This window comes from Hymenobacter sp. 15J16-1T3B (genome assembly GCF_020711235.1).
In the GTDB taxonomy this organism is placed as follows: Bacteria; Bacteroidota; Bacteroidia; order Cytophagales; family Hymenobacteraceae; genus Solirubrum.
This window is the reverse complement of the sequence record NZ_JAJFAV010000024.1, coordinates 1-56612: the sequence shown is the minus strand read 5'-3', so window position 1 is coordinate 56612 and position 56612 is coordinate 1. Positions and strand designations below refer to the sequence as shown.

Below are 56612 nucleotides of genomic sequence, written 5' to 3'. Positions count from 1 at the left end.
GGGGCGCCGCGCGAAGAAGCTGGCGCGGCGCCGTAGGAGGTTAGAGACTTAGCTTATTCGACCACCAAGCGCTTGGTGACGGTGCCCTCGGGCAGCGCCACGCGCACCGAGTATACGCCCTTGGCGAGGTTGGTCAGCGGCAGCGCCACGGCCGTGCCGCGGCCGGTAGCCGGCACGCGCTGCGTAAGCACCTGCTGGCCCAGCGCGTTCAGCACACTCACCGTCACCGGCTGCTGGGTGGCGGGCAGGCCCAAAGACACCAGGCCGCGGGCCGGGTTGGGGTACACCGATACCGTGGCGGCCAGCTGGGCTTGGCTTGCCGAGGTCACGCGGGGTGCCACGTCAACCGAGAAGCGGCCCGGGGCCTCGTTGGCGGCAATGGCGCAGCTGTACGTGGGCTGCTGCTGCAGGTCGATGGCGGCGCCGGTCAGCGCGTCGCGCAGGGTGGCCGTCCAGCCGGCGGGCAGGTTCAGGAGCTGCTCAGCGCGCAGGGTGTAGGTGCCGCTTTGGGCTACGCGCACCAGCAGGGGCACCGTCACGGGGGCCGTGCTCAGGGCCGGCAGGCCGCTGATGGACAGCTCCGCCGCGCCGGCCACGGCGCCGAGTTGCACCGCGTTGCCGTTGCCGAGGCGGTAGGCGTCGTAGCCGCTGTCGAAGCCGGCGGTAGCGCCCTGCTCGAAGTACACGGCCATTTCATCGGCGGCCGAGCCGGCGGCGTTGGCCAGCGTGAGGCGCAGCAGCGGGCGCGTTTCGGCGGTGGTGCGCTGCAGGCCGGGGTTTTGGTACGTGGTCAGGCGAGCGGCGTTGGTGAAGGCCATGGAGCCCGCGACGCCCGGCACCGAGGTGCGCACGAAGAAGGCCTGGCCCATGGGCAGAATGTTGGAGCCGCCGTTGGCCGGCACGCCGTTGACGTAGCTGGCGTAGGAGCCCGCGTACTGCCCGCTCGAACGGAACACGTACACCGCGTTATCGAGGCCCGTGCGGGTGAGCTGGGTGAAGTCGATGGGGGCGGGGTAGGGGTTGCCGAGCAGGTGCCAGCCGGCCTGGGAGCCGGTGCCGCGGGTCAGGTTGGTGCGGTTGAACGTGCCGTTGCCCAGCGTGCCCACGAAGTCCATGATCTGCCGACCCATCATGTTGACGGTCAGGCCAAAGGTCGGCAGCAGGCTGGTAGTCACCGGCGACACCCAGCCCTTGTCGAAATCCGCCACGGCCGCGCCGCTGGTTACGCGCGTTTCGTCGTAGCTGAATACGTTCGGGAAAGGCGTCACCGAACCGGGGTTGGGGGAGGTATTGTAGGCCGCGTTGGTAACCGGGCTGAAGCCGCCCCCGCCGATGGTCATGTCGGCGAGCGTGGTGTTGGTTACGGGAGGCGCCAAGTGGCGGTAGCCCATTTGCGGGCTGGTCGTCGGGCCGATGAAGCGCTCCACCGTCACGTTGCCCGTCACCGCGGCCGAGCCGTTGTTCACCACCATGGCCGTTTCCGAGCCGTCGATGCGCGAGTGCAGCGTCAGGTTGCCGTTCGACTGCAGGTTGCCGTTGAGCGTGAGCAGTTGGTCGAGGGCCAGCGGCTGGTTGAGCACCGCGCCCGCCGCGCCGATGGTGGCCCGGTAGAGGCTGGCGTTGCCCGTACCGCTGAAGGTTTGGGTTGCCGCGCCGTTGGTTTGCAGGGTACCCGCGCCCAGCAGCAGCCCGTTGTTGGTCAGGTTGCCGCCCAGCGTAAACACGCCGCCCGAAGCCACCGTCAGGTTGGCGCCGCTGGCAATGGTGAGGTTGTTGACCGCTGCCGTCGTGCTGAGCACCGGCATGTTGGGTACGCCGGCCGGAATGGTCACGTCGTCGGTGGCGGTGGGCACGGTGCCGGCGCTCCAGTTGGCCGGGTTGGTGTACACGCTGCTCACCGCGCCGGTCCACTGGTTGCTGGCCAGCACCACCACCGTCAGGTCAAACTGCTGCGAGGCCACGGGCGTGCCGTTGTCGGTGGCCAGCAGGCTGATGGTGTGCGTGCCCACGTTGCAGGCCGCGCCGGTGATGCTCAGGTTGACCGTGGGGTTGGCCGTGCCGTCGTTGGCCACCGTGGTGTTGCAGAGGCCGTTGGTGTTGGTCGCCACCGACACCGTCTGCCCGGTTTCGGGGCCGAGAAACTGCAGCGTCAGGTTGCGCGTCTGGCCCACGCTCAGGGTAATGGTGTTGCCGGCGGGCAGGCCCGCCGCCGTCGGTTGGGCGTTGGTCGACACCGAGCCCACGCGGAACGAGAAGCACTGGTTGTCGAGCCAATTCACGCCGCTTTCGTCCTGGTTGTTGGGGTGCGAGCTGTCGTTTTTGCTGAAGCGGCCCACTTGGATGAAGCTCGTGCCGTCGCCCTTGTTGACGCCTACCGTGGCGGGCGTACCCCCCACGCCGAAGCCAAAACCGCCCTGCCCGCTGTCGGCGTCGCCGGTGGTCCACTGCATGTCGCCGTAGGAGAAGAACACGTCGTCGCCGGTGAAGCCGGGGGCCGTGTTGGCCTTGATGACGAGCTGGAAGGTGTTTTTCTTGTCGGCGTGGCGGGCGAAGTAGGCCACCCGGTTCCAGGTCACCACGAACTTGTCCGGAAACTTCTTGAAGAAGATGTTGCCGCTGTTGTGGATGGCCGTGGTGTCATCCATTTCCACGTCCACGTCGGCCCAAAACGGGGCAATCATGGGCACGGCCGTCGGGAAGCCCGTGGCCGTGAAGGTGGTAAAGCCCTGCCCAAACGAAATGTTGCCGTTCGAGTTGACGTACACCTGGTTGTAGACGTTGCCGTAGAGCGAGAAGTTGAACCCCAGCGCAATTGGCCCGATGTAGGCATCGTCGTACCCGTCGAGGCGGGGGAAGTGCTGCCAGCCGCCGGTGGCGGTGGTGTCCAGCGGCTCGAAGCAGGCCGGCAGCGTAATGGCCGCCGGGCCGCCGCTCGGGCTGGCGGCCTGCCGGGCGGGTTGCGGCGCCGCTACCGGGCGGGCAGCCGCCCGTTGGCGCTTGCGGGCCGCGTACGTGGGGTCGTCGAAGCTCGGCGACCAGGCATTGGCGGGACGCCCCGGAGGCAGAGTGGTTTGAGCGTGGGCCTGCTGGGTTGCCCACGCCAGCAGCACCGCCGGCACCAGGGTAATGGATAAGCGCGGAAGGGGTGTCGTCATAGTTTGGAAGTAGGTTGGGAGGTGGATGTCGGCACGAAAATATTGGCCTTTTTCCAACTACCACCCATCCTCACATTATCATGTGAGGCACCCTATCTCCCAACGTACCAACCCGAAGTCGGCCGGCCGGCGCTGGTGTTATTGCAGCAGCGGCACCACGGCGGCGGCGCTGCTCAGGGCCGCTTCCACGGTGCCCCCGGCCTCGCCGGTGTACAGCGCCTCGCCGGCGAAAAACAGCGTGTCGGCTACCGGCGTGCTGAGCACCTGCCGCGCCGCCGCCGCGCCCACCGTGGTGTAGGTGTAAGCGCCCCGCGCCCACGGGTCGGCGCCCCAGTTGACGACGCGGTGGGCGCGCAAGTGCCCGCGCAGCTGCGCCTCGCTCAGGCCGAAGATGCCGGCCAGCGACGTCAGCGCCTGCTCCAGCAGCTGTTCGGCAGACGCCGCCGGGTCGGCGCCGGGGCCACCCAGCCAGCCCGTAAGCACAGGACGCGGGTCGGGCAGCTGGCTCCACCAGGTGGGCATGGCCACGTCGGCAAATACAAAGCCCAGCTCCGGCGCCGGCCGGGGCGCTTCCGCCGATGCCCAGAAGGCCTCATCGAACTCCAGCAGCACCTTCACCACCGTGCCCATGCCCAGGGCCGCGGCGGCGGCCCGCAGCCCCGGCAGCTTGGGCTTGAAGCGTAGCGCGCCCGGGGCCTCGGGCGGGGCCTGCAGCACGCCCAGCGGCACGGTGAGCAGCGCTTGCCGGGCTTCGAATGCGCCCGCCGGCCCTTCGCAGCGCACGTGGCCGGCTTGCCAGCGCACCGTGTGCACGGGCGCGTTGAGGTGCACCGTCACGCCCGCCGCGCGGCAGTGGCGCAGCAGCAGCTCGACCAGCTGGGCGTAGCCGCCCACGGGCCGCGGCGAGTCTTCGGCGCCCCCGGCGGCCCACTCGGCGCGCAGGGCAAGCGTGCTGGCCCGGCGCGGGTCGGCCAGGTCGTAGCCCTCGGCAAATTGCCGGACCTGCCGGCGCAGCTCCGCGTTGTTGGCCCCGCCGAAGTAGCGGTCCAGGAAGTCGGCCAGCGGCAAATCGTGCTCCAGCCCCTGCAGGGCCTGTTGCAGGCGGGGCATGTCGCTGATAAAGTCTTCGGCCTCGCGCAGCTGTCCGTCGCGCAACTGGTAATTGCGGCCGGCGGTATCGTGCCAGGGCACGCCGGCCTCGCGCAGCAGGGCCTTGGTCAGCGGCGCCGCGCCGTGAATAAATTCGGCGCCGCCCTCCACCGCCGCCGTAAACCCGTCGCCGGTGATGGTGTGAATGCGGCCGCCGACCCGGTCGCGGGCTTCGAGCACGGTGACGCGCCGGCCGGCGCGGGCCAGGTCGCGGGCGGCGAGCAGGCCGGCCACGCCCGCGCCGATGACAAGGAGGGAGGAGTCAGACATAAAGCAAGGCGGCCCGTGACACGAAAAGCCACGGGCCGCCTTCAGGTACGTAAGTCCGCCCGCGGTGAGTTGCCGCTTCTGCGCGGCTGGCTCTTGGGTGCCCGGCAAATGCCCGCCGCCGCACTGGTAATTACGAGGGCTAGGGCGGCCCTTTGCGGCATTGAATCAGGTAAAACGGCTGGTTTTCCTCGATTTCCCGGATGGCCACCAAGCCCACGTCGCCAAACTCGGCGCGGATGGATTCCCGGTCGTAGAAAAAAATGGGCGCACCCGCGAACCGCTCGTAGCGGTCCGGGCTGATCAAGCGGCCTTGGCCGTAGGCAGGAGCCTGTTTGGAAATGGTCGAAAAGACCATGCAGCCGTCGGGGCTAAGCTGCCGGTAACAGTCGTGGAGGAATTTTTTTCGCTCGTTGCCGTCCAACAAATGAATCAGGGCGTGGCAAAAAATGCCCTGGTACTGGCAGTTGTCAAACGGCATAGCCGTCACGGAGCCGTGGTAAATAGTCAGGGCCCCGCCGTAGTGCTGGCGGGCCAGGTCGATGGCGGTTTGGGACAGTTCAATGCCCGTCACAGTCATGCCGGCCTCCGTGAATACCTGCGCGTTGCGGCCGTAGCCCATACCGGGAACGAGGACCTGGCGGACGGCGTGCTCAACAAACCAGTCCCGCGCCACAAGAGCGGAATTAGCCGGCGCAAAGCCCCACATTGCTTGCTTCTCGGCGAAGCTGGCTTCCCAGAATTCGGGCTGGTCACTGTCGGAGCTCATGGCGGCTATCTATCGAGGAAATGGAGCCCGCGGCTCTGGGAAGTGGTAAGCAGCGCGGCTTCTCGCGCCGAGCGTCCGGCCCTCGTCGGGGCAAGACGGCTCTCTTGGTCCGAGCAGCCGACTCCCGACCCTGCATACGCCGGTCGGGATGCCGCCGTTGAAACCACGGAACCGTCGACTGCCGAGCGAGTTGGCGGGTGCCGGCCTTATCGGCGCCGCCGGGGGCCGCGTTGCTCGCCGGTCACTACCGAGTACGCGGGAGGAGGGGCGGCCTAAAAGTCTTCCGCAATCAGCTCGTGGTTGATGAACGCGGCGGCCTTGCTGCCGTTGGCCACGGCCGCGGCCACTTGGCGCATGAGGGTGCTGTTGTCGCCGGCCACGTACAGGCCGGGCACCGCGGTGCGGCCGAATTCGTCGGCGGCAACCAGCCCCGCGTCGGTCAGGGACAAGCCCAGCTGGGTGCCCAGGTCAGAAGCCTGCCGGAACGGCACGCGCGCAAACAGCGCGGTGAGCGGCAGCCGGGTGCCGTCGGCCAGGCGCAGGGCCCGGAGGCGGCCGGCTTCGTGCTCCACGGCCTGCAGCGGGGTTTCGATGACGGTTACGCCGCGGGCGGCGAGGTGGGCGGCTTCGTCGCCGCTGAGCTGGCTGGGGCCGTTGGTGAGCAGGCGCAGGTCGGGGCTCCAGTGGTGGATAAGGCGAGCAAACTCGAAGCCCGAGTCGCGGCCGCTGAGCACGGCCAGCGGCTGGTGGTGCACCTCGTAGCCGTGGCAGTAAGGGCAGTGCAGCACCGAAATGCCCCAGCACGCGGCCAAGCCCGGAATCGGCGGCAGCTCGTCGTGCAGGCCGGTGGCCAGCAGCAGCTTGCGCCCCGCGTGGGTGGCGCCGTCGGCCGTCTCGACGCGAAACCCCGCGGCGTCCGCCGCGGCGCCGACCACGGTGGCGGCCCGCAGCTCCACGGTGGGGTAGTGGGCCAGCTGCGCGCGGGCAATGGCAGCCAGCTCGGCGGGCGGCACCCCGTCGCGGGTGAGGAAGCCGTGGGAGTGGGGCGTCTGGCGGTTGCAGGGCTGCCCGGCGTCGAGCACGAGCACGCGGCGCAGGGAGCGGCCGAGCACCAGCGCGGCGCTCAGGCCGGCGTGGCTGCCGCCGACGATAAGCACGTCGTAGGAGGGATTAGCAAACATGAAATGCGGAAATTGGGCGGGAAAACCGGCCGCGGGAAACCTTTGCGCCGCGGCCGACTTTACAAACCTAGCGCCCTCGGCTGCGCCGTCCGCTGGCGTTTTGGAGAGCTACTTTCCCTTTGTATAGCCCGATGTCGACCCTGAACCCCCAGGAACTCCGCCCGATCTGGGACGCGCTGGCCGTTGTGTGCGGCCGCTGGCGCATGCCCATCATTCATTGCCTGTGCGGGCAACCGCTGCGCTTTTCCGAGCTGGAAGCCCACCTCGACTGCATCACGCCCAAGGCGCTGGCCGAGCACCTGCACGCGCTGGAGCTCAACGGCCTGGTGCACCGCGAAGTCGTGCCCTCGCGCCCCATTGTGACGCGCTACGGCCTCACCGAGCACGGCCGCACGGTGCTGCCGCTGCTGCAGGAAATGCGCCGTTTCGGCGAGCAGCACCGCCAGCATTTGACGACGGAAGTGTAAGAGTCAGTGAGGATGGAAGTTCACGGTTAATTAGCAGGCGGCTTCGAGCTGTGGGCCGTCGAACGGCGCTGTTAAGTCAGGGCCATCCTCGTCTGGCGCCTGCGCAGGGAAGGACCTTGCCACGGCAGTCAGCAACTACCTGACGCCAGCCGCGCCGGCGTGCTAAGGCCCTTCGCTACACTCAGGATGACAGCTCCTGAGCCCCTCACAAGCGCGTAAACTCTTACCCTCTAGTTAGTACTTCGTCGATGAGGCCGTAGGCTTTGGCTTCGTCGGCGCGCAGCCAATAGTCCCGGTCGGAGTCGTCGTGGATTTGCTGGACGGTTTTGCCGGTGCGCTCGGCGTAGATGCTGTAGAGCTCCTGGCGCAGCTTCACCACCTCGCGGGCCGTTATTTCGATGTCGGCCGAGGGGCCCTGCACGCCGCCGGAGGGCTGGTGAATCATCACGCGGGCGTGGGGCAGCGCCGAGCGTTTGCCGATGGCCCCGCCGCAGAGCAGAAAGGCTCCCATGCTGGCCGCCAGCCCGGTGCAGATGGTGGCCACGTCGGGGCGGATGTACTGCATGGTGTCGAACATGCCCAGCCCGGCGTACACCGAGCCGCCGGGCGAGTTGATGTAGAGCAGAATGTCCTTTTGCGCGTCGACCGACTCCAGGAACAGAAACTGCGCGATGATGATGTTGGCAATGTTGTCGTCGACGGCCTGGCCCAGGAACACGATGCGGTCCATAATCAGGCGCGAAAACACGTCGATTTCGGCGAAGCGGGTGGGGCGCTCCTCGATAACCGAGCGCGTCATGTTCTCCAGGTAGGGCCGGGCCAGGCCGGCGGCGTGGTGCAGGTACTGGTCGACGCGCAGGCCGCTCAGGCCCTGGTGGCCGACGGCAAAGCGGCGGAATTCAGTGGATGCGTGCATGGCAGAGAGTATGGTTCGTTTCTCGTGGTTGGGGGTGGGGCGTACGCGCGTCGGCCGCCGCTGGCAGGCGGCTGCGGCGAAAGAAAAAACGGGCAAGGCGTGGCCTGGCAGCGGCCAGCGGGGCCGCCGCTACGGGCGAAACAGCACGGAAAATGAACCGCTAAACCAGCCGGGCCTCAGCGGCGCAGGCCCCGCCGCAGCAGGGCGCGCAGGCCGCCCACGGCCCCACGCAGCCAGCCCGCCGAGGCCGGGCCGTAGAGCTGGTGGTGAATGGCTTGCAGCTCCCGGCGCAGCTGCTGCCGGCCGGCCAGCTGCAGGCCCCGGTACAGCTGCTGCTGGGCCTGCGCGTCGGCGGCCAGCTCGGGGTCGAGCAGCTGCGCCAGCTGCCAGGCGGGCGCCTCGGCGGCGGGGACGGGGCCGAGCAGGTGCTGCTCGATGCGCTGCAGGCGGGCGAGTTCGGGGCGCATGGCGTTAGCGGGTAAGCAAGTCAGCGGTGTCGGCCCAGGCGGTGCGCACGGCCGCGCGCAGCCGCTCCAGGCACTTGAATTTCTGCACCGTGGCCGAGCGCACGCTGCCGTAGCGGTGGGCGGCGGCAATCTGCTCCAACGGTTGGCGGTGGTAGTAGAAGGAGAGCAGAATGTTCTGGCACCGCTCGCCGAGCCGGGCCAGCTGCTCCAGCACCGAGGCGGCCTCCGGTTCGGGCGCGTCGGGGTCGGGCAGCGCGTCGGCCTGCGCGGGGCTCAGTTCCGCGTGGGGGTGCTGCTGCCGGCGCTGCCATTCGCGCCGCCACAGGTTGCGGCTGATGGCCACCAGCAAGGTGCTCGGCGCGGCCGTGAGGGTGAGCGTGCCGGCCACGGCCTTTTCGTAGAGCACCAGGAGCGCGTCCTGAAATACGTCCTGCGCATCCTGGGCCGAGCCGCCCTGCCGCCGCACGTGGCGCTCAACCATCGGGAAAGTACGCCGGTACAGGCGGGTGAGCGTGCCGGGGCGGTCGGCCAGCAGCTCGGCGCGCAGCTGAGCGGCGCGGTCGGTGGGCAGGGGCAGGTCGGTAGTCATAGCAGCGGGTGATGTACTGATTAATCGGCAGAACGCCGAAGTATCACCGCCGCGGGCGCAAAAAAGTTTGGGCCGGGCTGGTTGGCCGCCGGCTCGCAGCGGCCCCAGCCGGCTGCGGCCTGGTATTTTTTCGAGCCCGGGTGCGGCCGCCGTCCGCTATTTTGCGCCCCCAACCGCTCCCGCCCATGCGCTACGCCGACCACGCCCTGGCCCAACTTCTCGAACGCACCGAAGCCCAAACCAACGCCGCCATCGTGACGGCGCGGGCGCAGCGGCAGCCCGGCAGCGGGGCCGCCTGGCGCACCGTGGCCGGCGCCTACGTGCTGTTCGACGGTCTGGAGTCCCCGCTCACGCAGACCTTCGGGCTGGGCTTGTTCGGGCCCGTCGGCGCGGCCGAGCTCACCGAAATCGAACAGTTTTTTCTGGAGCGCGGCGCCCCGGTCATGCACGAAATCAGCCCGCTGGCCGATGCCGCCCTGCTGCCCCTGCTGGCTGAGCGCGGGTATCACCCGCTCGAATACACCAACGTGCTGTACCGGGAGCTAACGGCCGACTACCGCCCGGCGGCCCAGGTCCGGCCGGAGCTGCGTACGCGCCGCATCCAGCCGGGCGAGGAGCTGCTCTGGGCCCAGACGGCCGCGGCGGGCTGGAGCACCGAAATGCCCGGCCTGGACGACTTTATGCTCGATTTTGGGCAGCTGAGCGCGTTAAGCGCGGGCTCCGAGCCGTTTGTGGCCGAGCTGCACGGGCAAGTCATTGCCACCGGCGGCCTGTTCGTGTACGACGACGCGGCCCTGCTCGCCGGGGCCAGCACCGTGCCCGCGGGCCGGCGCCAGGGCGCGCAGCTGGCTTTGCTGGAGGCGCGCCTGCGCTACGCCGCCGCGCAGGGCTGCACCGTGGCACTGATGGGCGCTTTGCCCGGCAGCCAGTCGCAGCGCAACGCCGAAACGCAGGGCTTCCGCGTGGCCTACACCCGCACGAAGTGGGCCCTCGGCCGGTAAGCCGCCTCTACGGCCTGCCCCCAGACGCGGCGGGAACCTGCGGCGGCGGGTTGCCGTTTGCCAACGTATTTTTGGGGCTGCGCCCGGGCTGAGTGGCCCGCCGGGCCGCGGCCTTACCTGCTTCGCTTATGCAACAATCAACTCCTTCCGTGCGGCCCACCGCCGAGCGCGTGCAGCGCGGGCAGCGCAGCGCCCTGGTGGGCGTGGGAGCCAACTTGCTGCTGGCCATGGTGAAGGGCGCGGCCGGGGTGCTGGGCCACAGCTACGCCCTCATTGCCGACGCCATTGAGTCGGCCTCCGACATATTCACTTCCCTGTTCGTGTGGCTGGGCCTGCGCGCCGCCGCCCGGGAGCCCGACGAAAATCACCCGTACGGCCACGGCAAGGCCGAGCCGCTGGCGTCCATGCTGGTGGCCGGGGCGCTGGTGCTGGCCGCGGGCATCATCGTGTGGCAGAGCATCGGCCACATTCTCACCCCGCACAAAATTCCCTCGCCCTTCACCTTGCTGGTGCTCGGCGGCGTGGTCATCGTGAAGGAGTGGCTGTTTCGGCACATCGACCAGGTGGGCGACGAAGTGGGCAGCGGGGCCGTGAAAGCCGACGCCTGGCACCACCGCAGCGACGCCATTACCTCGCTCACGGCCTTTGTGGGCATCAGCATTGCCATCATCGGCGGCCCCGGCTTCGAAAGCGCCGACGACTGGGCGGCCATCGGGGCCTCGCTCATCATCGTCTACAACGCCTACCACATCTTCCGCCCGGCCCTGGGCGAAATCATGGACGAAGCCCCCGCCGGCACCTGGCCCGAAGACGTGGCCCGGGTGGCGCGCACCGTGCCCGGCGTGCTCGGCACCGAAAAGTGCATCGTGCGCAAGATGGGCTTCGAGTACTTCGTCGACCTGCACGTGCTCGTCGACGGCGACATCAGCGTGCGCGAAGGCCACGCCGTGGCCCACGCCGTGAAGGACACAGTCATTGCCCAGCTACCCGCCGTCTACGACGTGCTGGTGCACATCGAGCCGGAGGACTGGCACCAGTAACGGCGCGTAGCTTGCCAAGCGCAATTAGGGCGGCTGGCCTGGTCAAAGTCGAACGAAAAAAGAAGGACGTCATGTCGAGCTTGTCGAGACATGACGTCCTTAATGCTTCGTTATGACGTTCTGGTCGGTGTCGTCTTGCTGCGGTTACTCCCCCGGCTCTAGCCCTGCCAGCTTGGCTCATCGGCCGTGGGGCCGTAGGTGCCGGGCACGGGCACGTCGAGCAGGCGCAGGTACACGGTGAGCTGGCCGCGGTGGTGAATCATGTGGCTGATGAGGTGGCGTACTACTTCGCCGCGGAGCTGCGTGAAAATGACTTGCGCGCCGTTGCGCATGGTCCAGGGCTGCTCCAGGTCTTCGGCCGTGGCTTGTTGCAGGCCGGTGCGGGCGCCCGCGGTGCGCTCGTCGAAGTAGGCCAGCAGCTCCTCGGAACTGGTGAGCGGCGCGGGCACCATGCCGGCAAAGGCCGTCAGATCAATTTCCGTCGTGTCGAGCGTGTCTTTGATCCAGCCGATCAGGTCGGCGGTGTGGCAGGCGAGCTGGCCCAGGGTCATCGACTTGGGGTGGGGCTGCCAGCCGAACTGCGCAGCGGGCACGCGCTCGAGCACGCGGCGGGTGAGCTGGGCTTCGGCCGTCAGTTCCTTGGCGAAGGTTTGGGTGGGGGTGGCTACCAGGGTGGCTTCCATGGGCTTACTGGGGTTTGGGTTGATTGATAGCCCAAACTTCGGCGCCCCCAGTGACAGCCCTATGTCAGCAGACTTCGGCCGGCACGCAAAAAAACGCGTGGGCGGCGCGGGCCAGCTCCTGCACTTGCGCCTGCAGCTCGGCCGGGGCCAGCACCTGCACCTGCCCGGCAAAGAGCAGCAGCCAGCGGCCGAAGTGCTCCAGGCAGCCGGGCACCAGGGTCATTTCCACCCAGCCGGCCGCGTCGGGCGCCTGCTCTTGCTTCCAGCCGAAGTAATGCCGGTTTTCGTGCACCTGCCCGAGCACCTGCGGCCCGAAGCGCACCCGCACCACCTGCGTCTGGCGCCGTCGGGCCTGTTCCGCCCAGTAGGTCTGCAGGGTGTCGGGCCGCGGCTCGAAGGCTTCGTCGAGTACCTGCAGGCCGACCATGCGGTCGAGGCGGAAGTCGCGAAACTCCTGGCGCAGCCGGCAGAAGGCCACCACGTGCCAGTGCTGGCCGAAGTACACCCCGATAGGCTCCACGTCGCGGCGGGAGGGCGTGCCCTGGTGGCCGGCGCGGTAGTCGAGGCGCACCACGCGCTGGCGGGCAATGGCGTCGAGCAGGGGCTGCTGGGTGCCGGCCGCGGGCGCGGGTTCGGCCGGGCGGCGCGCCCCGCCCAACACGCGGATGCGCGCGCTGAGCGCCTCCACGTAGTCGCGGTCGGGGCGGCGGAGCACGGCGCGCAGCTTGTCCATGGCCGCCTGGCTGAGCTGGGCCGTGTGCGCGTCGGTGAGCTGGGCGGCCAGCTTTTCGGCGGTGAGCAGGGCCGTGGCTTCCTCGCGGGTAAACATCACCGGCGGCAGGCGGTAGCCCTCGGCCAGTGAATAGCCCACGCCGGCCTCCCCGCAGACGGGCACGCCGGCTTCCTCCAGGGTGCGCAGGTCGCGGTAGATGGTGCGCAAGCTCACGCCGTAGCGGGCGGCCAGCTCGGGGCCCTTCACCACGCGCTTGGCCTGCAATTGCACGAGCAGGGCGGTAATGCGGTCGAAGCGGTTCATGGCCGAAAAATAAGGGAAGTACGGGGCTGACGGGGCGCCGTCAGGTGCGGGCGGCAACCCGGGCTACCGCCCGATGGCGTACTGGATGCCGCCCCACAGGTGCTGCCGGAACGTGGGCTCGGCGTAGCTCTCGGGCGTGTGGCCCAGGCCCGTGTAAAAGGCCCGGCCGCCGTCGTAGGCGTGGTACCAGGCAATGGGGTGCTCGGCGCCGTGGGTCCCGCCGCTGTAGCTGGTTTCGTCCACGGTGGCCAGCACGTGCAGGTCCGGGGCGAGGTTGCGGAAGTTGTACCACTCGTCGGTGCGCGGCCACGCGGCGGGCAGGCCGGCGGTGGCCGGGTGGCGGGCGTCGGTGATGCGGACGGTGGCCGGCTGCACCTTGGGGTGGTTGGCGAAGTAGGCGCCGACCAGCCCGTTGTACCAGGGCCAGTCGAACTCGGTGTCGGTGGCGGCGTGCACGCCCACGAAGCCGTGCCCGGCGCGGATGTACTGCTCGAAAGCCGCTTGCTGGACGTCGTCGAGCACGTCGTGGGTGGTGTTGAGGAAGACGATGGCCCGGTAGCGCTTCAGCTGGCCGGGCGTGAAAAAGCCCGCGTCGGCGGTGGCTTCCACGGTGAACCGGTGCTCCTGCCCCAGGTCCTGAATGGCCTGAATGCCCGCCGGGATGGAAGCGTGCTGGTAGCCGGCGGTTTTGTGAAACACGAGCACGGCCGGCTTGGCCGCCGGGGCGGCGGGCGGCGCGGTGGGGCCGGCGGTAAAGGCCACACCGGCGGCCGTCAGTAAGGATATTGTTTTCATGGACCGCAGCGAAATAGAAAGGCAAGATACGCGGGGCCGGGCCGGCCGGGCAACGCCCGCAGGCAACGTTCCCGACAACGTTTGCATAAATAAACCCGGCCGTGGGGTGGCTCTTTTTGCCGCGGCCGGTGAAACTTCCGGCTGCCGCCGGGCCGTTGGGCCTGGGGCGGGGCCCGCCGCCACGCCTTTTTTTCGGTCTGATTTCACGTTTCCGCGCATGCATCATTGCTCTTCCCGTCCGGCCGCTGGCCTGGTTATTCTTCGCACCGCCCGCACCCTGTTCATCGGCGGGGCTTTGCTGGGCAGCCTCGCGGCCTGCGGCAGCAAAACCAAAACCACCGACCCGGACCCGGTCACGCCCGATGCCGGCACCAACGAGCCCGCCATGTTTGCGCAGACGGGCTTCTCGACGCAAAACGGGGGTACCAGCGGCGGGGCGGGCGGCAGTACCGTCACCGCGCGCACCCTGGCCGAGCTGCAGCAATACGCCAGCAGCACCTCGCCCTACATCATTAAGATTGAGGGCACCATCTCGGGTGGCACGCAGGGCGCGTCGGTTCTGGTCAATTCCAACAAAACCCTGCTGGGCGTGGGCTCGGCGGCCTTTCTGGAGGGCGTGGGCCTGACCATCAGCGGTAAGCGCAACGTCATCGTGCGCAACCTGAAGTTCACCATGTCGACGGTTACCAATACCTACATCAACGACGAGAACCGCCCGCAGGTGGCCGTCAACGACGGGGACTGCGTGACCATCGAGGCCAGCCAGAACCTGTGGATCGACCACTGCGAGTTTTACAACCTCGACCCGGCCACGCAAACCAACCAGGACCTCTACGACGGGCTGGTGGATGCCAAGGGCAACAGCCAGTACATCACCGTGTCGTGGAGCTACTTCCACGACCACCACAAGTGCCACCTGATCGGCTCGTCGGACTCGGACAACCTCGACCGGAAGATGACCTTTCACCACAACTACTACTCCAACATCAAGGAGCGCCTGCCCAGCTACCGCGGCGGCACCGGGCACGTGTTCAACAACTACTTCAAGCACGTGACCGGCTCGGGCGTCAACTCGCGCGTGGCGGCCTGCCTGCTGGTCGAAAACAACGTGTTTGAGGACGTGCGCGACCCGGTGACGAGCAAAAACAGCGCCCTGGGCTACTGGTCGGCCAGCGGCAACCAGTACCTGAACTGCACCGGCTCGCAGCCCACCAATGCGGGCTGCACGCTCACGGTGCCTTATGCTACCACCGGCGTGCTCACGCCGGCCGCCGAAGTCAAAGACGCCGTTACGACCAAAGCCGGCGTCGGCAAGCTGTAACTACCGCCTCACATAAACTGCCCCGTAAGCCCCGGCCCTGGCCGGGGCTTTTTTTGGTGGCTGGCCCAGCGACGCCACTGCCGGCGCGCCCCGCGCCGGCCGACCACTGGCCGAAAAAGCAGCTGGCTCAGGCGTAAAACAAAACCGGGCCGACCCCCAGCGGAGTCGGCCCGGTTGAGCAAGGCGTACGCGGCTAGTTACTGCACTACCACGCGGCTGGTGTAGCTGCCGGTGGCCGTGGTCAGGCGCACCAGGTAGGTGCCGGCCTGCAAGCCGCGCAGGGGCAGCTGCCCGGCTTCGGTGGCCGTCACCGGCTGGCTGACCACGCGCTTGCCGGTCAGCGTGAGCAGCTCCAGCTGGCCGGCTTGCTCGGGGGCGCCGGCAAAAGCGTAGCGCAGTTGCCCGTCGCTGACCACGGTCGGGTAGACGCTGAATACCGGCTGGCTGGGCGCCGCGGTGCGGGCTGCCGGCGCGGGCGCTGCGGCCGTGCCGCGGCTGGCCGTGGCGCAGCTGCCGAGCGCGCAGCCGTGCTGCAGGTGAGCCGGCACGGCGCTATGGGCCACGCTGAGGGCGCCGCCGTTGTGGCACAGGGTTACCTTGTCGCCGTGGGGGCCGCTGCGCACGTCGAGCACGGTGAGGGTGACCGAAGCCGTGGCCGCGCAGCCGAACTCGTTGGTGGCCGTGACGACGAAGGTGTAGGTGCCCGCCGCGGTGGGCGCAAACGTGGGGTTGGCGGCGGTGGCGCTGCTCAGGTCCGTGGCCGGGCTCCACTGGTAGCTGGCGGCCCCCGTGGCATTGCTGGCCGTCAGCGTGAGTTGCTGGGCGCCGTAGCCGAGGAAGAGGGTGGCCGCGTCGCCGCCGGTGAAGGTGTTGTCGCTGCGGCTCAGGGCAATGGCCGGGGCCGGCACGGCGCCGATAACCGTCACGGTCGCCGGGGCCGAGGCCGTGTTGCCGCTGGGGTCGGTGGCCGTCAGGATGACCTGCTGGGCGCCGAGGGTGCTGCAGTCAAAGCTGCTGCGGCTCAGGGTCAGCGAGGCCAGGCCGAAGTCGTCGAAGCTGTGGTTGTCCACGTCGGCCGCCGTAATCGTAGCCGCGCCGTTCACCAGCGTCACGGTCAGGTTCTTGGTCACCACGGTCGGGCGCACGGTGTCCACCACCGTGAAGCGCCACACGTCGCCCGTGGCCGTTTCGCCGTCGCGCACGGCATCCACGCGCCAGTAGCGGGCCCCGAGCTGGGCTGCGGTGGCGGTAAAGGCGGGCGAGGTCAGGCCGGTGGCGGCGGGCGCGAGGCTAGCGGGGGAGGCGCCGGCAAAGACGTTGTAGGTCTGGGCCGCGCCGGTCCAGGTCAGCGGAATGGCGCCGTAGGGCACGGCGGCCGCGCCGTCGGCGGGGCTGGGGTTGCTGGCTTTGGCTACCAGCGGCGCGCCGGCCACGAGCTGCCCGATTTCCGCTTCCGACAGGGCGTAGTTGTAGAGGCGCACGTCGTCGAGCTGGTCGCGGAAGGGCTTGTTCTCGGCCGAGTTGCCGAGCAGCAGCGCGTCGCCTTTGCCGATGCCCAGGGTGGTGTAGGTCTTGCTGGCGACGAGCGTGCCGTTGAGATACAGCTTCAGCGTCTTCGAGTCCACGTCGCGAATGGCCACGATGTGCTGCCACTGGTCGTTGAAGAGGTTGGTGGGCGCGGCCGACACGCGGAAGGCCACGTCGGTTTTGGTCACGCCGTCGTCGATGCCGAAGGTCAGCACCCCGTCGCGCAGCTGCAGGCCGTACCACTTGCCGGTCGTGGCTTCAAAAGTGCCTTTCTGCAGCAGGTAGCAGTCCTTGGCGTTCGAGGAGGTGTAGGTGTTGGCCGGAATCCGGGCCCAGAGCGCCACCGTAAAGGCGTTCTGGTCGAAGAGCAGCTGCGGGGCGCTGGGCACCACCACGGCGCCCGTGCTGGCGCTGCTCGGGCCGAAGAGCAGGCTGCCGGCCAACTTACCGGCCGGGTTCCAGCTGCTGGTCGGCAGGCCCGTCAGCGTGCCGTCCTGGTGGTAGTTGCTGTGGTCGTGGGCCACGAGGCCGCCGGTTTCATCGAGCTGGTAATGCGCCACCAGCCCGCGCGGGTTGCCGGTGCGGAATGCCCACGTCTCGCCCGCCGTCGTGCCCAGGGCATTGACGGCGTCGACGCGCCAGAAGTAGCTGGTGTTGGCCGCCAGGCCGCTCAGGGCGGCGGCCGCGTCGGTCACGCTCACGTCGCCGACATAGTTCAGGGCGTTAGCGGCGGTGCCGAGGTAGAGCTTGTAGGCGTCGGTCTGGTAACCGCCCTGCCAGTTCACGCGCACGTCGCCGAAGCCTTCGACGAGGGCGTTCGGGGCCAGCGAGGGGTTATACGCCTGCAGGGGCAGGGGGCCGGCGTGGCGCAGTTTGATGATGTCCTGGGCCGTGAGCACGTAGTTGAACAGCTTCAGCTCGTCGAGCTGCCCGGTGTAGGGCGCCGGGGCATTGGCCGTGGAAGCAAACTCCAGCTCGCCAATGTTGCCGATAATCAGCGCGCTGGTTTCGCCGATGCCCAGGGCCTTGGTGCTTATTTCCTTCACCAAGGCGCCGTTCAGGTACAGCTGCAATTTCTTGCCGGCGTAGTCGCGGATGGCCACCACGTGCACCCACTGGCCGGAATAGAACACGGTGCCGTCGGTCTGCAGCTCGTCCTTGTTCACGTCGTCGTCGATGGCGAAGCGCAGCTGCCGGTTCTTGAACTCGATGTCGAAGCGCTTGCCGGTGGCGCCGGTGGCCGCGTTGCGGGTGATGGAGCCCTTGCAGAGCAGGTAGGCCGACTGGTTGTTGGTCTGCGGCAGCGTGGCCGGGTCGGCCTTCATCCAAAAGGCTAGCGAGAAAGAGTTACGGTCGAGGTAGAGCTGGTCCTGGTGCGGAATGCGCACCACGTAGCGCGTAGGGTCGGCGGTGGCGAAGTTCAGCGCCCCCGCCACCTTGCCCGCCACCCGGATGCTCTGGTCGTCGTCGTCGAGCCCGAGCACGCCGTGGTTCTGGTAGCTCGACTGGTCCAGAATCTGCAGCCCGTCGGCCTGCGTCTCGTCGAAAGCCCAGTAACCCACCAGCTCGGGCACCACCGAGCCAGTAGTACGGAACGACCACACCGGCCCTTCCGTCGTGCCTTTGCTGTTCACCGCGTCGATGCGCCAGAAGTAGGTGGTGTTGTCGGCCAGCCCGCTGAGCGTGTAGCTCGGTGCGGCGCTGTAGGCCACGTCGGCGCGCTTGGTGAGCGTGCCGGCCGCGGTGCCGACGTACACGCTGAACGTGGTGGTATTGGCCGAGCCGGTCCACTTCAGCTGCAGGCCGCCGGCGGTGAGGTCGGCGTAGGGCTGCCCGTCGGTGGGCGTGGGCGCGGCGGGCACGGCGGGCGCCGAGGGCAAAGCCGGCGTGCGCACCGAGGCGGGCGTGCTGTAGGCCGAGGCGCCGGTGGGCGTCAGGGCCTTTAGGCGGTAGTAGTAGGTGGTGTTGGGCAGCAGGCCGGCTTGGTCGGTGTAGCTGGTGGCGTCGGCGGCGGGCTGGGCAATGGCCGCGTACGTGACCCCGTCGGTGGAGCGCTCCAGCACGAAGCCGGTTTCGGTGGTGGCGTTGTCGGTCCAGCTCAGCGCCACGGTGCTGCTGGGCGCGGGCAGCTCGGCCGAAGTGGCCTGCAGCTGCAGGTCCGTGGGCGGCTTCACGAAGGCCGGCGCGGGCGTCTTGATCAGCGAGTTGACGTAGACCTCGATGTTCAGGTACTGCGGCTGCGCGCTGCTGAAAGCTACTGCGTCGGCCGGGTTGGTGGGGTTCAGGCCGTGGCTGCTTTCCCAGGCATCCGGTAGGCCGTCCTGGTCGGTGTCGGTGGGGGCGGGGGCGCTGAACACCTCGCCCAGGCCGCCGTTGGCGAAGGGCAAATCCGACTCGTTGTAGACGTAGTAGCCCTGGGTGCCGCGGGAGCGAACCTCGGCTATCATCTGCCCGTCGACCTGGTCGCGGCGCGGGTAGCAGGCTCCGGCCGAGTCGATGACGTGCTGGTAGGCTTGCGCGGCCGTCATCTGCGGGGAAGCCGCCGGGTAGGCAAAGGGCTGGCTGCGGAAGCCCGCGCCCACGATGCCGGGGTAGCCCACGGTGTCGTAGGGCACCAGCGTGCCGTTGAGCTGCCCGTCCCGGTCGTTGTCGAAGTAGTTGCCGGCGCCGTAGAGGTAGAACGTGCCGGTGCCGCGCGAAAAGGGTGTGGTCTTGCTCGGCGGGGTGAGCGGGCCGCCCACGAAGTAATTGTTGATGATGTTGACCTCCGACACGCCCGCCGAGCCGCCCATGATGTAGGCGTCGCCCGACCAGCCGTAGTTCAGCTGGTTGCCGAGGCGGTTGCCGTTGCCCCAGTCGTACACCACGTTGTTGACGAACTCGTTGATGCCCTTGACTTTGGGGTTGCGGGTCTTGTTGCTGATGTAGAGATTCTGCAGCAAACTCACCTTGCCCCCGTCCGGGGTCTGAATCAGCCCGCCCGCTGAGTGGTTGACCTTGTGCAGGCCCTGGCCGATGATGGAGTTCTGGACGGTGATGTTGTCGGGCATCTGGCCCTTGCCGTCCCAGTTGATGCTGAACACCTCGTCCATGCCCCAGGAAAAGGACATGTGGTCGAGGATGATGTCGGAGCCGTTGGCCAGGCCCGAGGCGTCGTTGCCCTGGTTGTCGGTGGCCCCGAGGCGGATGCGCAGGAAGCGGGCAATGGTGTTGCTGGCCCCGGTGAAGGTCACGCGCTTGTTGAAGAGCACGATACCGTCGCCGGGCGCGGTTTGGCCCGCAATGAGCACGTTGGGCGCCACCTGCACGTTGCTCTGCAGTCGAATGATGCCGCCCACGGCGAAGGTCACCACCCGGCCGGGCTGGCTGACCGCCTCGCGGAAGGAGCCGGGGCCTGAGTCGTTGAGGTTGGTCACCACGTACACCGAGCGGGTGGCCGCGCCGCGGGCCCCGGTGGCAAAGCGGCCGAAGCCGCCCGCGCCGGGAAAGGCCAGCGTCTGGGCTTCGGCGGTCGGAGCGGCGGCCAGCTGCAGCGCCACCGCGGCCCCCAGGGCCAGGCTGCGCAGCAGTAAGCGAGTAATTGTTGTCATATGTGTTGGGTTTGGTGGGGAGTAGGAGGGAAGCCGCGGCGGCCAACGGATAGTTGCGGCAATTTTTTAGGGCTTGGCTGCCAAGGGGATAGGCGTAGCAGAGGTAGGCGGCAGCCAGGGCAATAGTATTCGGCCCCGTAGGCGTAGCCCTCCTGTGCCATCCTGCGGGATCCGCGCCGGCAAAGCAGCTTCGAAAAGCGGCCAAAGCAGGCTGCACGTACCGATTTTATGGCCCAAAGAGCCCTGCCGCGCCACCGCACTCTGCTGGCCGCCGCGGGCCGTTCGGTTCGCTCACTCGGGTAGATTATCGTTTGTGTAGCAGGAGACTACCTTAGAGTTAGGAATTACTCACTAACCGTTTCTTGCTGGTGCTGCAGCAAGTCCTACCGCTGGGCGGGCTGGCTCTGGTCCGCTACAAGCCTTCAGCGAAACCGGGCAGATGGCCGCGGGCCGTCCGCGCTGACCTTCGCAACGGCGGTTTTTCTAGTTTCGCCCCATGAACTTCCGCACCACCCGCCCCGCCGCCGACGAGTACGGCGCCTACTACGACCGGTACATCCAGCAGATTCCCGCCGGCCACGACCCGGTGCAGCGCCTGCGCGCGCAACAAACCGAGCTGCACGGCCTCTTCAGCGGCCTGAGCGACGAGCAGGCCCGGCTGCGCTACGCCCCGGGCAAGTGGAGCATCAAGGAGACCTTGGTGCACATCGTCGACACGGAGCGGGTGTTTGCCTACCGCGCCCTCAGCATTGCCCGCGGCGACCAAACGCCGCTGCCTGGCTTCGACCAGGATGCCTTCACCGCGAACAGCGGCGCCGACGCCCGCCCGCTGGCCGACCTGCTGCGCGAATACGACGCCCAACGCGCCGCCACGCTGGCCCTGCTGGAGTCGCTCCCCGAAGCCGCCCTGCAGCGCCGCGGCACGGCCAGCGACATGCCCGTGAGCGTGCGTGCCCTCTGCTACATGCTGCCCGGCCACGAAGCGCACCACCTGCAGCTCTGGCGCGAGCGGGTGTGGCCGCTGCTGAGCTAGGGTAGCTGCTAGCGCGTTATCGATGAACAGCTAAATATTTTCGAATTGCGGATATTATTTATTGTTTATCGATAAAAATTGAGTTGGTTTGGGGGTATCCAAACCACTCGTTGTTATGACCGCACCCGTACCCGAACCGCCGCTGTTTCGTGTGTTGCGCTGGCTGGCGTTGTTGCAGTATGTTGGCGCCGGGGTGGGCCTGGCTATCAACCTGCTGCTTGGCCTGTGGAGCCTCGGCGACGCCCGCAACGATTTGGCTTTTGTCACCTTACAGGCCACTGCCCGGGCCCGGGGGCAACTGCACACAACCGAAACGGCCTCTGATCCGGCGCGGCCCCCGTACCACCTCGTCGAGAAAAGCAGCCAGCACCGGCTGATCTACCACGAGCCCAACGCCGCTAAACGCGTGGCGCTGGCGCTGCTCGGCGTCAAGAATTCCTCGCTGGGCCGCGCTTCGCTCGGCATTCTGCTCTTCACTATGCTGACCGGCCGGCTGCTCTACCACATGCTGCGCGACATGCGCCTCGACACGCCCTTTACTGAGGCTAATGCCCGGCGCATCCGCTGGCTTGGCCTGCTGGCCCTGGGCATCGATGCCTATGAATTTCTGGCTTTAAAGGCTTTGCAGGCACTGGTGCTCGCGTTTTCCCTCGGCGATGAGCGCCTCGGCACGGTGACGCGCTACATCGTCCTCGATCCTTCCATGGGCGGCTGGGGCAGCTGGAAATTTGGGCTGCTGCTGCTGGTGCTGGCCACCATTTACCAGCGGGGCGTCGAACTGGCCCGCGAGGCCGAACTCACCATCTGACCATGCCCATTGTCGTCAACCTCGACGTGATGCTGGCCCGGCGCAAAATGTCGCTCAGCGCCCTGGCCGCCGCCGTCGACATCACGCTGGCCAACCTTTCGGTGCTGAAAAGCGGCAAAGCCAAGGCCATCCGTTTTTCCACGCTCGAAGCCATTTGCCGGGCGCTGCACTGCCAGCCCGCCGACCTGCTCGAATACGTGCCCGACGACACTCTCGGCCACACCGGCTAGCAGGCGGCCTCCGCGTTTCGGCAGGGCAGCAATGGCCGGCAGCCTCAGGCCGCCGCGCCGGCCGGCAGCGTAATGCGGAAGGCGGTGCCCACGCCCACGGCGCTGTCGACGGCCACCCGGCCGCCGGCCTGCTGCACGATGCGGTTCACCAGGTACAGGCCGAGGCCCGAGCCGCCCACGTGGTCGTGGAAGCGGCGAAACAGCTGAAATAGGTCGGCGCCGAAACGCGCCAGATCGATGCCCAGGCCGTTGTCCTGCACCAGCAGCACCGGTTCGTTGCCGACGAGCTCGGTGCGCACCAGCACCACCGGCGCGCGGTCGGGGTGGCGGTATTTGAGTGCGTTGGAGAGCAGGTTGTAGAGGATGCTTTGCAGGTTGAGCCGGGAACACCGCAGGGCCGGCACCGCGTCGAATTCCAGCCGGAAGCTGGCGCCGGCGGCCGTAGCCTGTTCGTGCATGCTGCGGATAACGTCCTGCGCCAGCGGCAGCAGCGCCACTGGCTCCGTGGCGTCTTCGGCGGTGCGGCGCTCCACCTGCACCACTTCCGAGAGGCCCTGAATGGTGTTGTGGATCTGCCCGAGGGCGGCCTCAAACATCTGCATCAGCTGGGGCGCCTCGGGGTCGTGGAAGGTGGCGGTGCGCTTCAGCTCTTGAAACACGCCGGCCAGGTTGTACACCGGCTGGCGCAAATCGTGGGAGGCGGTGTACACGAAGTTATCCAGGTCCTGGTTGATGCGCGTGAGCTGGCGGTTGGTCAGGGCCAGCTCCTGGTTGATGGCTTGGGTTTCCCCGTTGGCAGCGCGCAATTCGCGGTTGGTAGCGGCCAGTTTGCGGCTGGCCAGCCGCAAGGCTTCGGCCAGGCCTTTTTGCTGGTGCACGTCGGTGCTGGTGCCAAACCAGCGCGTAATCTGCCCTTGCTCGTCGCGCAGGGCCAGGGCGCGCATCAAAAACCAGCGGTAGCGGCCGTCGTGGCGGCGCAGGCGGGCCTCCACCTGGTAGGGCTGGCCCGAGTGCAGGCTGGCGGCCCATTGCTGCCGCACGCGGGGCAGGTCCAGGGGATGAAAATAGTCCGTCCAGCCGTCGTAGAGGCCCTGGGCCACGGAGCCGCCGGTGTAGGCGCACCACTGCTCGTTGCAGTACTCCACCGCGCCGGTGGGCGTAGCCGTCCAGACCAGGTGCGGAATGGCGTCGGAGAGCAGGCGCAGCTCCCGCTCGCTCTGCTCCACCCGGCGGCGGGCCTGCACCTGCGCCGTCACCTCGTAGGCAAACACCAGCACCCCGTCGATGCGGCCGTCGGCGTCGTGGCGGGGCTGGTAGATAAAGGTGAAGTACCGGTCCTCCACCGGGCCGTCGGGCTGGCGGGCGGCTTGCACCAGCATTTCGCGGCCCTCGTGGGGCGTTCCGGTTTGGTAGACCCGCTGCAGAATCTGCCAGATGGGCTGCTGCACAAACTCGGGCATGGCCTCGGCCAACGGCCGGCCCAGCAGCTGGCGGTCGGGGAACAGCCGCTGGTAGCCGGGGTTGACCAGCTCGTACACCAGCGCGGGGCCGTCGAGTACGCAGATGGCGGCCGGGGCCTGCATGAAAAAGCGTTCCAGGCGGGCGCGTTGTTGTTCGGCCTCGGCGCGGGCGGCTTCGGTTTCGTGGGTGCGCTGCGCCACCCGCTGTTCCAGCTCCTGGTTGAGCTGGCGCAGTTCCTGCTCGGCCTGCTGCAGGGCGGCGTTGTTGCGGCGCAGCCCCTCGTTGACCTCGGCCAGCTCCTCGTTGGCGGCGCGCAGCAGCATGTTCAGGGCGCGCAGTTCTTGCTCTTTTTCCTCCAGCAGCTGGCGAGCCTGCACCTGCGCCGTCACGTCGTAGGCAAAGCCCAGCACCCCGTCGGGGTGGCCGGCCGCGTCGCGGGTGGGCTGGTAAATGAGGTTGTAGTAGTTGCGGGTCGGCTCGCCGGTGGGGCCCTGCGCGAGCTGCACCAGCGTTTCGGTGGCGGCGTGCGGTTCGCCGGTGCGGTAGGTGGCCTCCAGCAACTCGAGCACGGGCTGGCCCGCCAGCTCGGGCAGGGCTTCGCGCACCGACCGGCCCAGCAGGGGACGCCGGCCCGCCAGGGCCCCGTGCTCGGCGTTGACGAACTCAAACACGTGCTCGGGGCCGCGGTACATGGCCACCAGGGCGGGCGCCTCCATCAGCAAGCGGTACAGGCGGTTGCGCATGGTCTCGGCCTCGGCACGGGCGTCCTGCTCCCGGGCCTGGCTGTCGCGCAGCACCTGCTCCACGGCGGTGCGGGGCTCGGCGGCCGTATCGGTGAGGCTGACGAGCAGGCCGGGCCCCACGCGGCGGGCGGCCAAGCGGTAGTAGTTGTCGAGACCCTGGCGCTGAAACAGCACGGCGAAGTGCAGCGGCGTGGGCGAGGCCAGGGCCTGGCAGTAAAAGTCGAACACGCCGGCCGGGGCCGCGCCGGGAAACACCTGCAGCAGGGTGCCCGCCGGCCGGGCCGGCAGCGCCAGAATGCGCTGCGCCGCGGGGTTGAGGTAGGCGTAGGCAAAGTCCGTGACCGGGCCCGCAGCACCGGGCGCGGCGAGGGGCCGCAGCAGCAGCAGCCCGGCCAGCGACACGTCGAAGACGCCCGCCAATAGCTCTTCCGGCGGAAAAGCCGCCCACTCCTCGGCCGGCGAAAACTCGGAAGCAGCGTCGGAAACGGTCACAGCAAATCGGGGAAAAACGCAACGCCGGGCACACCCCGGTCAGATCAGCAATGGGCTTACGGGGCCGGCCGGGAAAAGATAGGGCGGCGCAAGCGCCCGCCAAAGTAATCGGCCCGGGCCAAAAGTGGGCGGCCCGCCCCCGACCCCGGAATTGCCGGAGCCGGCGGGCGGGCCGCGGGGCTAAGCAAGGCTACCTAGTAGGAGCGGCGCTGGTCGCGGTCCTGCCAGTCGCGGCGGTCGTCGCGGTCATCGTCGTCGCTGAAGAGGTGCGACACCCGGTCGGCCATGCGACCGAAGAAGCCGCGGTGCTCGTCGCGGTCGTGCCGGTCGTCCTCGTCGTGGCTGCCGCGGATGGTGCGGTAGCGGCTGTTTTCGTCCGCGTCGTAGAAGTTCTGGCTGTAGTCGTCGGTGCGGCGGCCGTAGCTGTCCGACCGGCCCTGGCCGTACTGCCCGTAGCTGCTGCCGGAATTGCTGCTGTATCGGTCCGAACTGCCGTAGCGGTTGCCCGGGCGCGCGTCGCGGTCCTGCTCGTAGCGGTTGCCGCTCCGGCCCGCCGACGACTGCTGCCAGGAGTTGTTTCGGTCGCCGCGGCCGTACATATCCGGGTCGGAGCCGCTGGTGTAGGCTTGCTGGCCGTAGCTGCTGCCGTAGCCGTTGTGGTTGCGCGCGTCGTAGTCAGCGGGGGCCTGGTAGTTGCCCACGTTGCGGCGGTCCGACGTGCCGCCGCGGTTCACGCCCTCTTGCTGGCGCGACTGGCCGTAGCTCTGCTGGTTGCCGTAGCTGGCGCGGTTCTGGCGGCTGTCGTCGTGCCAGCTGTTTCGGTCCCAGTCGCGGCGGTTGTCGGCCGACGAGCCGCTGCTGTAGCCGTCGTTGCCGCTCACGCCGCGGGTGTTATCGTCCTGATCCTGCCAGCGCTGCTGGCCGCGGCGGTTGTCGTCGAAACGGTTGTTCCAGTCGCGGTTTTGATTGGCGTAGTTTTGATTGCGGCCGCGGTAGTCGCGGTCCTCATCCGGGTGCTGATTGTAGTTGGCCATGATGGGAATGAGGGTTTTGGTTTGTCTGTGGGTGTACCCACCGGCCGCGGCAAAGGTTGCGTTACGGCCGGGCCGCGGCAGCGGCCGGCCGGGGTACTGTGATATTGCTTTTTTAGCCCAAAAAGGCGACCCAAACGCCCCTGGGCGCAGGTGACGCCGTCCGGCCCAGCCGCACGCAGGGGCTGAGGTGAAGTGGGCGCAAAACGGGAAATAGCGTGGGACCCGCCGACGGACAATCTGGCTTGGGAAAAAGCCGCCAACGCCCACCTTTGCGGCGTGATAGGTCGAATCATTCGGTTTTGGTGGAAGCTGCTCCGTTCCGCGGTGGCGGGCCGCAGCGCCTTGGCCGGTTGCGGGGTCGGGCTGGCCACGCTGTTCGGCGGCTGCGCCGGCGGACGGCCCGGGGCCTCAGTCAGCGGAGGCGGCACCCCGCCGGTGCTGGTGCAGCAGCTGGCTTGGTTTGATGCGGCCCGGCAGCGGTCCGTGCCGGTGACGCTGTACCTAGCCGATACCGCCGCCGGACGGCGGGCGGCCCCGCAGCGCGCGGCGCAGAAAGTCGCCATTCTCAACCACGGCTACGGCAGTTCAGCCACGGCTTACTCGTTTCTGGCGCGCTTGCTGGTGGCCCACGGCTACGTGGTGGCCAGCGTGCAGCACGAGCTGCCCGGCGACGCCCCGCTGCCGCCCGCGTCGGCCCATTTGTACCAGGACCGCCTGCCCAGTTGGGAGCGGGGCGCCGCAAACATTCTCTTCGTGCGCCGTCAGCTGCGGCGCACGCGCCCCCGCCTCGACTACCGCCACTTGCTGCTGCTCGGTCACTCCCACGGTGGCGACATGGTCGCGCTGCTGGCCGGGCGGCAGCCCCGGCTGGCTGCCGCCGTTATCACGCTCGACAACCGCCGGGTGCCGCTGCCGCGGCGGCGCCACCCCCGGATGCTCACCCTGCGCAGCAGCGACCAGCCCGCCGACCCCGGCGTGCTGCCCAGCGCGGCCGAGCAGCGGCGGTTTCGCATGCGCGTGGTGCCCCTGCCGGCCACCTTGCACAACGATATGTGGGACGGCGCCAGCCCCGCGCAACAGGCCGAAATGAGCCGGGTTATTGCTGCGTTTCTCGGCGAGCCGACGGGCCGCTAAGCTCGCTCGCCCCACCCCGGCCGCGAACTGCTGAAACGGGCGCATATATACCCGGCCGGCTGCCTATATTTCCCGGGGCCAGCGCCGTTGCCGGGCCCGGTGTGTTCCTTACCTCGCTTCCCATGAACCAGCCCAATCAACTCCTGGCCCCGATGAAAGACGCCCAGCACCGCGAAGTCGGCGGGGTACAAGTCGACGTGGTAGCTACCGGCGCGGCCCGCGTCAAGCGCATCATTTACCCGGCGGGCTTCCGCTGGTCGGCGCACATGCAGCCGGTGGTGGGCACGGCCCTGTGCATGCACGCCCACGTGGGCTTTCTGGCCCAGGGCAGCATCAGCATCCGCTACGCCGATGGGTTCGTGCAGGAGTTTGTGGCCCCGCAGGCCGTGGCCATCGAGCCTGGCCACGACGGCTGGGTGGTGGGCGAGGGGCCGGCCGTGCTCATCGAGTTCGATTTTGAAGGCAACACCGTGGAACGGCTCGGGCTGCCCACGGTGCACGGCAAGGCGTAGGCACCGCGTCGCCCGCAACAAAAGGCCCGGGGCCGCGTGGTACCAACGCGGCCCCGGACCGGGCTTTTTCCGCAATTCAGGGCCGGGCCGCCAGCGCCGCTTCGATGGCTGCAGCCGCCTCCGAGGAGGAAGGCCGGGGGGCGTGGTCGTTGAGTATGCGGCCGTCGGGGCCGATCAGCCAGTAAAACGGCACGCCCTGCTGTCCGTAAAGCCGGCGCAGGGCCTCGTCGGTGGGCTGGGCCCGAAACTGCGCCTGGTTCGGGCCGCTGCCCAGTCCGTCGGCCAGCAGAGCGCGCTGCCAGGCCGGCGCCCGGGCGTCGATGGACACGCCCACGAACAGCACCTCGGGCCGGGAGGCAAAGCGGCGGCGCAGCGCCAGCAGGGCGGGGGCTTCGGCCCGGCAGGGCTGGCACCAGCTGGCCCACACGTCGAGGTACACCAGCCGGCCCCGCAGCGTATCGAGGCTGACGCTGCGGCCCCGGGCGTCGATGAGCTGAAACGCCGGCAGCGGCTGGCCGGGGGCGGTGCGTTGGTATTGAGCAGCTTGCCGGGTCAGGGGGGCCAGCCAGGGCGAAGCGGGGTACTGCCGGCGAAAATCGGTCAACCGGGGGGCTAGCTCCTCGGACCGGCCGTGGGCGAGCAAACGGCTGAGCTGCCGGGCCAGCAGCCAGTCCTGGCTGGGGCCGGCGGGCAGCACCTGCCGCAGCGTGTCGTAGCTCCAGGCAAACTGCCGGGGAATGAAGTCGGCAAACACCATCCGTTGCCGCCGGGCACGCAACAGGTGAAAGCCGAGCATGTCGCCGTAGAGTCGGTAACTGAGGGAGGGCAGGCTGGAATCGGCCGGAAAGGGCAGGGCGGCGGTAAAATCGTAGTAGGCGTCGGGCAGGCGGCGCACCACCGCGCCCTGCATGGGGCGGCGGTACTCGTAATCGGTGGCGGCGCCCAGCAGCACCCGGCCCCACTCGTAGCCGATGGCGGCGGCTTCCTGCCGGCAGAAGGCGGGCGGCAGGTGGTAGCGCTGAACGGCTTCGGCCAGCACGGCTTCCGCCCGGCTGCGAAAGGCATCGGCCCGGGCGCGCAGCTGCTCGGGGCTGCCCGGGGTGCGCCGGCCTTCGGGGGCGAGGTAGAAATCGGCGGTGCGCTGGCGCAGCTGGGTCAGGCGGTAGTAATTGGGGTCGGCAGCCAGGCCGCTGAACTGCAGGCTGTTATCAAAGCGGCGCGCGTCCGCCTGCAGCTCCAGCGTGTCGCCGGGCAGCAGCCACAGCTCGGCGTACTGGCGGCCGTGGATCAACTGCACGGCCGTGGGCCCGTCGAGGCTGTCGAGCACGGCCGCGAAGGTGCCCTGGGCGCTGAGGCGGACGGTGACAACGCGGGTCCGCTCGGTCAGCCAGTCGCGCCGCTGGAGCTGCACCACCGAAGCGGTAGGGTGCAGGAGGCGGCCCCGCACGACGGCCCCGGGCGGAGGCGGACCGGCCAGGGCCAGCTGGAAGAGGCTGGGCAGCAGGAGCAGTAAGCAGAAGCGCATAAGGCTGATCGAAAAACGGGATGATGGCCAAAGAAAGCCGGAATATGCGTCGCCCGGCCGGAAACATCCGCCCCAACATCCGCGTTGGCGAACTTGCCGCGCCATCCGTACGCTACTACATGTCTGCTTTTCCCATTTCCCTCGACCAGGCTCCTTTTCAGAACTCTTTCGCCGACGCGCTGCGCGCCGACCCTTCGCGCGAACTGCAGCCGCGGCAGGTGCCCGGCTACCATTACTCGCCGGTGCAGCCAACCCACGTCAAAGACCCGCACCTGCTGGCCTGGAGCGAGGAGTTGGCCGCCGAGTTGGGCCTGCAGCGCCCGCCCGAGCGCGGCCCGGCCGTGGAGGTGCTGGCCGGCAACCGCGTGCTGCCCTCCATGCGGCCCTTCGCGGCGCGCTACGGCGGGCACCAGTTTGGCAACTGGGCCGGGCAGCTCGGCGACGGTCGCGCCATCGGCCTGGGCGAGCTGACGGCCCCGGACGGCTCGGCCTGGGAAATCCAGCTCAAGGGCGCCGGCCCCACGCCCTACTCGCGCCGCGCCGACGGCCGGGCCGTGCTGCGCTCCTCCTTGCGCGAATTTCTCTGCTCCGAGGCCATGCACTACCTCGGCGTGCCCACCACCCGGGCCCTGAGCCTGGTGGGCACCGGCGAGTTGGTGGTGCGCGACATGTTCTACAGCGGCAACCCCCAACCCGAACCCGGCGCCGTGGTGGCCCGGGTGGCGCCCTCCTTCGTGCGCTTCGGCAACTTCCAGATCTTTGCCGCCACCGGCGAAATCGAGCAGCTGCGCGAGCTGACGGACTACGTCGTCGGCCGCTTCTACCCCGAATTGGGCCCGCCCTCGGCCGACGTGTACGTGCGCTTTTTCGGGGAAGTAGCCCGGCGCACGGCCGTGATGGTGGCGCACTGGATGACGGTGGGCTTCGTGCACGGGGTGATGAACACCGACAACATGAGCATCCTGGGCCTGACCATCGACTACGGCCCCTACGGCTGGCTGGAGCCCTACCAGCCCGACTGGACGCCCAACACCACCGACTTTGCCACCCACCGCTACGCCTTCGGGCAGCAGCCGCGCGTGGCGCTGTGGAACCTGATGATGCTGGCCCAGGCCCTCTCGCCGCTGGTGGCCGATGTGCAGGCCCTGCGCCCGGCCCTCGACGAGTACGTGCGCATCTTCACGGCCACCCGCAACGCCCAACTGCGCCGCAAGCTCGGCCTCACCCGCCAAGCCGAATTGGACGACGCCCCTTTGCTCGACAGCTTGCAGGAAGCCCTGGCTGCCGCCGAAGTCGACATGACGGTGTTCTTCCGCCGCCTCGCCCACGAAGTGCCCGCGCTGCTCACCCGCCCCGCAGAAGCCGACGAGGCTCTGGAAGCGCTGCTGACGGCCGCGGCCTACCCCGAGTCGTCGGCGGAGGGGCTGCGGCAGCTGCGCGAGTGGCTGGGCCGCTACCTGGAGCGCCTGCGCCAGGAGCCGGCCGACGCGGCCAGCACCGGCGCCGCCATGCTGGCGGCCAACCCCAAGTACGTGCTGCGCAATTACCTCGCCGCCCAGGCCATCGAGGCCGCCGAAGCCGGCGACCTAGCCCCGCTCAACCGCTTGTTCGAGGTGCTCAAGCGGCCCTTCGACGAGCAGCCCGAGCACGACGACTTAGCGGCCAAGCGCCCCGAGTGGGCCCGCGACAAGCCCGGCAGCGCCACGCTTTCCTGCAGCTCCTAGTCGCTGGGCCAGCCGCGCCGCGCCAGCTGACCGCGTGCTACAACCCAGAGCGGCCCACTCTGCGCGCCCGAGTGGCGTGCGAGCGGGCCGCAGTCGGTGCAGCGGGTAAGAAGCGGCTAGCGGACCACTTCCAGACGCCCCTTGTAGCTCGTGCGGCCCTGCCGCAGCAGGTAATAGTAAGTGCCGGGCGGGGCATCGGCGCCCCAGTCGTGGCGGTAGGCCGGATTGCGGTAGACCTCTCGGCCCCAGCGGTTGAAGACCGTAAGTTCCCAGTCGCCGCGCGTCAGCCCGTTGACGACGAACCGGTCGTTTTGCCCGTCGCCGTTGGGGGTGATGACGTTCGGAAGGAACAGGCAGCTCTGGTAGCTCACGCGCCGCGCAACGGTGCGCGTGTCGCAGAGCGAGCTGACGGTCAGCGCGTAGCTGCCCGGCTCGGTAACGGTGAGCGTGGGGCCGGTGGAGCCGTCGGACCAGCGGTAACGCAGGCCCGGGCCGCTGAGGGCAGGGGCGCGCAGCACCAGCGGCTGCTCCAGGCACAGGGTCGTATCGGCGCCGAGCGTGAAGGCCGGAGCCGGCGGGGCCGGCTGCACCAGCAGCGAGTCGCGGCTGGTGCAGCCGCCGGCGTAGGTCAGGAGCACCGCGTAGAGCCCGGGGCGGGCGACGGTGATGCCGGGCGTGGTGGCACCGGTGTTCCAGCGGTAGCTGAGCGCGTCGGGGTTGACTGCCGTGAGCTGTAGGCTCTGGCCCGCGCACAGCAGCGTGTCGCCGCTCACCGAGGCGACGCTGGCCACGGGCGGGCCCACGGTATGGGTGGCCGTGCGGCGGCAGCCGTCGGCGAAGCTGGCCGTAACCGAGTACGTTCCGTGCGTCCCCACGAGCAGGGTGGCGGTGGTGGCGCCGGTGTTCCACAGGTAGCCCGTCACGGCCGCGCCGCTGGCCGCGGCCGTGAGCGTGGTGCTCTGGCCCGGGCACAGCTGCTGCCGTCCGCTGATGCTCACCGTGTTGGCCGCCACGATGTGCGTAGCCGTAACGGCACAACCGCTGCCAAAGCGCGCCGTCACGGCGTAGGCGCCGGGCGTCGTGACGGTAATGCCCGCAGCGGTGGCGCCCGTGCTCCAGAGGTAACTCTGCGCCCCCGGGGCCTGCGCCGCCAAGGGCAGGGCAGTGCCGGGGCAGATGGCGGTGGCGCCCGTAATCTGCACGCTCGGGCTGATGCTGCGTACCCGAATACGCTCCGTCAGGGTGTAGCCCCCGCGGAACGTGGTCGTCACGGAGTAGGTGCCGGGGGCGGTGACGGTGATGCTCGGAGTGGTGGCGCCCGTGCTCCACAGGTGACCCGTCACGGCGCCGGTGGTCTGGGCCGCCAGTTGCAGCTGCCCACCCTGGCAAAGCAGCGTGTCGCCCGCGAGCCGGAGCGAGGGAGGCGGCTGGGCCCGGGTCAGGAACGTGGAGTAGTAAAGCCCCGGCAGCGTCAGGCCCTGGCCAAAATCCAGCAACGGCGAGCTGTAATTGCCGGCTATGCTGGGGGTGGAACGGCCCGGCGCCAAGGCAATGCAAGTCGCCGCGTCCTCGCGCGTGCCGCGCACCTCAATGACCCAGCGCCAATTGCCGGCGGCGTCCAGCTGCCCCACGAAGGCGTCGTTGGAGCCCGCGCTGGTCAACGCCGCCGAGCCGATCTGCGCGGTGCCGTAAAAAACACCGCCGACGTAGCAGTTGCCGGCGGCGTCCAGCGCGAGGGCGTTGGCGGCCCATCCGCCGTTGCTGGAGCCGATCGACGGCCGGACCCAGCGGTAGCCGCCGTTGGCGTCCAGTTGGGCCACGTAGGCGGTGAGCGTCGTCGGGGGGCTGGTGAGCGTGATGGAGCCGAAGCTGTAGGTGCCGCTGAAACTGCCGCTAAAACGGCAGTTGCCGCTGGCGTCGACGGCCAACGCCGAAGTCAGCCAGAGCTGGCCCGGCGCGAGGTTGCTGCTGGGCACTGCCCAGCGGTAGGTGCCCTGCGCGTCCAGTTTGCTCACGAATGTGCAGCCCGTGGCAAGCGTCAGCGGGCCAAACCGGTTGTTGGCACCCACGCTGAAGCCGGTCTGGTACACGTTGCCCTGGGCATCGAGGGCAATGGCCAAACCGCCGTCCGCGTCCGGCCCGCCCCCGGCCACGGCCCGGCCCCAGTTGCCTTGGCTGTCGATGCGCGCCACGAAGGCGTCGGGATTGACGGGCCAGGACGTCGCAACCGAGTTGGTCAGCGTGGTGCTGCCGAAGGTGGCCGCTTGCCAGAACTGGCCGGTGATGTAGGCCGTGCCCGCCCGGTCGACGGCAATGTCGGCGCTGCGGTGCGGGCCGTTGCCTCCGGGGCATCTGGCCCACAGCCAGTTGCCGCTGCTGTCCAGCTTGGCCACGAAGGCAGCGTACCCCGGTACTTGCGGATTGCGGACGACGGGGCTGGTGAGCGAAATGCTGCCGAAGGAAGCCGTCGTGCTGATGAAATACCCCGTCACGTACACGTTGCCGCGGGCATCGAGGGCTAGGCCCAGGCCCTCGTCGCCGTTGTCGTTGCCGCCCGCCTGCCGCACCCAGCGCAGGGTGCCGCGGGCGTCGAACTTGGCCACGAAGATGTCGTTGCCGAGGTTGGACGCGTTGTAGGTGGCGGTGCCGAAACGCACCGTGTTCCGAAAGCCCCCGGTCACGTAGGTGTTGCCGGCCGAATCGGTGGCCATGTCGTTTATGCGCGAGTCGCCGACAAAGCCGCCCGTCGGCGCGGACGCCGACACCGTGGCGGCCCAATCGAAGGAAGGCGCTTGCGCCCGGGCCCGGCCGCTGCACAGCAGGCCGCAGACAATAAGGCAGCTCACGCGTAGCTGCCGGAGTAACCAATAAGTCAAGTGAATCGGGGATTGGTGACAGGGTGGAGTAGCGCCGCCAGGCCGCTGCCATAACACTAAGCGGCAGCCGCGCTCCGGGTGGGGCCCGGCGGTAAACGCATTCCACAACGCCGGCGGGGCCTTTCTGGTATGCCCGCGCTGCAAGCAGTGCTAGCGTTGGGCCCACCTGGCGGATGAGCGGCGCAGCAGCACGCGCTGCCGGCCCGCCGGCCACTCCTCCTCGACTCCGCCGGTCACAGGGCCAGTTCCAGCACCAGCACCAGCGCGTCGTTGCTGAGGGCTTCCAACTCCACCGCGGCGGTATTCCAAAGGGCCAGGCCGTCTTTTTCGTGCAGCAGGCGGCCTTCTACTTCGAAGGCGCCGGCCACCACAAAGGCGAACAGCTGCGCGTCCGCGGCCAGCTGAAAAACCGCCTCGTGGCGCCCCGCGAAACGGCCCAGGTGCAGCCCGAAGCCCAGGCCGCTGCCGGCGGGCACCACGGCGGCCAATTGATTGTCCAATGCTGCGGCGGAAAAAGCAAAGCGCTGCGAAGCCGGCAGCGGGGCCGGGGCATCGAGCCAGAGGTGCAGGAAGTTGACGACATCCGCCGTGTACGGGTTCCGAAACCCGGCGTCGGCGCCGGCCGGCAGGGGCAGCAGCAGCGCTTCGCCCGCGTCGACGGCGGTGGGCGTGCCCTGAGGGCCGGTCACGCGCACCTCGCCGGTGATGGGCAGCACCAGCAGCAGGGCGGGCGCCTCGGCGCGGAAGCGCACCGACTGCCCGCCGGCCAGCAACTCGTCGTTCAGGGCACGCAGGCGGCCCACGGGGCCCTTGTGCGCGTCGGCGTAAGGGCCGAAGCGCAGGGTGCAGTAGCGCCGGAACTGCGCGGTTTCCAGCAGCCCGCGCTGCTCGGCCAGAAAGATTTTAGCGGGCGTCTGCTTCATCGGGCGGAGCGGCAGGCAGCAGGGTGCTGATGGCGAGAAAGGGCTGCAGGGCCACCAAGTGGGTGGGCTGGCCCGCGCCGGGTGCGGCGGGCGCTGCCCCGGCCACCGACACCAGCAGGTTGGTGCTGATGGTGTCGTGCCAAGTCAGCGCGTCGGAGTAGAAGTTGACGGCAACCTGGTGGCGGCTGCGGTCCTGCAGGTCGGAGTTGATGAGCTCGAATTGGAACTGGCTGAACGGCAGAAAGCGGCGCCCCAGGTTGTCGACAATGTCGGGCACCAGCCCGCCGAGTTGTTGCAAATAGCCGCGCACGGCCGCGCTGACCAGGAAATGCAGCCGCTCGGCCCCGGCCACGTGCTGCAGCAACTGCCCAAACGTGCGGTGCTGCCGCGCCGGGTCCAGCGTTTGCGCCTGCAGCCGAAACTCCTGGTAGGTGTCCTCCCACACCAGCCGGTCCCAGGCCGTCGTGGCCGCGGCGTCGATGATTTTGCGGTAGCAGAGCGTGATGGTGCGGGGCATGGAACAAGTTGTGAAATGGGGAGGTGGTGCAATGGAGAGTGGTAATTCTGGCTTCGTGAGCGTCACTCGCCACTTCTGCTTGGCCTACGCCGGGACGCCCAGCGAGATGGAGAGCTGAAAACCGTCGGTGGTGTTGCCGGTGACGGTGGCCAGCTCCAGGCTCACGCCGTCGCTGAACACGTTGTCCTGGGCGTTGGGGGTGTAGCCCGTCAGGCCTTTGGCGTAGCCGTTGACCAGGGCCACGGCCGAGCCGGAGCCTTCGGGGAAGGCAATCTGGGTGACTTTCAACGACTGCCCGCTGGCCGAGTACACGTGCACGTGGATGTGGGTGGCACGGCCGGAGTACCAGCCCGGGAAGATGCTGGTGAACGTGACCAGCCCGGTGGCGTCGGTGGTCTGGCGCCCGCGCAAAAAGTGCACCGCCTGGTAGTTGGTCGACTGCATCTGGGTGCCGCCGTACTCGGAGTAGTTGCCCTCGGCGTCGCAGTGCCAGATGTCGACCAGTGCCCCGGCCAGAGCGGCGCAGCCGTTGTTGGTGTTGGTGATGGTAACCTTGGCCGTGAGCAGGTGCCCGGTTTTGCCGTCGCGGATGTCGGAGCGCACGTAGGAGGCCGGCTGCTTGGTGGGGAAGGGGCCCTCGGTTTCGGTGGGGGCCGCCGAGCAGCTGCCCGTGGTACCGCCCGTGGTGGTGGAGCCCGAGGCGTCCGGGGTCACCTCATCCTTGCCGCAGGCCGACAACAGCGCCGGGGCCGTCACGGCCCCGACCAGGAGACTCTTCAAAAAGTGCTTGCGTTCCATGCAGGTAGTTGCGTTACGGGTGACTGATTCGCTGGATCGAAGTTGTATTTATCCTTTTTAAGGCGCTGTCTGGAATCGACTACCCGGGCAATTGTGCCGACGAACCAAGGCGTTCCTTCGCGGCCCGTAGCGGCCGTCGCAAGGAGGGGAGTAGCAATTGGTAAAAGCGCTGCCAGGTGGTTTTGGCGTGAAATACAGCAGCTGTTAGCTGATGTGCTTGCCACGGACACGGTCGCAGCTGCGCGTTTTTGCGGAGGCAGAGGAAGCATTTCAGCAGTGGCGCTCCGCGGTAGAATCAATGAATTGAAATGGTACTTTGGCTGTTGGGTGAGTTGGGCCGCCCAGACGGAGCGGTGGTCGAGAAAAAGCGTCGACTGGTCGAGTTTTGGCCCACTGCCACGCGCAACCGGACGGTCCGGCGCCCGCTGCCGACCTTTGCCCCGATGCACACCCTCGAACAGCTCCGCGCCGGGCAATTGGCCGGCGCCACCCGCCTCGACCTTGCCGCCGGCCTCACGGAGTTTCCGCGCGAAATATTTGACCTGGCCGATACGCTGGAAGTCCTCAACCTTTCCGGCAACTGCCTGCGCACGCTGCCCGCCGACCTGGGCCGCCTGCACCGCCTGCGCATCCTCTTCTGCTCCGACAACTTGTTCGAGGAAGTTCCCGCCGCCGTGGGCCAGTGCACCGCGCTGAGCATGGTGGGCTTCAAGGCCAACCAGATCCGCACGCTGCCGGCCGCCGCACTGCCGCCGCGGCTGCGCTGGCTGATTCTGACCGATAATCAACTGCAGGCATTGCCGCCCGAAATCGGCCGCTGCCAGCACCTGCAGAAGCTCATGCTGGCCGGCAACAAGCTGCGCGCGCTGCCCGCCGAATTGGCCAACTGCCACCAGCTGGAGCTGCTGCGCCTGGCCGCCAACGAGCTTGACCACTTGCCCGGCTGGCTGCTGACCCTGCCGCGCCTGAGCTGGCTGGCCTACGCCGGCAACCCCTTCGCCGACCGCAGCGAAGAAGCCGTGCTGGCCCGGCACCCCATTCGCCAGATTGCCTGGCCCGAGCTGACCCTGCACGAGCAGTTGGGCGAAGGGGCTTCGGGCGTCATCAGCCGGGCGACGTGGCAGCCGGCCGGTGCCGCCCCGCAGGACGTGGCCGTGAAGCTGTTCAAAGGCGCCGTGACCAGCGACGGGCTGCCCCACAGCGAAATGGATGCCTGCATCAGTGCCGGCCGCCACGCGCACCTGATCGGGGTGGAGGGGCAGATAACGGGGCACCCGGCCGGGGCCGAGGGCTTGGTGTTGCCGCTCATCCGCCCCAGCTACGGCAACCTCGCCGGGCCGCCCAGCTTCGCTACCTGCACCCGCGACGTGTACGCTCCCGACACCCGCTTCACGCTTCCGACCGCCCTACGCATTGCCGCGGGCATTGCCGGCGCCGCGGCGCACCTGCACGCGCAGGGCATTACCCACGGCGACCTGTACGCCCACAACATCCTCGTGGAGCCCGCCGGCCACGCCCTGCTCGGCGACTTTGGCGCGGCCAGCTTTTTCGAGCCGGCCGATGCGGCCACGGCCCAAGGCCTGCAGCGCCTGGAAGTGCGGGCTTTCGGCTGCCTGCTGGAAGAACTGCTGACGCACTGCCACGCGCTTTCGGCGGCCGAACAAGTCGTAGTGGACGACCTATGGACGCTGCAGCGCCGGTGCGTGCAGCCCGATACGCTGGCCCGCCCCCGGTTTGCCGACATTGCAACTGCCCTAGGCGAGCTAGGCGCCGGTCGCGCAACGGAACGGTAACCCGGCGGGTAAAGGCGCGGATGGGCTTCCCTTTTTTCCGGTTCTTGACTTCGCGCCCAGGTCATAAAGAGGTCGTTGACTGGTCGTTGAACCGCCGCCGAGGGCGAAACGGCGACTCAACAACCGGCCCCGCAGCTGCGTTTGTACCCCGCTCATGTCCCTCCACGCTGTCCCTATGTTTCGCTGGGCCGACGTTATCACCTACGCCAAATACGGCAACCCCGAGCCGCCCCGGCGCCTGGCGCTGAGCGAAGCCGACTGGCAGCAGCGCCTGACGCCCGCGCAGTACGCCGTGCTGCGCGGATGCGGCACCGAGCCGCCCTACCGCAACGCCTACTGCCGCAGCTATGAGCCCGGCCGCTACGTGTGCGCCGGCTGCGGCAGCCTCTTGTTTGATTCGGCCACGAAGTACCACGCCATTTCGGGCTGGCCGAGCTTCACCCAGCCGGCCGCGCGCCACGCCCTCAGCTACCACTTCGACAACTCCCACCACATGCAGCGGGTGGAGGTGCGCTGCAACGCGTGCGGCGGCCACCTCGGCCACGTTTTCCCCGACGGGCCGGCGCCGGCCGGACTGCGCTACTGCATCAACTCGGTGAGTTTGCGCCACGAAGCGCCCGACGTAGGCGCAGATAACACGTAGTTCGGGTTTTCGTCTAAACGGACCTTTGGTTCTCACGGGTCGTCGCAACGAGTAGGTAGTTGTAATGGTGCGAAAAACTACTCATCGTAATGAGTGAGCAGTTGTAACGGTGCGGAAGGCAACTCGTCGCGACGAGTAGTCCCTTGTAGCGGTGCGGGGCCCTGGTTTTCGGGACGAGTGGGCGCGGATAACGAGACGGCGGTGGGGCTTGAGCAGGACCGCGTTAGGCGGCAGCGGGGGCGGGGGCGTGGCCTATTTGCCGGCAGCTGCGTATTTCGGGCATTCGTTTCCCGCTTTTCACTTACCCGGCATGACCAGACCGCCCGCTTCGCCCCCCGATTCCGCTGCTTCTCATTCTGGCTTCGTGCAGGTGCGCGGGGCGCGGGAGCACAACCTCAAGGACGTCGACGTGGACATTCCGCGCGACGCGCTGGTGGTGTTTACCGGCGTGTCGGGTTCGGGCAAGTCGAGTCTGGCCTTCGGCACGCTCTACGCCGAGGCCCAGCGCCGCTACCTGGAGTCGGTGTCGCCCTACGCACGGCGGCTGTTCCACCAAATGTCGGTGCCCGCCGTCGACCGCATCGACGGGCTGCCGCCCGCCGTGGCCCTGCAGCAGCAGCGCGGCACGCCCACCACCCGCTCGTCGGTGGGCTCGGTGACGACCCTCTCCAACCTGCTGCGCATGCTCTACTCCCGCGCCGGCGACTACCCCGCCGGGCAGGGCATCATCTACGCGGAAGCGTTTTCGAGCAACACGCCCGAGGGCGCCTGCCCGCAGTGCCACGGGCTGGGGCGCATCTACGAGGTGACGGAGCAAAGCATGGTGCCCGACCCCACGCTCACCATTCGGGAGCGGGCCATTGCCGCTTGGCCCCAGGCCTGGGGCGGGCAAAACCAGCGCGACATCCTCGTGACCCTGGGCTACAACGTCGATATTCCCTGGCAGGAATTGCCGCAAGCGCAGCGCAACTGGATCCTCTTCACCGAGGAGCAGCCGGTGGTGCCGGTGTACCCCGGCTACACCCCGGCCGAAACGCAGCGCGCCCTCAAGCGCAAGGAGCCGCCCAACTACATGGGCACCTTCACCAGCGTGCGGCGCCACGTGCTCCACACCTTCGCCACCACCCAGAGCCCGCTGATGAAAAAGCGCGCCCTGCAGTACATGCTCAGCACCGAGTGCCCCACCTGCCACGGCAAGCGCCTGCGCCCCGAGTCGCTGAGCGTCACCTTCGCCGGTCTCGACATTGCCGACATGGCCCGGCAACCGCTCAAGCGTGTGGCCGAGCTGCTGAAGCCCTACGCCGAGGGCACCGCCAAGGGCCGCAAAAAGCACGACGCCGAGCACCCCGAGCAGGCCGAAGTGGCCCGCCGCATTGCCTGCGACCTGACGGCCCGCCTGCGCGTGCTCCTCGACCTGGGGCTGGGCTACCTGCAGCTGGAACGAAGCACACCCACCCTCTCGCCCGGCGAGCTGCAGCGCCTGCGGCTGGCTACCCAGTTGTATTCCAACCTGTTCGGCGTGGTCTACGTGCTCGACGAGCCCTCCGCCGGCCTGCACCCCTCCGACACCGAAGCCCTGCTGCGCGCCCTGCACAGCCTCAAAGCCGCCGGCAACACCCTCTTCGTGGTGGAGCACAACCTCGACGTGGTGCGCCAGGCCGATTGGTTGGTGGACGTGGGGCCCGCGGCGGGGGAGAAGGGCGGCCAGATTCTCTACAGCGGCCCCGTGCCGGCCCTGGCCGAGGTAGAGGCCTCGCAGACGCGCCGCTACCTGTTCCGGGAAGAGGCCCCCGCCAGCCGGCCGCCGCGCGAGCCCGCCGGCTGGCTGCGCCTCGAAGGCGTGCGCCGCAACAACCTCGACGGGCTGAGCGTGCAGTTTCCGCTGGGCGTGCTCACCACCGTCACGGGCGTGTCGGGCTCGGGCAAGTCGTCCTTGGTGAGCCAAGTACTGGTGGAGTTGGTAGCGGAGGCCTTGGGCGTCAGGAACGACGACGAGGGCTCGGCGGAGGCGGGCGAAGAAGACCCGCTGCACGCGGCCGCGCCGGCTTCGCTCGAAGGCCGCATTGTCGGCGGGCTGGAGGGCATCCGCCGCCTGGTGCGCGTGGACCAGAAACCCATCGGGCGCACGCCGCGCTCCAACATGGCCACCTACACCGGGCTGTTCGACCACGTGCGCAAGCTGTTTGCGGCCACGCCCCAGGCCCGGCAGCGCCGCTACGACGCGGGCCGCTTCTCCTTCAACGTGGCCAAGGGCCGCTGCGAAAACTGCCAGGGCGAGGGGTTTGTGATGGTGGAGCTGCTGTTTCTGCCCTCGGTGTACTCGCCCTGCCCCGTCTGCCACGGCGCCCGCTACAACGCCAAAACCCTGGAAATCCAGTACCGCGACCGAAACATTGCCCAGGTGCTCGACCTCACGGTGGACGCGGCCTACGAGTTCTTCGACGAGGAACCCACCGTGCAGCGCGCCCTCGGCGTGCTGCGCGAAGTGGGGCTGGGCTACCTGCGCCTCGGCCAACCCGCCACCGAGCTGTCGGGCGGGGAGGCCCAGCGCATCAAGCTGGCTACCGAGCTGCAGCGCGCCCAGCGCGGCGACGCCCTCTACGTGCTCGACGAGCCCACCACCGGCCTGCACCCCTCCGACGTGGAAAAACTGCTGGCCCAGCTCAGCCGCCTCGTCGACGCGGGCAACACGGTGGTGGTGGTGGAGCACGACATGCGCGTGGTGGCCGCTTCCGACTGGGTGCTCGACATGGGCCCCGGCGCCGGCGACGAGGGCGGCCACGTGGTGGCCGAAGGCACCCCGGCCGCGGTGGCCAAGGCCAAAGAAAGCCGCACGGCGCCCTACCTGGCCCGCTTCCGCCGCGGTTAAGCTCGGTTGGGACTCCGGCACGGCCATGCCTGCCCAGCCACACCACCTCGGCCTCCGCACCTCCCGGCCTCGCCCGATCGGCCAACAGCCGTCCGTCATGTCGAGCGAAGTCGAGACACCTTGCCGGATAGTAATCTGCTCGTTGAGGTTACTATCCGGCATCAGCACGCGAGATGTCTCGACTTCGCTCGACATGACGGGCTGGAGTGATTGTGTAGTGAAGCCCGCGAAACGCCATAAACTTCGGTTTGATACGGATCGGGGTGGTGTAATAAAGCTTAGGCCCAAGGGCAACGCTGCTTCGAATGCGTGGATGCCAGATGAGGGGCAAATGGCGTGTTATGCATGGACCAAGCAACGCGAAACATCCACACGTACCACCGCGAAGCCTTCCCTAAACACCCGGCCCCCGCGCCGTAAGCGGAACCATCCGTTTCTTTGCGCCCCGACATCCACCTGCACCCTATGTCCGCTGCTACTCCCGCCCTGCGCACCGTCGACGTGACGCGCTACGTCACGCCCCTGCGCGAAGGCGGTTCCCTGCCCGCCCTGGTCGAAGCCGACGACGGCTTTTTGTACGTGCTCAAATTCCGCGGCGCCGGTCAGGGCCCCAAGGCCCTCATTGCCGAGCTGATTGTGGGCGAACTGGCCCGCGTGCTCGGTTTGCGCGTGCCCGAGCTGGTGTTCGTGGGCCTCGACGAAGCCTTCGGCCGCACCGAGCCTGACGAGGAAATCCAGGACCTGCTGCGGGCCAGTGAGGGCCTGAACCTGGCCCTGCACTACCTCTCCGGCGCCATCACCTTCGATCCGCTCGTCACCGTCATTGATGCCCGCCTGGCCTCGCAGGTGGTGTGGCTCGACGCGCTGACCTTGAACGTAGACCGCACCGCCCGCAACACCAACATGCTCATGTGGCACAAGGAGTTGTGGCTCATCGACCACGGCGCGGCCCTATACGCCCACCACACCGGCCCCGGCTGGGCCACCCGGCCGCGCCCGTTCCCGCAGATCAAGGACCACGTGCTGCTGCCCCGCGCCACCGAGCTGCGTGCCGCCGACGCCGAGCTGCGCCCGCGCCTCACGCCCGCGGTCATCGAGGGCATCGTGGGGCTGGTTCCCGATGCATGGCTCGTGGAGCCCGACCAAAGCCCCGCGGAGCAGCGCGCCGCTTACGTGCAGTTTTTGACGGCCCGCGTGGCCGCCTCCGAGTCATTCACCACCGAAGCCGACCATGCCCGACAAGCACTTGTTTGAGTACGCCGTGCTGCGCGTGGTGCCGCGCGTGGAGCGCGAGGAGTTCCTCAACGTGGGCGTGGTGCTCTACTGCCGCGACCAGGGCTTTCTGCAGTGCCGCTACCTGCTGCGCGAAGCCCGCCTGCGCGCCTTCGCCGGCGACGCCGTGGACCTTGGGGAGCTAACCGCCCGCCTGCACGCCTTCGACAAAATCTGCCGCGGGCGCAAGGAGGGCGGCCCCATCGGGCAGTTGGGGCTGGCCGAGCGGTTTCGCTGGCTCACCGCCACCCGCAGCACCATCGTGCAGACCTCGGCCGTGCACCCCGGCCTCTGCCACGACGCGGCCGAGACGCTTGACCGCCTGCACGCGCAGCTAGTGGAGTAGATTTCACTTCTGGCCCCGAGGAAATGCTTGGTGCGTTTTCTTGAATGACGCGCTGCAAGCAAGGCAAGGAAGTCGAAAATCAGCACCAGCAGTAGCACCATCCGGCACTGCGCGCAGGCAGGACGGTTCGCCCCGCCGTCATTGCGAGCGAAGCGCGGCAATCGTTCCGCTAGTAGCACTGCCGAGGCAATACCTACTTACCCCAAAACACTACCGCCCGAAACTTCGCGTCTGGAGTTTCGGGCGGTAGTGTTTTTCGGTTTGTGCCTCTTGTCCCGTCGTGCCGCGAGAGGAAGGATTGCCGCGCTTCGCTCGCCATGATGGCCGGGTGAACCGATGGCATGTAAATCCGCCCGCTTTGCTAGATGCTTGACATCTAGGCTACGGGCTGGGAAAAGGGCCTACGCGTCCGTGGCTACGCGGTACTCGGGGTCTTCCAGGATGTTCACTTCCACCAGCGCGCCGGCGTTTTGCAGCAGCTGGCGGCAGTCGGGGCTGAGGTGGCGCAGGTGCAGGGTCTTGCCCAGGCGCTGGTAGCGTTCGGTGAGCTTGTGCAACGCGTCGAGGCCCGACATATCAGCCACGCGGCTGTCGCGGAAGTCGAGGACGACCTGCTGCGGGTCCGTGGCGGGGTCGAACTTCTCGGTGAAGGCTTGCACTGAGGCGAAGAACAGCGGGCCGTACAGCTCGTAGTGCTTCACGCCGGCCGCGTCCACGTACTTGCGCGCCCGAATACGTTTGGCGTTTTCCCAGGCAAAGGCCAGGGCCGAAATGACCACGCCCAGCAGCACCGCCAAGGCCAGGTTCTGCGACACGGCCGTTACCACCGTCACCAGCAGCATCACGGCCACGTCGGTGCGGGGCATGCGGCGCAAAATGCGCAGGCTGGCCCACTCGAAGGTGCTGATGACCACCGTGAACATCACGCCCACCAGGGCCGCCAAGGGCAGCCGCTCGATCAGGCCCGAACCCACCACCACGAACAAGGCCAGCGCCACCGCTGCCACCACGCCCGACAGCCGCCCGCGCCCCCGCGACTCCAGGTTCACCATCGTTTGCCCGATCATGGCGCAGCCGCCCATGCCGCCGGTCAGGCCCGAGGCCACGTTGGCCAGGCCCTGGGCCACGCAGTCTTGGTTGCCGCGCCCGCGGGTGTCGGTCATTTCGTCCACCACGGTCAGCGTCAGCAGGCTTTCGGTGAGGCCCACCAAGGCCATGATGAGGGCGTAGGGCGCCACCACGGCCAGCGTCGCCCAGGTGAAGGGCACCTGCGGCAGGTGCAGCTGCGGCAGCCCGCCCTTGATGGAGGCAATGTCGCCCACCGCCTTGGTGTCGAGCCCGCCCAGGATGACCAGCGCCGAGGTAACGACAATGGCCGCCAGCGAGGCGGGCACGGCCTTGGTCAGGCGCGGTAGCAGGTACACCACGGCCATGGTCAGCGCCACCAGGCTCAGCATCAGCAGCAAGGGCATGCCCGTGAGCCAATGCGCGGTACCGGTAGCCGCGTCGCGCACTTTGAACTGCTCCAGCTGGGCCATGAAGATGATCAGGGCCAGGCCGTTGACGAAGCCGAACACCACCGGCTGCGGCACCAGCCGGATAAACTTGCCGAAGCGCAGCAGCCCGATGGCAATCTGAATCAGGCCCATCAGCACCACGGCCGCAAACAGGTACTCGGGCCCGTGCTGCACCACCAGGCTCACGATGACCACTGCCACCGAGCCCGCCGCGCCGGATATCATACCGGGTCGTCCGCCGAAAACGCTGGTGAGCAGGCAGATGACGAAGGCCGAACCAATGCCCACCAGCGGGCTGATGTGGGCCAGCAGGGCAAAGGCCACCACCTCCGGCACCAGGGCCAGGGCGGTGGTCAGGCCGGCCAGGATTTCATTTTTGACGTTGACTTTGTAGGACGCCAGATAGGCGGGAAGCGAAATCATACAAGAGCTGAGAACGGGCAAAAGAAAAGCCGCACGCTGCGCGGGGCGAAGCGGCGGCACCAAGCATGCAGGCCCGTTCTCAGGGCGGAGTCAGCCGGAAAAGAAACGCGGAGAAGAAAGGCATACGTGCCGCAAAAATAGGGCATCGGTCCCCAAAGCCGGCGCCCGGCTTCAGCGCAGCCCCAGCAGGCAGGTAGTGGGCGGCAGCTGCGCGGACAGGGCCGGCACGATGCTGGTGGCGGCCGTGACGTGACCCGCCGCGTCTTGGTACACGACCACGTACTCCGTCGGGGCGCCCACGGGCAGCGGGGCGGAGTCGACGAAGGGGCTGCGGGCGTTGTGGGCAATGCACTCCCAGGGCGCGTAGCGGCTGCGGCGGTACACGTAGGCGTAGTGACCCGGCACCTGGGCGAAGTCGAGGCGGCGGCCGGCCGGCACCATGTGCAGCCGCAGCGAGGAGCTCAACGTAGACGTAGGCATAACGAGGTGTCTGGGGTAAGGGGAGGGCCAGGCCCCTGCAAAGGCCGCTGCGGAAACGGGCGGCGCCCCGGCTTTGGCTCCCGAACTTGTACGGATTTTGCGGCCGGAAACTTCGGATTTACGCTGCGGCTCAGGTGCCGTCCTCCGGCGTGAAGTACTGTTCCGTATCGAGCAGGGAAGTGGCAATGGCCCAGGAAATGTGCGCGCTGCCCACCAGCTCGCGCGTGGCCGGGTAGGCCTCGAAGTACTGCTCGGTGATGAAGGCAGCGGCCTGCTCGGTGCCCATCGACGCCCACAGCAGCCGCGGCATTTCCATGCGCCAGCGGTGCGAGCCGCTATCGGCCCGGCACCGGATGCGCACGCGAACCATGGCCCAGCGGGGCGCGGCGCTGGCTTGTATGGTGTAGGAGATGGGGACGCTCATGCAAGAGGAGAGGCGGAGAAGCGGGACGGGCCGGGCGCTAGGAGTGCAGCCTGGGGAAGAGGTCGTGGTGGTGCGCGGCCAGGCTGGCGGCAATGCGGCGGCGCACCGCGCACAGACCCAGGTGCTGCACCGATTCGGGGCAGTGGCAGCGGTAGAGGCGGGTGACGAAACCGGCCGCCGCGCGCGTGCCCAGCGACTCCCACAGCAGGTAGGGCAGCTCGACTTCGTACACGTCGGTGCCGGTGCGCGTGTGCGTGACCAGGATCAGCGCTACCGCGGCACCACTGGTTTCGGCGTACACGCGCAGGATGCGCCATGAACTGGCTGGGGGCGCTGAGCTAAGCATGGCAGGGGGAGAAGGAGCACCTAAAGTTGCCCAAAAGGCTGGCCCGGTAAACCCGTACAAAATGGGATTTTGCGCCGGTGAATACGGAGCCGACGAAGTAGCGGCGCCGGCACTAAGGCCGCCGCCAAGTGTAAAAGAGTCGGGCCCGCGCGGGCCAGGGCTGCACGGCCCTGGGCCGGGGCGGCCCTACGCCACCGGGGCGTGAAACGTGAGCACCGGGGCGGCCGTTTGCACCGCCACGCTTTCGGCAATGCTGCCCTGCAGCCAGTGGCGCAGCCCGGTGCGGCCGTGGGTGAGCATGACCACCAAATCGGCGTGGGCCTGGGCGGCGTAGCGCGGAATACCCGCGCTGACCGCCGGCGCGTCGACCACGTCGGGTTCGTAGGCGGCCAAGTCGTGGCGCTGGGCAAACGCGTGGATGCGGGCCTCGGCCGCGGCGTAGTCGCTGGCGTGGGTGACCACGTCGAGCAAATGCAGGGTGGCCTCGGGGAAGGCCGCGCACAGCTGGCGCAGGCTGGCCGCGGCCCCGTCGGCTTCGGGCGCGAAGTCGGAGGCAAATACGATGTGGCGCACGTCGAACTGCGGGGCCGGGTGCTTCACCGTCAGCACCGGGCAGGGCGCCAGCCGCACCAGCCGCTCGGCGTGCGAATCGGGCGCGAAGAGCAGGTGCGAGCCGGGCGTGTGCTCGTGGGCGCCCACCACCACCAAATCAATGTGCTGGGCCCGGATGGTATCGAGCACGGCCGCGTCCACGTCGCCGGTGGCCACGATGTCCTGCACCGGCACCTCGGGCTGGGTGCGGGCGGCTTCGGCCATCAATTCGTGCATGCGGCGCTTGGTGGCCTGCAGCAACTGCACCATAAACACGCCGTCGAGACCGGAACCGCCGGCGGCCGAGCCCGTCGAGACCACGCCGGCGGCGCCGGGGGTATCCACCACGTGCAGCAAGGTGATGCGGCCCCCGGTGCGGCGGGCCAGCTGCAGCGCCACCTCGAAGGCGTGGTGCGCTTCGGGGGAGAAATCAGTGGGAACGAGGAGGTGTTGCATGGCTAGGGAAGTGGGGAAGAGGAAGGGAATTCGGCGGCACGTGGGGTTGAATGGGAATATATTAAAAATAATTTGGATTTGAGGCGTGCGGCGCCCACAAGCGCTGGGCCGCCACCGCCCGCACGGTCGGCCCGGTTGCGGCCGCGGCCGGGGGCGCGGAAGTGGTTGGCTTCGAAATGCTTTGGCAAACTGCTATACTTCGCCTCGAACGTCATTCGTCCCGCACCGCCATGAACCCCGCTGCCCCCACGACCACCGAACCGCTGAGCCCCGGCCTGCTCAGCGAGGACCTCGCGCCGGTGCCCGCCCCGGCCCGCACCTGGACCACCGCCAACTACGCCGCGCTCTGGATCAGCATGAGCCTGTGCATTCCCACCTACATGCTGGCTTCCTCGCTCATCGACGGGGGCATGAACTGGTGGCAGGCCCTGCTGACCATCTTCCTCGGCAACACGGTGGTGCTGGTGCCTATGCTGCTCAACGGCCACGCCGGGGCCCGCTACGGCATTCCGTTCCCGGTGTTTGCGCGGGCCTCGTTCGGGGTGCGCGGGGCCAACGTGCCCGCGTTGCTGCGCGCCGTCATTGCCTGCGGCTGGTTCGGCATTCAGACGTGGATTGGCGGCTTTGCCCTCTACCAGATGGCCGTGCTCTGGTGGCCGGCGCTGGGCCAGCTGCCGCCGGTGTTTCCGGCCTCCTGGGGGCTGGCTACCGGGCCGGCGCTGGTGTTTCTGCTGTTTTGGGCCCTGAATATGTACGTGGTCTACCTCGGCGTCGACAGCATCAAGAAGCTGCTGGTGTTCAAGGCGTTTTTCCTGCCAGTCGCGGCCGTAGCCCTGCTGTGGTGGGCCATTTCGGCCGGGCACGGGCTGGGGCCGATACTGGCCCGGCCCAGCAAGTTCGCTTCCGCCGCCGAGTTCTGGGCCTATTTCTTTCCGGCCCTCACGGGCATGGTCGGCTTCTGGGCCACCCTGTCGCTGAACATTCCGGACTTCACCCGCTACGCCGTTTCGCAGCGGGCGCAGGTGCTGGGCCAGGCCCTGGGCCTGCCCACGTCGATGACTTTGTTTTCCTTCGTGGGCGTGGTCGTGACCTCGGCCACCTTCGTCATCTACGGCCAAACCATTTGGGACCCGGTGGTGCTGGCCGGCAAGTTCGAGAGCAAGCTGCTGGTGTCGGTGGCCATGCTGGCCGTGGCCCTGAGCACGCTGGCCACCAACATTGCCGCCAACATCGTGAGCCCGGCCAACGACTTTGCCAACCTCAACCCGCAGCGCATCAGCTTCACCACCGGCGGCTACCTCACCGGTGTCATCGGCCTGCTCATTTTTCCCTGGAAGCTCATTGCCGACCCCTCGGGCTACATTTTCACCTGGCTGGTGGGCTACTCGGCCCTGCTCGGGCCCATCGGCGGCATCATGATAGCCGACTACTACCTGCTGCGCCGCCGCCAACTCGACGTGCCCGACCTCTACCGCTACGACGGCCGCTATGCCTACCGCGGCGGCATCAACCGGGCGGCCATGCTGGCGCTGGCCATTGGCATTCTGCCCAACGTGCCGGGCTTTCTGCAGGCCGTGGGCGCGCTGCCCGCCGGCGCCGTGTGGCCCTGGCTGGCCGGCCTCTACAACTACGCCTGGTTTGTGGGCTTCTTCCTCTCCGGCGGCTTGTACGTGGCGCTGATGCGCCCGCGCACCGCGCCGGTGCCGCTGGCCGTGGCCGGGTAATTCCGCTGGGTCGCCGCCGGCACATTCCCCACGCCGAACCAACAAAAAGGCCCCGCAGCACGTGCTGCGGGGCCTTTTTTACGAACAAACTAACTCGGAGCCGGTGACTGGCTCCGCGCCGCTTACTCCACCACGAGGCGCTTGATGAGCACGCCGGCTTCGGTGGTCAGGTGCAGGGAATACACGCCGCGCGGCAGCGGGGCTACGTCGAAGGCGGCTTTGCTGCCGTTGGCCGCGGCCGGCAGGGTGCGCTGCTGCACCTGCTGGCCAATGCTGTTGAACAGCGTCACCGTTACGGCTTTGCGGCTCAGCGAAGCGGGCACTTCCAGCCAGAAGCTGCGCTGCGCCGGGTTGGGGTACAGCTGCACTTGCTGGGCCAGAGCGCCGTTCGAGGAGGCCGTCACCAACGTCGAGAACGTGACGGCCGTGGAGGGCGCCGACGTGGTGCTGCCGCAGGTGCTGGCCACCGTCACCGAGTAGGTCGTGTTCGGCGTCAGAACGGGCAACGCGACCGGGGAGCCGGTGCCCACCACCGTTAGCGCCGCGCCGCCCGTGGGCGTGTAGGTCACCGTGTAGGAGCCGGCCCCGGCGGCGGGCGTAAAGGTAACCGTGGCCGCCGTCGACGTCACCCCGCTCACCGCCACGCCGGTCGGCGCCGCGCAGGTGGCCGTGGGCAGCGTGGTGAAGGTGGCGGTAGCGGCCGCCGAGGTCTGCCCGCCGGCGCAGTTGCTCACCACCGACACGGTGTACTGCGTATTCGGCGTCAGGCCCGCCAGCGCCACCGGCGAAGCCGTGGGCGCCGGCGTTACCGTCGTGGCCGCGCCGCCCTGCGGCGTGTACGTCACCGTGTAGCTCGAGCCAGTACCCGTAAAGCTCAGGCTGGCCGAGGTCGTGGTGATGCTGCCGGCCGCCAAGCCCGTTACAGCGTTACAGGGCGCCAGCGTGGTGAAGGTCGTGGTCGTCGGCGTCGAGCTGAGCCCGTTGCCGCAGTTGCTCACCACCGATACCGTGTACTGGGTGTTCGGGGTGAGGCCCGTGAGGCTGACGGGAGAGGCCGTGGGGGCCGGCGTGACGGTCGTAGCCGAGCCGCCCTGCGGCGTGTACGTCACCGTGTAACTGGCGCCCGAGCCGGTAAAGCTCAGGCTAGCCGAAGTGGTGGTGATGCTGCCCGCGGCCAGGCCCGTCACCGGGTTGCAGGGCGTGAGCGTGGTAAACGTCGTAGTGGCCGCCGCGCTCTGGCCGCTGCCGCAGTTGCTCACGATGCGCACCGTGTACTGGGTGCCCGGCGTGAGCCCGCTCAGCGCCACCGGCGAAGCCGTGGGGTTGGGCGTCACCGTCGTGGCCGAGCCGCCCTGCGGCGTGTACGTTACGGTGTAGCTCGAGCCGTTGCCGACGCCGAAGTTCACCGTCGCCGTGGTCGTGGTGATGCCCGTCACGCTCAGGCCGGTGGGGGCCACGCACGAGGTGGTCGTAAACGTGGTGGTAGCCGCCGCCGAGGTTTCGCCGGGCTGGCAGTTGCTCACCACCGACACCGTATAGGTGGTGCCGGGAGCCAGGCCCGTCAGGGCCACCGGCGAGCCGGTGGGCGTGGGCGTTACGGTGGTGGCCGAGCCGCCGGTGGGCGTGTAGGTCACCGTGTAGCTGGTGCCGGCGCTGGGCGGAGTAAAGCTCACGCTGGCCGAGGTGGTGGTGATGCTGCCGACGGCCAGGTTGGTCACGGCCGGGCAGGCCGGGTCGGTAGCGGCGCACACCGTGAACTGGCCGCCAGCCGTGCTGCCGACTTGCCATACGCGGGCGTACACCGTGCTGCCGGGCGTCAGGCCGGTGGCGCGCACCTGCGAGAAGTTCGTGGAGCCGAAGTTGTCGTTGCAGCCCAGCGAGGTCAGCGCCCCGCAGGTGCCCGAGTACAGCTGCAGACCGGTGTCGGTGACGGCGCTGCCGCTCACCGCGCCGGTCGTGACCTGCACGATGCCGTTGGCCGGCACGGTCAGGCTAAACCACACGTCGTTGACGGCGCCCGTGGTGCAGCTCGGTGCCGTGATGGGGGCAGCCGACGCCGTGGCGCCCACCGTGGTGGCCGTCACGGGCGTGCAGCTGGTGCCCACCGTCAGGCTGGTCGGGGCCGCGCAGTTGTCGTTGGCCGGGGGCGGCGGGGCGGTGGTGAAGGTCAGGGCCAACGGCAGGCCGGTACCGGCGGCGCAGGTGGCCTGAATGGTAACGGTGTAAGTCGTGTTGGCCGTCAGGCCGGTCAGCTGGGCCGGCGAGGCGGTGGGGTTGGGCGTGAGGATGCTCAGCGTGCCGCCGGTGGGCGTGTAGGTCACCGTGTAGCTGGTGGCCCCGGTGGGCGCCGTAAACGTCAGCGCGGCCGAGGTGGCGGTGATGTTGTTCACGCTCAGGTTGCTCACCGTGCCGCAGGGCGCGTCGGTCTGGGCGCAGATGGTGAAGTCGGTGCCGGCGGTGTTGTTGAACTTCCATACCCGCGCGTACACCGTGCTGCCCGGCGTGAGGCCGGTGCGGCGCAGCAGCGAGAAGCTGCCGTTGGGCGAGCTGTCGTCGTCGCAGCCGAGCAGCGTGAGGTTGCCGCAGCTGCCCGAGTACAGGGCCAAGCCAGTGTCAGTCATGCTGTTGGTGGCGCCGGGCCCGGTTTCCACCTGAATGTTGCCGTTGGCGGGCACCGTCAGGCTGTACCACACGTCCAGCGTGGTGGCCTGGAAGCCCGCGCAGCCCGGGGCCGGAGCGCCCGTCGAGGAAGTGGCCGCCGTGATGGTGCCCGGCACTGCCGCCCCGCAGGTGCTGATGCCGATGCTGGTGATGGGCGTGGCGCCGGCGCATTCGTCGTTGGCGGGGGCCCCGCCGCTGGCCGTGTAGGTGCGCGTGAGCACCGAACCCGTGCCGGCCGGGCACACGCTCTGCAGCGTCACGTTGTAGGTCACGCCGGTGGTCAGGCCCGTCAGCGCCACCGGCGAAGTCGTCGGGGCGGGCGTCACGGTCGTGGTGGTGCCCCCGCCCTGCGGCGTGTAGGTCACGATGTAGCTGGTGGCGTTGCCGCTGGGCGTAAACGCGAGGCTGGCCGTGGTGGCGTTGACGCCGGTAATGGCCAGGTTAGTCGGGTCGGGACAGGCCGGGGCGCCCGTCACGCAGACGGTGAACTGCCCGCGCGGGCTGGTGTCGCTGTAGCCGGCCACCATCACGTAGTAGGTGGTGCTGGGCGTGAGCGAAGTGTAGCTCAGCGGAGCCGCCGCGCCGGTGGCCGCCTGCGAGCAGGCCAGCTGCGTCAGGCTGCCGCTGCAGGAGGCGGCCGAGAACAGGCGTACCTGCCCGGCCGCCGCCCCCGTCACCGTAACGGTGGCGCTGGTGCTGGCCCCGCCGGTGGCCGGGGTGGTAAACTGGTACCACACGTCCATGGGGCTGGCGTCGGCGGCGCAGCTGGGGTTGGTGTAGCCGTTGGGCGTGGTGGTGCCGGCCCCAAAGGTGGTACCGGTGGTCGGGTTGCAGGTAGCGCCCACCGGCAGGCTGATGGCCCCGCAGGGGTCATCGTTGAGCAGGGGCACCGTGAAGCTGAAAAACGGCGACTGCAGCGTGGTGCCGCCGCACTCCGTGCGGATAGAGGCGAAATAGGTGGTGCCCGGCGTCAGGCCCGTAAACAGCACCGGCGAGGTGGCGTTGTTCACGGTTTGCTGCCCGCCAGTGCCGCCCTGCAGCACGGCTGTAAACGTGGTGTTGCCCGGGCCGGGCGTAAACGACACCGAGGCCGACGTGCCCGTCGGGTAAGTCACGCCGAGCACGGCCGGCGCGCCGCAGGTGGGCGGGTCGGTGATGCAGATGGTAAACTGGCCCTGGGTGTCGGTGGAAGTGTAGCCCGCCACCTGGATGTAGTAGGTGGTGCCGGGCTGCAGGGCCCCCGTCACGAGGCGCGGGGCAGCCGTGTTGGCCGCATTCGACGACGAGCAAGTAATCTGGGTGAAGGTGCTCGTGCAGGAGCTGGCCGAGAACAGGCGAATCAAGCCGGCGGGGTTGCCCGTCACGGTGATGGTGGCGCCGGCGCTTCCCGCGCCCGTGGTGGCGGTGGTAAACTTGTACCACACGTCCTTGGGCGCGGTGTTGTTGAAGGCGCCGCAGGTGTTGGCCACCGTGCCGTTGACGGCGGTGGTGGTGGCGCCCACGTTGGTGCCCACGGTGGGCGTCACGCACAGGCTGCCGTTGAGGCTGAGCTGCACGGCGCCGCAGGGGTCATCGTTGGCCGGGGCCTGGGCCTGCGCCGCGGCGCTCAGCAGCCACAGGGCCAGCAGGGCGGGCAGCCCCGCCACCGGCGGGCCGAAGCGCCTACAACAGGAAAGCAGCCATTGGGTGAGCCGCTGGGTGAGGGGTAATGCTGGGGGCATAGAAAAAGGAAAAAGTGGATGGAAGGGAACCGGGCAGCGACGGGCGGTGATGGGCCAAATCCCTGACACTGTGTCGACAATGTAAAGATTTAATTGTCGTATTCAATTATTTGGATAATCTAACCGCTACGCGCGTTTCGCAGCCGCCGCCACCCACGCCGCTGCCGGCCGTACAAAGCCGGGCGGGCGCCCCGGCAAAGGGCCCTGCCGCGTTGTATGGCTAGCTTTATTGGTGAATTTTTTCGCAACCCCGCCGTTGTCGGCTCGCTTGTGCCCAGCTCCCCGGAGCTAACGGCCCAGGTCATGGCGCCCATCGATTTCGGCCGCGCCGGCTGCATCGTCGAGTACGGCCCGGGCACCGGCGTCTTTACCGAGGCGCTGCTGCAGCGGCGCCGCCCCGAGACGCGCATCGTGCTCATCGAGGTGAACCGGCGCTTCTGCCAGCTGCTGCAGGAGCGCTACGCCGCCCACGTCGGCGTGCACATCATCCACGGCTCGGCCGACCGCACCGCCGAGTACCTGCAGGCCCTCGGCCTGACTGCGGCCGATTACGTGGTGTGCGGCCTGCCGTTTTCTTCGCTGCCGCGGCGGCTGGGCTGGCGCGTGCTGGCCCATACCCGCGAGGTGCTGCTGCCCGCCGGCCGGCTGATTTTGTTTCAGTACTCGGAGCGCAACCGCCGCCTGTTCGAGCGGTTTTTCCGGTTGGAAGGGCACGAGCACGTGCTGCTCAACCTGCCGCCCGCTCATGTGTTTACCTACGCACCGGCAGCCGAGGCCCCGGCGGTCTGAAACGGGGGAGGGGAAGCTCCCTGCTAATCCGCGGCAAGCTGCTCCGGATAACTCGAGAGCTTTTGTGTAAATACATTTACATTTTATATAGGAATAACTATGTTTAGTGTCAAATTACACCAGTTCGTTCCCCTATGGAGCCACGCTTTACCCCAACCCCCGCCGCCCGAACCCCTTTGCTTCGTGCCCTGCAGCGGGCCTTCGGCCTGGCCGTAGCGGCCAACGAGCCCGGTGCCCCGTCGGCCGAAACCCTGGCCGACATGGCCACCAGCCAGAGCCGCCGCGACTTTCTGGCCAACACCGCCAAGCTGGGTTTGCTGGTGGGGGCCGGCGGCCTGCTGGCGGCCTGCGAAGCCGACACGGTTGCGCCCGCCGCCCCCACGGCCGCTCGCGGCAGCTTCGACGGCAAGGGCGCCCCGCCGCGCATTGCGGTGGTGGGCGCGGGCATGGCCGGGCTGAACTGCGCCTACCAGCTGCTGAAGGCCGGCCTACGCGCCGACGTGTACGAGGCCAGCAACCGCGCCGGCGGCCGCATATTCACCGCCCGCGACCTTATGGCCCCGGGCTTGACCACCGAGCTCGGCGGCGAATTCATCGACAGCGGCCACACCGACATGCTACGGCTGGTGCGCGAGTTCGGCCTGCCGCTCTACGACGTGGAGGCGCCCAGCGAAACGGTGCTCCGAAAAGACGCGTACTTTTTCGGGGGGCAGCAGTACACCGTGGCGCAGGTAATTCAGGCTTTTCAGCCCTACGCCCGCCAGATCGGGGCCGACTGCCGCTCCCTGCCCAACACCATCACCTTCGATAACCTGACGGCTGCCGCAGCCCGCTTCGACCGGCTTTCCATCAGCCAGTATTTCGACTCCATCGGCATGGGGCCGGGGCTGATTCGCACGCTGCTGGAAGTGGCCTACCTAACCGAGTACGGCCTCGAAGCCACCGAGCAAACGGCCATCAACTTCCTCTGGCTGTTCTCGGCCGACACCCACAAGGGCACGTTTGACATCTTCGGCGTCAGCGACGAGCGGTACAAAATTCAGGGCGGCAACCAGCGCCTGACCGACGCGCTGGCCCAGCAGCTCGGCGGGCAACTCAACCTGCAGCACAAACTCTTGCGCGTGGCCCAGAACGCCGCTGGCCAGTACGTGCTCATGTTCCAGACCGGCGCCCCGCAACCCCTCGACGTGGTGGCCGACTACGTGGTGCTGACCTTGCCCTTCACGGTGCTGCGGCAGGTGGATTTGCAGGTGAACCTGCCGGCCTGGAAAACCACCGCCATCCAGCAATTGGGCTACGGCACCAACGCCAAGCTGTTTCTGGGCTTCCACGGCCGCCCCTGGCGCACCGACGGCTACACCGGCTACCTCTTCTCCGACCGGCCCGTGCAGAGCGGATGGGACTCGGGGCAGCTGCAGCCCACCGCGCAGTCGGCCTACACGGTGTATTTGGGCGGGCAGGAAGGCCAGCGCGTGGGCGCCGGCTCACCCCAAAGCCAGGTGAGCCGTTACCTGCCGGTGCTGGAGGCCGCCTGGCCCAGCGCCCGAGGCCGCTACAACGGCCGCGTGGAACGCATGCACTGGCCCACGCACCCGTTCACGCTGGCCAGCTACGCCTGTTACCGACCGGGCCAGTACACCCGCATTGCCGGGGCCGAAGGCCGCTCGGTGGGCAACCTGTACTTTGCCGGGGAGCATTGCAGCGCCTGGTACCAAGGCTACATGAACGGCGCCGCCGAAACGGGGCGTATGGCCGCCGAGGGCATTCAAAAAGCCCTGAACGGCCATCAATCGGCCCTGCACCGCCGCCTGCGCCAGCGCGAAGCGGCGCTGGTGTAAGCCGACTCACCGCCCTGATCCGAAAAACGACCTCGTTCTTTCAGCCAAAGCACCGGGCCGTTGCGTTGCCGGAACGGCGGGTCGGGGCCCTACCACCTGGCCAAACGCGAAGCAGGGGCGCTGCCTTGGGCGCGGGCCTGGCGCCCGCGGCGCCGATTAGTCCCAATCGTTCAGCAGGCGGCGTACCAGGATGATCTGACCGGTGTGGTAGGCGGTGTGGTCGGCAATAAGCAAGGCCTCGCGCAGCAGGGTTTGGCCGGTGCCGTGGGGCAGGGGCGCCAGCAAGTCATGGGCCGGGTCCTGGAGCAAGGCCAGAAACTGGGTGCGGTCCTCTTTGATCTGTTGCAGCGTGGCTTGCCAGCGCGCGGCGTCGGCGTGGTCGGCGGGCCAGTAGCCCTCGGGCCACTGCGGCGACTCGTGCCGGGCGTCGCGGCTGAACTCCAGGATGTCCCACTGCGCGATGCGCACGTGCTCGGCCAGCTCCCACAGCGAGTAGGGCAGCCCGTCGGGGCGCTGGTTGAGCAGCGCGGCGGGCACGTCGGCCGTGGCTTCTTCGAACGTGACGTGGGCCTGGCCCTGTTCCAGCAGGGCCGTCAGCTCCTTGACGAGGGTGGCGCGGGTGTGCTTGTCCATGGCAGCAAGGCCGGCTGGGGCCGGCGCGGTGCATAACTACGCAGACGCAGAATCAGTGTTTGCCACAGGCCAAAACGAGTAGTAATAACGCCACATGCCGCCCGTGTGCTGCGTTTAAGAACCCGAGGCCAGTCGCCAATATGCGGCAACTCGGTCGGTTTCAGGTGTGGGACCGGCTGTGGCGGCGGGCCTTTCTTCTGACGACCCCGCGGCAGACGGCCGCGGGGTCGTTTTGCGTTCGGGGCTTTGGCACGGTGCGCGCCATCAGCGGCCCGGCGCATCCCGCCAACGACGCCGGCCCCGCCGACAGCACGGCTGTAGGC

At 68.4% G+C, this 56612-nt stretch carries 44 protein-coding genes; 19 read left to right on the top strand and 25 right to left on the bottom strand.

Annotated features, from left to right (window positions below; translation table 11 throughout):
* Positions 1-53: 53 nt before the first annotated feature.
* The 4 genes from LJ737_RS25690 to LJ737_RS25675 form a co-directional block, all read right to left on the bottom strand.
* Positions 54-3155, bottom strand: coding sequence for a DUF8693 domain-containing protein (locus LJ737_RS25690; protein WP_227769641.1), 3102 nt, complete (start codon positions 3153-3155; stop codon positions 54-56).
* Positions 3156-3293: 138 nt separating this feature from the next.
* The gene (locus LJ737_RS25685; protein ID WP_227769640.1) at positions 3294-4574 is read right to left on the bottom strand and encodes a flavin monoamine oxidase family protein; all 1281 of its coding nucleotides are present in this window, start codon (positions 4572-4574) and stop codon (positions 3294-3296) included.
* A gap of 139 nt (positions 4575-4713) precedes the next feature.
* On the bottom strand, positions 4714-5340 hold the full coding sequence (locus LJ737_RS25680; protein ID WP_227769639.1) for a class I SAM-dependent methyltransferase: 627 nt from the start codon (positions 5338-5340) through the stop codon (positions 4714-4716).
* A gap of 272 nt (positions 5341-5612) precedes the next feature.
* Positions 5613-6521, bottom strand: a complete 909-nt coding sequence (locus tag LJ737_RS25675; RefSeq protein ID WP_227769638.1) for an NAD(P)/FAD-dependent oxidoreductase — start codon at positions 6519-6521, stop codon at positions 5613-5615.
* Positions 6522-6652: 131 nt separating this feature from the next.
* Between LJ737_RS25675 and LJ737_RS25670 the strand changes: the two genes are divergently transcribed.
* Entirely contained in the window at positions 6653-6988 is a 336-nt protein-coding gene (locus LJ737_RS25670; protein WP_227769637.1) for a winged helix-turn-helix transcriptional regulator, read from the top strand.
* Between the two features lie 223 nt (positions 6989-7211).
* Here the strand turns inward: LJ737_RS25670 and LJ737_RS25665 are convergent, their stop codons facing one another.
* The 3 genes from LJ737_RS25665 to LJ737_RS25655 all read right to left on the bottom strand — a co-directional run bounded on the left by LJ737_RS25665 (position 7212) and on the right by LJ737_RS25655 (position 8960).
* Positions 7212-7904, bottom strand: coding sequence for an ATP-dependent Clp protease proteolytic subunit (locus LJ737_RS25665; RefSeq protein WP_262908044.1), 693 nt, complete (start codon positions 7902-7904; stop codon positions 7212-7214).
* A 176-nt stretch (positions 7905-8080) separates the two neighbouring features.
* Entirely contained in the window at positions 8081-8371 is a 291-nt protein-coding gene (locus LJ737_RS25660) for a hypothetical protein (protein WP_227769636.1), read from the bottom strand.
* 4 nt (positions 8372-8375) lie between these two features.
* Positions 8376-8960 (bottom strand): RNA polymerase sigma factor, encoded by a 585-nt coding sequence (locus LJ737_RS25655; protein WP_227769635.1) that lies wholly within the window; start codon positions 8958-8960, stop codon positions 8376-8378.
* Positions 8961-9145: 185 nt separating this feature from the next.
* On the opposite strand from LJ737_RS25655, the gene LJ737_RS25650 reads away from it, so the two are divergent.
* Positions 9146-9961, top strand: coding sequence for a GNAT family N-acetyltransferase (locus LJ737_RS25650; RefSeq protein ID WP_227769634.1), 816 nt, complete (start codon positions 9146-9148; stop codon positions 9959-9961).
* Positions 9962-10089: 128 nt separating this feature from the next.
* Complete coding sequence (locus LJ737_RS25645; RefSeq protein WP_227769633.1) at positions 10090-11001, top strand: cation diffusion facilitator family transporter; 912 nt, start codon at positions 10090-10092, stop codon at positions 10999-11001.
* 158 nt (positions 11002-11159) lie between these two features.
* On the opposite strand, the gene LJ737_RS25640 is transcribed toward LJ737_RS25645, so the two are convergent.
* From LJ737_RS25640 to LJ737_RS25630, 3 genes are all read right to left on the bottom strand, one after another.
* Entirely contained in the window at positions 11160-11684 is a 525-nt protein-coding gene (locus LJ737_RS25640; RefSeq protein ID WP_227769632.1) for a DinB family protein, read from the bottom strand.
* 64 nt (positions 11685-11748) lie between these two features.
* Entirely contained in the window at positions 11749-12720 is a 972-nt protein-coding gene (locus LJ737_RS25635) for a helix-turn-helix transcriptional regulator (RefSeq protein ID WP_227769631.1), read from the bottom strand.
* Positions 12721-12783: 63 nt separating this feature from the next.
* The gene (locus LJ737_RS25630) at positions 12784-13515 is read right to left on the bottom strand and encodes a ThuA domain-containing protein (RefSeq protein ID WP_227769630.1); all 732 of its coding nucleotides are present in this window, start codon (positions 13513-13515) and stop codon (positions 12784-12786) included.
* Positions 13516-13732: 217 nt separating this feature from the next.
* Here LJ737_RS25630 and LJ737_RS25625 point away from each other — a divergent pair, with 217 nt between their 5' ends.
* Positions 13733-14836, top strand: coding sequence for a pectate lyase family protein (locus LJ737_RS25625; protein ID WP_227769629.1), 1104 nt, complete (start codon positions 13733-13735; stop codon positions 14834-14836).
* A gap of 197 nt (positions 14837-15033) precedes the next feature.
* On the opposite strand, the gene LJ737_RS25620 is transcribed toward LJ737_RS25625, so the two are convergent.
* On the bottom strand, positions 15034-19953 hold the full coding sequence (locus LJ737_RS25620) for a LamG-like jellyroll fold domain-containing protein (protein ID WP_227769628.1): 4920 nt from the start codon (positions 19951-19953) through the stop codon (positions 15034-15036).
* A gap of 496 nt (positions 19954-20449) precedes the next feature.
* On the opposite strand from LJ737_RS25620, the gene LJ737_RS25615 reads away from it, so the two are divergent.
* The 3 genes from LJ737_RS25615 to LJ737_RS25605 all read left to right on the top strand — a co-directional run bounded on the left by LJ737_RS25615 (position 20450) and on the right by LJ737_RS25605 (position 22024).
* Entirely contained in the window at positions 20450-20986 is a 537-nt protein-coding gene (locus LJ737_RS25615) for a DinB family protein (protein WP_227769627.1), read from the top strand.
* A 115-nt stretch (positions 20987-21101) separates the two neighbouring features.
* On the top strand, positions 21102-21794 hold the full coding sequence (locus LJ737_RS25610) for a DUF2975 domain-containing protein (protein WP_227769626.1): 693 nt from the start codon (positions 21102-21104) through the stop codon (positions 21792-21794).
* Between the two features lie 2 nt (positions 21795-21796).
* Positions 21797-22024, top strand: a complete 228-nt coding sequence (locus LJ737_RS25605) for a helix-turn-helix domain-containing protein (protein WP_227769625.1) — start codon at positions 21797-21799, stop codon at positions 22022-22024.
* A gap of 44 nt (positions 22025-22068) precedes the next feature.
* On the opposite strand, the gene LJ737_RS25600 is transcribed toward LJ737_RS25605, so the two are convergent.
* Together LJ737_RS25600 and LJ737_RS25595 are read right to left on the bottom strand one after the other, a co-directional pair.
* Positions 22069-24720 carry a PAS domain-containing protein gene (locus tag LJ737_RS25600; protein WP_227769624.1) on the bottom strand — a complete coding sequence of 884 codons (2652 nt, stop codon included), beginning with the start codon at positions 24718-24720 and terminating at the stop codon, positions 22069-22071.
* A 194-nt stretch (positions 24721-24914) separates the two neighbouring features.
* Positions 24915-25754 carry a hypothetical protein gene (locus LJ737_RS25595; protein WP_227769623.1) on the bottom strand — a complete coding sequence of 280 codons (840 nt, stop codon included), beginning with the start codon at positions 25752-25754 and terminating at the stop codon, positions 24915-24917.
* A gap of 276 nt (positions 25755-26030) precedes the next feature.
* Here LJ737_RS25595 and LJ737_RS25590 point away from each other — a divergent pair, with 276 nt between their 5' ends.
* On the top strand, positions 26031-26888 hold the full coding sequence (locus LJ737_RS25590; RefSeq protein WP_227769622.1) for a serine aminopeptidase domain-containing protein: 858 nt from the start codon (positions 26031-26033) through the stop codon (positions 26886-26888).
* Between the two features lie 122 nt (positions 26889-27010).
* Positions 27011-27400 carry a cupin domain-containing protein gene (locus LJ737_RS25585; RefSeq protein ID WP_227769621.1) on the top strand — a complete coding sequence of 130 codons (390 nt, stop codon included), beginning with the start codon at positions 27011-27013 and terminating at the stop codon, positions 27398-27400.
* A 76-nt stretch (positions 27401-27476) separates the two neighbouring features.
* On the opposite strand, the gene LJ737_RS25580 is transcribed toward LJ737_RS25585, so the two are convergent.
* Positions 27477-28925 (bottom strand): TlpA family protein disulfide reductase, encoded by a 1449-nt coding sequence (locus LJ737_RS25580; protein ID WP_227769620.1) that lies wholly within the window; start codon positions 28923-28925, stop codon positions 27477-27479.
* 119 nt (positions 28926-29044) lie between these two features.
* Here LJ737_RS25580 and LJ737_RS25575 point away from each other — a divergent pair, with 119 nt between their 5' ends.
* Positions 29045-30649: a protein adenylyltransferase SelO gene (locus LJ737_RS25575; RefSeq protein ID WP_227769619.1), complete on the top strand. Its 1605-nt coding sequence runs from the start codon at positions 29045-29047 to the stop codon at positions 30647-30649.
* 116 nt (positions 30650-30765) lie between these two features.
* Here the strand turns inward: LJ737_RS25575 and LJ737_RS25570 are convergent, their stop codons facing one another.
* From LJ737_RS25570 to LJ737_RS25555, 4 genes are all read right to left on the bottom strand, one after another.
* Positions 30766-33525, bottom strand: a complete 2760-nt coding sequence (locus LJ737_RS25570) for a T9SS type B sorting domain-containing protein (RefSeq protein ID WP_227769618.1) — start codon at positions 33523-33525, stop codon at positions 30766-30768.
* 233 nt (positions 33526-33758) lie between these two features.
* Positions 33759-34448: a pirin family protein gene (locus tag LJ737_RS25565; protein ID WP_227769617.1), complete on the bottom strand. Its 690-nt coding sequence runs from the start codon at positions 34446-34448 to the stop codon at positions 33759-33761.
* Positions 34429-34965: a hypothetical protein gene (locus LJ737_RS25560; protein ID WP_227769616.1), complete on the bottom strand. Its 537-nt coding sequence runs from the start codon at positions 34963-34965 to the stop codon at positions 34429-34431. The genes LJ737_RS25565 and LJ737_RS25560 overlap by 20 nt, the downstream gene beginning before the upstream one ends.
* Positions 34966-35049: 84 nt before the next feature.
* A complete protein-coding gene (locus tag LJ737_RS25555) occupies positions 35050-35763 on the bottom strand; it encodes a dioxygenase family protein (protein WP_227769615.1) in 714 nt (237 codons plus the stop codon).
* Between the two features lie 443 nt (positions 35764-36206).
* Between LJ737_RS25555 and LJ737_RS25550 the strand changes: the two genes are divergently transcribed.
* The 5 genes from LJ737_RS25550 to LJ737_RS25530 all read left to right on the top strand — a co-directional run bounded on the left by LJ737_RS25550 (position 36207) and on the right by LJ737_RS25530 (position 42686).
* A complete protein-coding gene (locus tag LJ737_RS25550) occupies positions 36207-37556 on the top strand; it encodes a leucine-rich repeat-containing protein kinase family protein (RefSeq protein ID WP_227769614.1) in 1350 nt (449 codons plus the stop codon).
* Between the two features lie 175 nt (positions 37557-37731).
* Positions 37732-38199: a peptide-methionine (R)-S-oxide reductase MsrB gene (gene msrB, locus LJ737_RS25545; RefSeq protein WP_227769613.1), complete on the top strand. Its 468-nt coding sequence runs from the start codon at positions 37732-37734 to the stop codon at positions 38197-38199.
* A 310-nt stretch (positions 38200-38509) separates the two neighbouring features.
* Positions 38510-41068, top strand: coding sequence for an excinuclease ABC subunit UvrA (uvrA, locus tag LJ737_RS25540; protein WP_227769612.1), 2559 nt, complete (start codon positions 38510-38512; stop codon positions 41066-41068).
* A 465-nt stretch (positions 41069-41533) separates the two neighbouring features.
* The gene (locus tag LJ737_RS25535; RefSeq protein WP_227769611.1) at positions 41534-42322 is read left to right on the top strand and encodes a HipA family kinase; all 789 of its coding nucleotides are present in this window, start codon (positions 41534-41536) and stop codon (positions 42320-42322) included.
* The gene (locus LJ737_RS25530) at positions 42300-42686 is read left to right on the top strand and encodes a DUF3037 domain-containing protein (protein ID WP_227769610.1); all 387 of its coding nucleotides are present in this window, start codon (positions 42300-42302) and stop codon (positions 42684-42686) included. Before LJ737_RS25535 ends, LJ737_RS25530 begins: the two co-directional genes overlap by 23 nt.
* 401 nt (positions 42687-43087) lie before the next feature.
* Here LJ737_RS25530 and LJ737_RS25525 read toward each other — a convergent pair whose 3' ends face one another.
* The 5 genes from LJ737_RS25525 to LJ737_RS25505 form a co-directional block, all read right to left on the bottom strand.
* A complete protein-coding gene (locus tag LJ737_RS25525; RefSeq protein ID WP_227769609.1) occupies positions 43088-44626 on the bottom strand; it encodes a SulP family inorganic anion transporter in 1539 nt (512 codons plus the stop codon).
* A gap of 171 nt (positions 44627-44797) precedes the next feature.
* A complete protein-coding gene (locus LJ737_RS25520) occupies positions 44798-45106 on the bottom strand; it encodes a hypothetical protein (protein ID WP_227769608.1) in 309 nt (102 codons plus the stop codon).
* A 130-nt stretch (positions 45107-45236) separates the two neighbouring features.
* The gene (locus LJ737_RS25515; RefSeq protein WP_227769607.1) at positions 45237-45530 is read right to left on the bottom strand and encodes a hypothetical protein; all 294 of its coding nucleotides are present in this window, start codon (positions 45528-45530) and stop codon (positions 45237-45239) included.
* Between the two features lie 37 nt (positions 45531-45567).
* Positions 45568-45876: a hypothetical protein gene (locus LJ737_RS25510; protein ID WP_227769606.1), complete on the bottom strand. Its 309-nt coding sequence runs from the start codon at positions 45874-45876 to the stop codon at positions 45568-45570.
* 186 nt (positions 45877-46062) lie between these two features.
* Positions 46063-46923 carry a universal stress protein gene (locus tag LJ737_RS25505; RefSeq protein WP_227769605.1) on the bottom strand — a complete coding sequence of 287 codons (861 nt, stop codon included), beginning with the start codon at positions 46921-46923 and terminating at the stop codon, positions 46063-46065.
* Positions 46924-47153: 230 nt separating this feature from the next.
* Here LJ737_RS25505 and LJ737_RS25500 point away from each other — a divergent pair, with 230 nt between their 5' ends.
* Complete coding sequence (locus LJ737_RS25500; protein WP_227769604.1) at positions 47154-48647, top strand: NCS1 family nucleobase:cation symporter-1; 1494 nt, start codon at positions 47154-47156, stop codon at positions 48645-48647.
* Positions 48648-48769: 122 nt separating this feature from the next.
* Here the strand turns inward: LJ737_RS25500 and LJ737_RS25495 are convergent, their stop codons facing one another.
* Positions 48770-53029: a T9SS type A sorting domain-containing protein gene (locus LJ737_RS25495; protein ID WP_227769603.1), complete on the bottom strand. Its 4260-nt coding sequence runs from the start codon at positions 53027-53029 to the stop codon at positions 48770-48772.
* Between the two features lie 216 nt (positions 53030-53245).
* Between LJ737_RS25495 and LJ737_RS25490 the strand changes: the two genes are divergently transcribed.
* Positions 53246-53818, top strand: a complete 573-nt coding sequence (locus tag LJ737_RS25490; protein WP_227769602.1) for a class I SAM-dependent methyltransferase — start codon at positions 53246-53248, stop codon at positions 53816-53818.
* A gap of 176 nt (positions 53819-53994) precedes the next feature.
* Positions 53995-55656 carry a flavin monoamine oxidase family protein gene (locus tag LJ737_RS25485; protein WP_227769601.1) on the top strand — a complete coding sequence of 554 codons (1662 nt, stop codon included), beginning with the start codon at positions 53995-53997 and terminating at the stop codon, positions 55654-55656.
* 156 nt (positions 55657-55812) lie between these two features.
* Here the strand turns inward: LJ737_RS25485 and LJ737_RS25480 are convergent, their stop codons facing one another.
* The gene (locus LJ737_RS25480; RefSeq protein WP_227769600.1) at positions 55813-56289 is read right to left on the bottom strand and encodes a DinB family protein; all 477 of its coding nucleotides are present in this window, start codon (positions 56287-56289) and stop codon (positions 55813-55815) included.
* Positions 56290-56429: 140 nt separating this feature from the next.
* On the opposite strand from LJ737_RS25480, the gene LJ737_RS25475 reads away from it, so the two are divergent.
* The coding region (locus tag LJ737_RS25475) for a hypothetical protein (RefSeq protein WP_227769599.1) at positions 56430-56612 on the top strand (183 nt) is incomplete at its 3' end.

Bases quoted from the DNA above. Each gene is read 5' to 3' on its own strand.
- LJ737_RS25650 (WP_227769634.1), top strand. From the start codon at position 9,146: ATGCGCTACGCCGACCACGCCCTGGCCCAACTTCTCGAACGCACCGAA.
- LJ737_RS25610 (WP_227769626.1), top strand. From the start codon at position 21,102: ATGACCGCACCCGTACCCGAACCGCCGCTGTTTCGTGTGTTGCGCTGG.
- LJ737_RS25535 (WP_227769611.1), top strand. From the start codon at position 41,534: ATGTCCGCTGCTACTCCCGCCCTGCGCACCGTCGACGTGACGCGCTAC.
- LJ737_RS25670 (WP_227769637.1), top strand. From the start codon at position 6,653: ATGTCGACCCTGAACCCCCAGGAACTCCGCCCGATCTGGGACGCGCTG.
- msrB (WP_227769613.1), top strand. From the start codon at position 37,732: ATGTTTCGCTGGGCCGACGTTATCACCTACGCCAAATACGGCAACCCC.
- LJ737_RS25490 (WP_227769602.1), top strand. From the start codon at position 53,246: ATGGCTAGCTTTATTGGTGAATTTTTTCGCAACCCCGCCGTTGTCGGC.
- LJ737_RS25620 (WP_227769628.1), bottom strand. From the start codon at position 19,953: ATGACAACAATTACTCGCTTACTGCTGCGCAGCCTGGCCCTGGGGGCC.
- LJ737_RS25640 (WP_227769632.1), bottom strand. From the start codon at position 11,684: ATGGAAGCCACCCTGGTAGCCACCCCCACCCAAACCTTCGCCAAGGAA.
- LJ737_RS25685 (WP_227769640.1), bottom strand. From the start codon at position 4,574: ATGTCTGACTCCTCCCTCCTTGTCATCGGCGCGGGCGTGGCCGGCCTG.
- LJ737_RS25680 (WP_227769639.1), bottom strand. From the start codon at position 5,340: ATGAGCTCCGACAGTGACCAGCCCGAATTCTGGGAAGCCAGCTTCGCC.
- LJ737_RS25520 (WP_227769608.1), bottom strand. From the start codon at position 45,106: ATGCCTACGTCTACGTTGAGCTCCTCGCTGCGGCTGCACATGGTGCCG.
- LJ737_RS25530 (WP_227769610.1), top strand. From the start codon at position 42,300: ATGCCCGACAAGCACTTGTTTGAGTACGCCGTGCTGCGCGTGGTGCCG.
- LJ737_RS25515 (WP_227769607.1), bottom strand. From the start codon at position 45,530: ATGAGCGTCCCCATCTCCTACACCATACAAGCCAGCGCCGCGCCCCGC.
- LJ737_RS25575 (WP_227769619.1), top strand. From the start codon at position 29,045: ATGTCTGCTTTTCCCATTTCCCTCGACCAGGCTCCTTTTCAGAACTCT.
- LJ737_RS25505 (WP_227769605.1), bottom strand. From the start codon at position 46,923: ATGCAACACCTCCTCGTTCCCACTGATTTCTCCCCCGAAGCGCACCAC.
- LJ737_RS25615 (WP_227769627.1), top strand. From the start codon at position 20,450: ATGAACTTCCGCACCACCCGCCCCGCCGCCGACGAGTACGGCGCCTAC.
- LJ737_RS25645 (WP_227769633.1), top strand. From the start codon at position 10,090: ATGCAACAATCAACTCCTTCCGTGCGGCCCACCGCCGAGCGCGTGCAG.
- LJ737_RS25660 (WP_227769636.1), bottom strand. From the start codon at position 8,371: ATGCGCCCCGAACTCGCCCGCCTGCAGCGCATCGAGCAGCACCTGCTC.
- LJ737_RS25550 (WP_227769614.1), top strand. From the start codon at position 36,207: ATGCACACCCTCGAACAGCTCCGCGCCGGGCAATTGGCCGGCGCCACC.
- LJ737_RS25675 (WP_227769638.1), bottom strand. From the start codon at position 6,521: ATGTTTGCTAATCCCTCCTACGACGTGCTTATCGTCGGCGGCAGCCAC.
- LJ737_RS25565 (WP_227769617.1), bottom strand. From the start codon at position 34,448: ATGAAGCAGACGCCCGCTAAAATCTTTCTGGCCGAGCAGCGCGGGCTG.
- LJ737_RS25555 (WP_227769615.1), bottom strand. From the start codon at position 35,763: ATGGAACGCAAGCACTTTTTGAAGAGTCTCCTGGTCGGGGCCGTGACG.
- LJ737_RS25630 (WP_227769630.1), bottom strand. From the start codon at position 13,515: ATGAAAACAATATCCTTACTGACGGCCGCCGGTGTGGCCTTTACCGCC.
- LJ737_RS25690 (WP_227769641.1), bottom strand. From the start codon at position 3,155: ATGACGACACCCCTTCCGCGCTTATCCATTACCCTGGTGCCGGCGGTG.
- LJ737_RS25500 (WP_227769604.1), top strand. From the start codon at position 47,154: ATGAACCCCGCTGCCCCCACGACCACCGAACCGCTGAGCCCCGGCCTG.
- LJ737_RS25655 (WP_227769635.1), bottom strand. From the start codon at position 8,960: ATGACTACCGACCTGCCCCTGCCCACCGACCGCGCCGCTCAGCTGCGC.
- LJ737_RS25525 (WP_227769609.1), bottom strand. From the start codon at position 44,626: ATGATTTCGCTTCCCGCCTATCTGGCGTCCTACAAAGTCAACGTCAAA.
- LJ737_RS25580 (WP_227769620.1), bottom strand. From the start codon at position 28,925: ATGCGCTTCTGCTTACTGCTCCTGCTGCCCAGCCTCTTCCAGCTGGCC.
- LJ737_RS25480 (WP_227769600.1), bottom strand. From the start codon at position 56,289: ATGGACAAGCACACCCGCGCCACCCTCGTCAAGGAGCTGACGGCCCTG.
- LJ737_RS25510 (WP_227769606.1), bottom strand. From the start codon at position 45,876: ATGCTTAGCTCAGCGCCCCCAGCCAGTTCATGGCGCATCCTGCGCGTG.
- LJ737_RS25605 (WP_227769625.1), top strand. From the start codon at position 21,797: ATGCCCATTGTCGTCAACCTCGACGTGATGCTGGCCCGGCGCAAAATG.
- LJ737_RS25560 (WP_227769616.1), bottom strand. From the start codon at position 34,965: ATGCCCCGCACCATCACGCTCTGCTACCGCAAAATCATCGACGCCGCG.
- LJ737_RS25625 (WP_227769629.1), top strand. From the start codon at position 13,733: ATGCATCATTGCTCTTCCCGTCCGGCCGCTGGCCTGGTTATTCTTCGC.
- LJ737_RS25635 (WP_227769631.1), bottom strand. From the start codon at position 12,720: ATGAACCGCTTCGACCGCATTACCGCCCTGCTCGTGCAATTGCAGGCC.
- LJ737_RS25585 (WP_227769621.1), top strand. From the start codon at position 27,011: ATGAACCAGCCCAATCAACTCCTGGCCCCGATGAAAGACGCCCAGCAC.
- LJ737_RS25665 (WP_262908044.1), bottom strand. From the start codon at position 7,904: ATGCACGCATCCACTGAATTCCGCCGCTTTGCCGTCGGCCACCAGGGC.
- uvrA (WP_227769612.1), top strand. From the start codon at position 38,510: ATGACCAGACCGCCCGCTTCGCCCCCCGATTCCGCTGCTTCTCATTCT.
- LJ737_RS25595 (WP_227769623.1), bottom strand. From the start codon at position 25,754: ATGGCCAACTACAATCAGCACCCGGATGAGGACCGCGACTACCGCGGC.
- LJ737_RS25495 (WP_227769603.1), bottom strand. From the start codon at position 53,029: ATGCCCCCAGCATTACCCCTCACCCAGCGGCTCACCCAATGGCTGCTT.